Annotated in this window: 41 protein-coding genes and 3 pseudogenes (2 of these 44 cut by a window edge); 24 read left to right on the plus strand and 20 right to left on the minus strand. The window is 69.6% G+C overall.

All coding sequences use genetic code 11. The features are described from left to right. Together ACWCYO_RS11570 and ACWCYO_RS11575 are read left to right on the plus strand one after the other, a co-directional pair. On the plus strand, positions 1-359 hold the 3' portion of the coding sequence (locus ACWCYO_RS11570; protein ID WP_449784103.1) for a hypothetical protein. The gene continues 193 nt to the left of window position 1, outside the view; 359 of the gene's 552 nt are visible here — the last part of the coding sequence; the start codon falls outside the window, past its left edge; its stop codon occupies positions 357-359. Positions 360-826: 467 nt separating this feature from the next. After that, a complete protein-coding gene (locus ACWCYO_RS11575) occupies positions 827-1,621 on the plus strand; it encodes a PIG-L deacetylase family protein (protein WP_270151887.1) in 795 nt (264 codons plus the stop codon). Between the two features lie 98 nt (positions 1,622-1,719). Here ACWCYO_RS11575 and ACWCYO_RS11580 read toward each other — a convergent pair whose 3' ends face one another. The 4 genes and pseudogenes from ACWCYO_RS11580 to ACWCYO_RS11595 all read right to left on the minus strand — a co-directional run bounded on the left by ACWCYO_RS11580 (position 1,720) and on the right by ACWCYO_RS11595 (position 4,105). Then, a complete protein-coding gene (locus ACWCYO_RS11580) occupies positions 1,720-2,574 on the minus strand; it encodes a transposase (protein WP_449784104.1) in 855 nt (284 codons plus the stop codon). A gap of 94 nt (positions 2,575-2,668) precedes the next feature. Beyond that, positions 2,669-2,938 (minus strand): annotated as a pseudogene (locus tag ACWCYO_RS11585) (transposase); the annotation flags it as partial. A gap of 214 nt (positions 2,939-3,152) precedes the next feature. Next, positions 3,153-3,251, minus strand: a pseudogene (locus ACWCYO_RS11590) (hypothetical protein); the annotation flags it as partial. 428 nt (positions 3,252-3,679) lie between these two features. Further along, on the minus strand, positions 3,680-4,105 hold the full coding sequence (locus tag ACWCYO_RS11595) for a hypothetical protein (protein ID WP_449784105.1): 426 nt from the start codon (positions 4,103-4,105) through the stop codon (positions 3,680-3,682). A 205-nt stretch (positions 4,106-4,310) separates the two neighbouring features. Between ACWCYO_RS11595 and ACWCYO_RS11600 the strand changes: the two genes are divergently transcribed. Next, positions 4,311-5,474: a hypothetical protein gene (locus tag ACWCYO_RS11600; protein WP_449784106.1), complete on the plus strand. Its 1,164-nt coding sequence runs from the start codon at positions 4,311-4,313 to the stop codon at positions 5,472-5,474. 857 nt (positions 5,475-6,331) lie between these two features. Here ACWCYO_RS11600 and ACWCYO_RS11605 read toward each other — a convergent pair. Together ACWCYO_RS11605 and ACWCYO_RS11610 are read right to left on the minus strand one after the other, a co-directional pair. Beyond that, complete coding sequence (locus ACWCYO_RS11605; RefSeq protein WP_270151777.1) at positions 6,332-7,042, minus strand: DUF2637 domain-containing protein; 711 nt, start codon at positions 7,040-7,042, stop codon at positions 6,332-6,334. Positions 7,043-7,107: 65 nt separating this feature from the next. Then, positions 7,108-7,344 (minus strand): hypothetical protein, encoded by a 237-nt coding sequence (locus tag ACWCYO_RS11610; RefSeq protein WP_270151776.1) that lies wholly within the window; start codon positions 7,342-7,344, stop codon positions 7,108-7,110. Between the two features lie 4,101 nt (positions 7,345-11,445). Here ACWCYO_RS11610 and ACWCYO_RS11615 point away from each other — a divergent pair. The 3 genes from ACWCYO_RS11615 to ACWCYO_RS11625 all read left to right on the plus strand — a co-directional run bounded on the left by ACWCYO_RS11615 (position 11,446) and on the right by ACWCYO_RS11625 (position 13,446). Beyond that, positions 11,446-11,886, plus strand: coding sequence for a beta-ketoacyl synthase N-terminal-like domain-containing protein (locus ACWCYO_RS11615; RefSeq protein WP_449784136.1), 441 nt, complete (start codon positions 11,446-11,448; stop codon positions 11,884-11,886). A 401-nt stretch (positions 11,887-12,287) separates the two neighbouring features. Next, positions 12,288-12,932, plus strand: coding sequence for an ATP-binding protein (locus ACWCYO_RS11620; protein ID WP_449784107.1), 645 nt, complete (start codon positions 12,288-12,290; stop codon positions 12,930-12,932). 202 nt (positions 12,933-13,134) lie between these two features. Next, complete coding sequence (locus tag ACWCYO_RS11625) at positions 13,135-13,446, plus strand: hypothetical protein (protein WP_449784108.1); 312 nt, start codon at positions 13,135-13,137, stop codon at positions 13,444-13,446. A gap of 425 nt (positions 13,447-13,871) precedes the next feature. Here the strand turns inward: ACWCYO_RS11625 and ACWCYO_RS11630 are convergent, their stop codons facing one another. Together ACWCYO_RS11630 and ACWCYO_RS11635 are read right to left on the minus strand one after the other, a co-directional pair. Continuing rightward, a complete protein-coding gene (locus ACWCYO_RS11630; RefSeq protein WP_449784109.1) occupies positions 13,872-14,294 on the minus strand; it encodes a hypothetical protein in 423 nt (140 codons plus the stop codon). Between the two features lie 371 nt (positions 14,295-14,665). After that, entirely contained in the window at positions 14,666-16,147 is a 1,482-nt protein-coding gene (locus ACWCYO_RS11635) for a Mu transposase domain-containing protein (protein ID WP_449784110.1), read from the minus strand. A gap of 1,142 nt (positions 16,148-17,289) precedes the next feature. Here ACWCYO_RS11635 and ACWCYO_RS11640 point away from each other — a divergent pair. The 3 genes and pseudogenes from ACWCYO_RS11640 to ACWCYO_RS11650 all read left to right on the plus strand — a co-directional run bounded on the left by ACWCYO_RS11640 (position 17,290) and on the right by ACWCYO_RS11650 (position 22,297). Beyond that, on the plus strand, positions 17,290-18,033 hold the full coding sequence (locus ACWCYO_RS11640; protein WP_270151769.1) for an IPT/TIG domain-containing protein: 744 nt from the start codon (positions 17,290-17,292) through the stop codon (positions 18,031-18,033). Positions 18,034-20,551: 2,518 nt separating this feature from the next. Beyond that, a pseudogene (locus ACWCYO_RS11645) lies at positions 20,552-20,992 on the plus strand (IPT/TIG domain-containing protein); the annotation flags it as partial. A gap of 120 nt (positions 20,993-21,112) precedes the next feature. Further along, the gene (locus ACWCYO_RS11650) at positions 21,113-22,297 is read left to right on the plus strand and encodes an IPT/TIG domain-containing protein (RefSeq protein WP_449784137.1); all 1,185 of its coding nucleotides are present in this window, start codon (positions 21,113-21,115) and stop codon (positions 22,295-22,297) included. A gap of 157 nt (positions 22,298-22,454) precedes the next feature. On the opposite strand, the gene ACWCYO_RS11655 is transcribed toward ACWCYO_RS11650, so the two are convergent. Continuing rightward, the gene (locus ACWCYO_RS11655) at positions 22,455-22,955 is read right to left on the minus strand and encodes an IPT/TIG domain-containing protein (protein ID WP_270151768.1); all 501 of its coding nucleotides are present in this window, start codon (positions 22,953-22,955) and stop codon (positions 22,455-22,457) included. 625 nt (positions 22,956-23,580) lie between these two features. Here ACWCYO_RS11655 and ACWCYO_RS11660 point away from each other — a divergent pair. The 6 genes from ACWCYO_RS11660 to ACWCYO_RS11685 all read left to right on the plus strand — a co-directional run bounded on the left by ACWCYO_RS11660 (position 23,581) and on the right by ACWCYO_RS11685 (position 35,356). Then, positions 23,581-23,799, plus strand: coding sequence for a DUF5988 family protein (locus ACWCYO_RS11660; protein WP_270151767.1), 219 nt, complete (start codon positions 23,581-23,583; stop codon positions 23,797-23,799). A gap of 223 nt (positions 23,800-24,022) precedes the next feature. Beyond that, positions 24,023-25,309 carry a beta-ketoacyl synthase N-terminal-like domain-containing protein gene (locus ACWCYO_RS11665; protein WP_449784138.1) on the plus strand — a complete coding sequence of 429 codons (1,287 nt, stop codon included), beginning with the start codon at positions 24,023-24,025 and terminating at the stop codon, positions 25,307-25,309. A gap of 79 nt (positions 25,310-25,388) precedes the next feature. After that, complete coding sequence (locus ACWCYO_RS11670; protein WP_449784111.1) at positions 25,389-31,895, plus strand: SDR family NAD(P)-dependent oxidoreductase; 6,507 nt, start codon at positions 25,389-25,391, stop codon at positions 31,893-31,895. A 91-nt stretch (positions 31,896-31,986) separates the two neighbouring features. Beyond that, a complete protein-coding gene (locus tag ACWCYO_RS11675) occupies positions 31,987-32,409 on the plus strand; it encodes an ATP-binding protein (protein WP_270151764.1) in 423 nt (140 codons plus the stop codon). A 464-nt stretch (positions 32,410-32,873) separates the two neighbouring features. Further along, positions 32,874-34,046: a Mu transposase domain-containing protein gene (locus ACWCYO_RS11680; protein WP_270151762.1), complete on the plus strand. Its 1,173-nt coding sequence runs from the start codon at positions 32,874-32,876 to the stop codon at positions 34,044-34,046. 362 nt (positions 34,047-34,408) lie between these two features. Then, positions 34,409-35,356, plus strand: coding sequence for a hypothetical protein (locus tag ACWCYO_RS11685; RefSeq protein ID WP_449784112.1), 948 nt, complete (start codon positions 34,409-34,411; stop codon positions 35,354-35,356). A gap of 99 nt (positions 35,357-35,455) precedes the next feature. Here ACWCYO_RS11685 and ACWCYO_RS11690 read toward each other — a convergent pair whose 3' ends face one another. The 3 genes from ACWCYO_RS11690 to ACWCYO_RS11700 form a co-directional block, all read right to left on the minus strand. After that, the gene (locus ACWCYO_RS11690) at positions 35,456-36,283 is read right to left on the minus strand and encodes an IPT/TIG domain-containing protein (protein ID WP_270151758.1); all 828 of its coding nucleotides are present in this window, start codon (positions 36,281-36,283) and stop codon (positions 35,456-35,458) included. Positions 36,284-36,906: 623 nt separating this feature from the next. Further along, the gene (locus ACWCYO_RS11695; protein WP_449784113.1) at positions 36,907-38,661 is read right to left on the minus strand and encodes a DUF6895 family protein; all 1,755 of its coding nucleotides are present in this window, start codon (positions 38,659-38,661) and stop codon (positions 36,907-36,909) included. Between the two features lie 77 nt (positions 38,662-38,738). Then, on the minus strand, positions 38,739-38,936 hold the full coding sequence (locus ACWCYO_RS11700; RefSeq protein WP_270151879.1) for a hypothetical protein: 198 nt from the start codon (positions 38,934-38,936) through the stop codon (positions 38,739-38,741). A 1,149-nt stretch (positions 38,937-40,085) separates the two neighbouring features. Between ACWCYO_RS11700 and ACWCYO_RS11705 the strand changes: the two genes are divergently transcribed. The 3 genes from ACWCYO_RS11705 to ACWCYO_RS11715 all read left to right on the plus strand — a co-directional run bounded on the left by ACWCYO_RS11705 (position 40,086) and on the right by ACWCYO_RS11715 (position 44,454). Beyond that, positions 40,086-40,967, plus strand: coding sequence for a hypothetical protein (locus tag ACWCYO_RS11705; RefSeq protein ID WP_270151877.1), 882 nt, complete (start codon positions 40,086-40,088; stop codon positions 40,965-40,967). A 343-nt stretch (positions 40,968-41,310) separates the two neighbouring features. Continuing rightward, entirely contained in the window at positions 41,311-42,204 is an 894-nt protein-coding gene (locus ACWCYO_RS11710; protein ID WP_270151875.1) for an endo alpha-1,4 polygalactosaminidase, read from the plus strand. Between the two features lie 183 nt (positions 42,205-42,387). Then, positions 42,388-44,454, plus strand: coding sequence for a multicopper oxidase family protein (locus tag ACWCYO_RS11715; protein ID WP_449784114.1), 2,067 nt, complete (start codon positions 42,388-42,390; stop codon positions 44,452-44,454). Positions 44,455-44,804: 350 nt separating this feature from the next. Here ACWCYO_RS11715 and ACWCYO_RS11720 read toward each other — a convergent pair whose 3' ends face one another. The 5 genes from ACWCYO_RS11720 to ACWCYO_RS11740 all read right to left on the minus strand — a co-directional run bounded on the left by ACWCYO_RS11720 (position 44,805) and on the right by ACWCYO_RS11740 (position 49,691). Then, on the minus strand, positions 44,805-45,455 hold the full coding sequence (locus ACWCYO_RS11720) for a transposase (RefSeq protein WP_449784115.1): 651 nt from the start codon (positions 45,453-45,455) through the stop codon (positions 44,805-44,807). A gap of 245 nt (positions 45,456-45,700) precedes the next feature. Beyond that, the gene (locus ACWCYO_RS11725) at positions 45,701-46,354 is read right to left on the minus strand and encodes a hypothetical protein (RefSeq protein WP_449784116.1); all 654 of its coding nucleotides are present in this window, start codon (positions 46,352-46,354) and stop codon (positions 45,701-45,703) included. A gap of 40 nt (positions 46,355-46,394) precedes the next feature. Further along, positions 46,395-47,468, minus strand: coding sequence for a DNA polymerase III subunit beta family protein (locus ACWCYO_RS11730; protein WP_449784117.1), 1,074 nt, complete (start codon positions 47,466-47,468; stop codon positions 46,395-46,397). Positions 47,469-47,592: 124 nt separating this feature from the next. Next, positions 47,593-48,288: an HNH endonuclease gene (locus ACWCYO_RS11735; protein ID WP_449784118.1), complete on the minus strand. Its 696-nt coding sequence runs from the start codon at positions 48,286-48,288 to the stop codon at positions 47,593-47,595. Between the two features lie 44 nt (positions 48,289-48,332). Then, positions 48,333-49,691 carry an AAA family ATPase gene (locus ACWCYO_RS11740; protein ID WP_449784119.1) on the minus strand — a complete coding sequence of 453 codons (1,359 nt, stop codon included), beginning with the start codon at positions 49,689-49,691 and terminating at the stop codon, positions 48,333-48,335. Between the two features lie 158 nt (positions 49,692-49,849). On the opposite strand from ACWCYO_RS11740, the gene ACWCYO_RS11745 reads away from it, so the two are divergent. Then, positions 49,850-50,590, plus strand: a complete 741-nt coding sequence (locus tag ACWCYO_RS11745) for a hypothetical protein (protein ID WP_449784120.1) — start codon at positions 49,850-49,852, stop codon at positions 50,588-50,590. A gap of 28 nt (positions 50,591-50,618) precedes the next feature. Then, on the plus strand, positions 50,619-50,873 hold the full coding sequence (locus ACWCYO_RS11750; protein WP_449784121.1) for a helix-turn-helix domain-containing protein: 255 nt from the start codon (positions 50,619-50,621) through the stop codon (positions 50,871-50,873). Here ACWCYO_RS11750 and ACWCYO_RS11755 read toward each other — a convergent pair. Beyond that, complete coding sequence (locus tag ACWCYO_RS11755) at positions 50,858-51,004, minus strand: hypothetical protein (protein ID WP_449784122.1); 147 nt, start codon at positions 51,002-51,004, stop codon at positions 50,858-50,860. The genes ACWCYO_RS11750 and ACWCYO_RS11755 overlap by 16 nt on opposite strands. Before the next feature lie 1,413 nt (positions 51,005-52,417). Here ACWCYO_RS11755 and ACWCYO_RS11760 point away from each other — a divergent pair. Then, on the plus strand, positions 52,418-52,867 hold the full coding sequence (locus tag ACWCYO_RS11760) for a hypothetical protein (RefSeq protein ID WP_449784123.1): 450 nt from the start codon (positions 52,418-52,420) through the stop codon (positions 52,865-52,867). Between the two features lie 502 nt (positions 52,868-53,369). On the opposite strand, the gene ACWCYO_RS11765 is transcribed toward ACWCYO_RS11760, so the two are convergent. Then, the gene (locus tag ACWCYO_RS11765) at positions 53,370-53,990 is read right to left on the minus strand and encodes a TetR/AcrR family transcriptional regulator C-terminal domain-containing protein (protein ID WP_449784124.1); all 621 of its coding nucleotides are present in this window, start codon (positions 53,988-53,990) and stop codon (positions 53,370-53,372) included. 65 nt (positions 53,991-54,055) lie between these two features. On the opposite strand from ACWCYO_RS11765, the gene ACWCYO_RS11770 reads away from it, so the two are divergent. From ACWCYO_RS11770 to ACWCYO_RS11780, 3 genes are all read left to right on the plus strand, one after another. Beyond that, a complete protein-coding gene (locus ACWCYO_RS11770) occupies positions 54,056-55,318 on the plus strand; it encodes a beta-ketoacyl-[acyl-carrier-protein] synthase family protein (RefSeq protein ID WP_449784125.1) in 1,263 nt (420 codons plus the stop codon). A 40-nt stretch (positions 55,319-55,358) separates the two neighbouring features. Next, positions 55,359-56,015, plus strand: a complete 657-nt coding sequence (locus ACWCYO_RS11775; protein ID WP_449784139.1) for an SMI1/KNR4 family protein — start codon at positions 55,359-55,361, stop codon at positions 56,013-56,015. A 130-nt stretch (positions 56,016-56,145) separates the two neighbouring features. Then, the gene (locus ACWCYO_RS11780) at positions 56,146-57,039 is read left to right on the plus strand and encodes a hypothetical protein (RefSeq protein WP_449784126.1); all 894 of its coding nucleotides are present in this window, start codon (positions 56,146-56,148) and stop codon (positions 57,037-57,039) included. Between the two features lie 393 nt (positions 57,040-57,432). Here the strand turns inward: ACWCYO_RS11780 and ACWCYO_RS11785 are convergent, their stop codons facing one another. Then, positions 57,433-57,671 carry the 3' portion of an AAA domain-containing protein gene (locus ACWCYO_RS11785; protein WP_449784127.1) on the minus strand. The gene runs 3,766 nt beyond the window's last position, so the window shows 239 of its 4,005 coding nt (coding positions 3,767-4,005); its start codon lies off the right edge, out of view; its stop codon occupies positions 57,433-57,435.

Below are 57,671 nucleotides of genomic sequence, written 5' to 3' on the forward strand. Positions count from 1 at the left end.
TCCTCCCGGACGAGGACACCGTGAAGATCCCCGACCCGCTGGTCGACAAGGACGAGTGCGAGTCCGGGCCCGCCAACTCGCCCACGCGGTACATACCGTACATCTCCTACAAACTGCGCGGGATCCCCGGGCCGAAGGTCCAGGGCGTCTTCGACGCGGTACGGCAGCGGCTGAAGCAGGACGGCTTCTCCGTCGAACGAAGCGACGACAAGCGACTGGACCTGTCCAACGACGCGAACAAGTTCACCGCCTCGGTCGTGGTCGGCGACCATGAAACGGCGCCGGACACCCTGGACCTGACCGTCCTCGCCCCCTGCGTCCAACGCGGCGCCAGCCCCGGCACCTCCGCCAACGGCTGACCGCGCACCCAACCAGCAGGGCGGCTCCCCGCGCCTGCGGGGTCAGCCGTGGCAGGAGGTGGGCGGGGTGTTCGAAGCGTTGTCCTCCTCCCACCCACGGAGGTCAGCTGGCGCGTGCGTGGCGGAGATCTCCCCAAGCCCACGGAGGTCCGTGCATAGCTCCGCCGCACGCCCGACGAATTCTGATACGCAAGCAACGGCCAGGATGCCTGGGACGGACGGCGGCCGACCGTTCGATTGGAGGCTCTGTCGCTGATCTTGTGACGCTGTCAGTCTGAACTATGGCGGCTTCAGGGGATTTGCAGTGGTAGATGCCGTATTTGCTGGCGTGGTAGTGGAGTCAGTGGAGCGGGCTGCTGGGGTGGTCACGTTCGTATCGCTCCGCCGCCGCTGGGGCCTGGCAGGCGGATCACGCGCGAGGTGGGGCAGGAGAGACATTGATGAGCGCCGTGGTCCAGGATGGGCCCATGGCAACCGTCTTGGCCTTTCACGCCCACCCGGACGACGAGGTGTTCCTGACAGGTGGCACGCTCGCGCGGGCCGCAGCCGAAGGACACCGCGTGGTGATCGTGGTCGCCACGGATGGCCTCATGGACGCCGCGCCGGAGGGTGGAGCGCCACGCCTGAGTGAACTGCGGGCGAGCGCGACCGTGCTGGGCGCGACACGCGTCGTGCACCTGGGGTACGCGAACAGCGGCCATGGTGCCGTGCTCTACCCGGATCCGCCGGATCGAGCACGCTTCGTGAGGGCAGACACGGAGGAGGCGGCCGAGCGGCTGGCCGCCGTCCTGCGCGAGGAGGACGTGGACCTGCTCATCAGCTACGACGCCAATGGCGGATACGGCCATCGCGACCACGTCAAGGTGCACGAAGTCGGCAAGCGTGCCGCCGAGCTGGCCGGGGTGCCCCGGGTGTTGGAGGCGACCATGCCGCGTGACGTCGTGGCTCGCCTGGTGAAGCTGGTCCGCCTGCTGAGGATTCCGTTTCGGTACGACGCGGATGCGCTGCGCACCGCCTACAGTTCGCGCGCGGCCATCACCCACACCATTGATGTCCGACGGTTCGCCGGTCAGAAACAGGCGGCCCTTGCCGCCCACCGTTCGGAGGTATCAGGGACAGGCCGGCTCGCTCCCGTGATGAGGGTGCTGGTTCGTCTTCCGGCCCCTGTCTTCGGTTGGTTGCTCGGTCGGGAATGGTTCGTCGAGGCCCGGGCAACAGCCCCGTCCAAGGCCTTCGCTGACATCTTCCAGCCGGCCCCGTAGCGTCGTGTTCGGCCGATGGGGCCTGCCCGGGCTGATCGGGGCGACGATGTCGCTGCTCTCGTAAGACTGGTTCTCGCTGATCTTGTGACGCTGTCGGGTCAGGGGCTGAGGAGTATGCGCTTGCGGAGGAAGTCGAGGTTGGATCGTCCGAATCCTTGCCTTTTGAGGAGTTTCGCCCTCGTGACCTGTCCCTCGACCTGGCCGGAGCTCCAGGGAGTGGAGAGCCCGGCGGTGGCGGCGTCGATGTCGCGGCTCAGTCCCTTGGCGAGGGAGTGCAGGGCGGGCAGGTCGTCGGCGAGGACGCGTTCTATCCAGGCGGGCAGTCGGTCGCCTCGCAGGTCGCGCATCATGGCGGCGAAGTCGCGGACGTGGTGGGCGACGGCGTCGAGTTCGGGGCAGCCGGCCCGGATCTCCTTGAGGTCGACGGCATCATCGGCTGTCAGGTTTGCGGAGTCGCTCATGATCCAGCGGACGATGCGGCGGGGCCGTGGAGCCGGGCGGGGCACGGGTGGTGCGGCGATAGCGGCCTTGAAGGAACGGAGGTAGCGGCGGACGGTCTGGATGCTTCCGGCGAAGCACATGGTGACGATCTCCTGGGGGAGCTCGGCCGTGTTGTGACAGCCCTCGTTCCACCGCTGGTGGAGGTAGGGCTTGTACTCGTCCAGGATGGTGGAGCGGTTCGTCGCTTTGACCAGCAGTTCGTCGATGCCGGTGGCGCGGACGAAGCGGCGCACGGTGGACCGGTCCAGCTGCAGTGTCCGGCAGATGTTCTCCAGCGTGCTGCCGCCATCCAGGAGCTGTCGCACGGCGGTGTAGCGTTCCCTGGTCCGGGTCACCAGGCGGCGCTCTCGTCCGCAGACGTCGAGCATCCCGGCGGCCGGTACCGGCGGCGGTGACGTCAGCCAGATGTCGTCGCTGGTCGGCGGGGCGGCCGACACGGTGTTCTCGAACACGGTCCGGACGCAGGCGTGATGGGAGGAGACGGTCCGCCTCGCCGAGGTTGTGCCACAGATGCCAGGCGTCAGCGACCTGCACCGCTTGCGGGGCTCCGCTGCGGGCGCCCTCGGCATAAGCCCCGGCCCGGTCCCGGCAAATGATCTCCACTTCCGGATGACCCTTCAGCCAGACGGCCAGCGGTTCGGCATCCCGGCCGGGCAACACGTCCACCGGGCGCCGTCTCTCCAGGTCCACCAGGATCGTGGCGTACGAGTCTCCCTTGCGTAGCGCGAAATCGTCGACACCGAGCACGCGGATCCTGTCCGACGGGACCTTCAGGTGCGGCACGGACCAGGCGTAACAGAGTGTCCTTGGCGACACGCAGGCCCAGCACCCCGGTCAGACGAGCGCCCGCGCGTCCGGCCAACGCGAGAGCGATCGAGGTCAACTGCTTACGCACCAGTGGCGTGGACCGGGCATGCGGGCCCGTCAGCCCTGTGATCTGCTCGGCGAACGTCACCGCCCGACATGCCGGGTTCGGGCACTTGAACCGCCGAACCATCAACTCGATCACCACACTGGCACCACCGACCGTGGCATCCGCCAACCGTCGCACATACCGGCCATGCACCCGGCCCGACGGACTACCGCAATGCGGACAGTCCGCACCCGCCGAACGAGCCCGAGCATGCATCGTGACCCCGGCCGCGGCCCGCTCAACCAACCCCACCACGACACCGGCCAGATGAGGGAACAACACCTCGAAGCTCCGCGAAGAACACGCAAGTCATGCTCGCAGCAGCCACCGACACCGCAGCGTCACAAGATCAGCGACAGAGCCCGATTGGATGAGCGCGGAAAGGGCCGCCAAGGCCCGGGTCCGGCGGCAGCCGGACTTTCGTGATCGGTGCGGTGACGCCCACCCGGCATGGTGTGCAGCCGACGACGGCGACCGGCCCGGGCGGCGGAAGCGGCACGGATCGTCAGCCCGCCGGGGCGAATACACCTGGGGTGCACAACAGCCAGTTTGCCGTACTGACCGAGCTCTAGGATATGCGTCCGTCGCCCGGTCGTCGCACCCCACCCGCAGAAGTCGAGCAGATCGCCTTGTCAGCCGCCAGTTCACAGATCACGCAGGCCCTCCTCGAAGGCCGTGAGTGCGTACTGTCCTGTGCCGCGCCCGGGCATCTCGAGCTTCTTGAGCTGTCCTCCGACGATGTGGGAGACGAGCGGTACCGGAAGCGCGTCGGGCCAGAGGCCGGTCCGCTTGCCTTCCGAGAGCACCCGGCGGAACGCGCCGGTGGATCCCCGAAGGCTTCGGCCATTCGCCTTCAACTCCTCTGCGGCACACTCGCCTTCGCCGTGGACGACCTGGAGCAGGATCTGCTGTGCGCGGGGCGGCAGGCGGTCGTAGTACGAGCGGGCCCGCTTCGGCGTCCAGTGGTCGTCGGGCTCCGTGGTCACGACGGCGGCCGGCATGGCGGCGAGAGCGAGCAGCTTCTCGAGTGCCTCGGGGGTCGGGTTCTCCACGGTGATCGTGATCTTCATGGGGCACACCCTTGCAGCCTGCGGCACTGAACACAAATAACTCCTGTAGACGTGTTGCAGACGAGGATGGAGTCGCAAGTGTGGCCTATGTATCGATCTCTGTATTGCATCCTCTAACTGGATTTAGAGGACGCAACACAGGCCCCGGTACAGATAGGCTGCCCCGGACGGATCATCAGCCCGCCGTACCGGAAGGAGAGCGCCTGTGGATGCGGACGCGGACAACCTGCCCGCTCTGGCGGAGGCCGACGCCGAGGTGGTGGTCGGCGAGCTGGTGGACGACAGCCAGGCACTCGTGCAGTTCGCACTCGACGGGGTCGACCCGAACGAGACGCTGACCGAGGACGCCGCGGACGACCTCGCCTCCGCCCGGCCGACGCGCACCAGCCAGACCTATGCCGAACAGTGGCGCTACTTCGCCCGCTGGTGCACCGACAACAGCCGCCACCCGGGACCGCGCACCAGCGAGGCGAACATGGTCTCCTACATCTCCCACCTACGGCGCCGCGGAGGACGCGACGGCACAGGTGCCCCGGTGAGCTCCCTTCGGCTGGCGATGGCCGCGATCCGCGATGCCAACGCCCGTGCGGGCTACGAGAACTGGCCCCCGAAGAAAGCGACCGCCGAACTGATCCGCAAGCAGGCCGCCGAGCACGCCCGTGCCCGGCGCACCCCGAGGTCGAGCCCGCCCGTCGATGCCGCCCGCATCGCTCACCTCCAACAGGGCACGACCGCCGACAGCCCGCTCGCCCGGTGGCGCGACCTGACGATCCTGCACCTTGGCTACCGCACCCGGGCCCGCCGCTCCGAACAGGCCGCCTACCGAATCGACTCCATCGCGTTCGAACGCCTCGAGGACGGCACCGAGCAGATGGTCGTCGGCAAGCGGACCAGCAAGAACGACCACTGGTCCACCGGCCGCGAGTACGTCATCCGCGACCCGGTAGCGATCACCGTCGTGCGCACCTACATTTCACTGCTCGCCGAACTCGGCCAAGCGGAGCCGCAGTTGCCACTACTCCGCGGCATCACCCGATGGGGCCGGCTCATGTCTGTCCCCGCCTCCGGAACCGGCATGACCGGCCACGCGGTAAACCGCGCCTTCAAGCGGATGGTCTCGCGGACCCCCGCCTTCGACGCGAAGGAGGCCACCAGCCACGGTCTGCGCGCCGGCGTCCCGGCCGACCTCGCGGCCCAAGGCTACAGCCCAGCCGAGATCATGGTCATCACCGAGGATTGGAAGTCCACCACCATGGTCGAGAAGTACGCCAAGGCCGGCCTGCGCCGCGCTGGCAAGGACAGCTTCGGCCGAGCCCAACAGGCCCTCGACGCTCTGATCGTCCCACCGCCGAGCCACCCTGCCGGGTAGATGGACAGCACTGGTAGGCGCGGATGTCGTTCGAACTATATTCGGGCGCCCGGTCACGCGGTATCGACAAGGCGGTACGGGGCTGAACGGTTCACAGCGTCCGGCCCCGTCACTGAACGCGTGGGCGGGGCCGGCTCGCCGCCGGGTGGGTCAACAAGCGCTAGAGCAGCCAGCCGAGGACGGCCACGATGCTGGCGAGCAGATTGAGGATCATTGGTGTCGTTCCTTTCAATTCATCGAGAGGATGGTCACCGGGCCCGAATGAGTTCAGCGCCGGGGCGCGGCTACGGTCTGCAGCCCGTCGCACGCACTCCTTAGCTACCCGCGCCAAACGTAAGATCACTCGAAAGGAGGGAAGGTTCACCCTATTAGGCCAATCTGTTGCGACCCGCCCCGCCATAGGCGCTGCTCGCTCGGCACAGGGCCGGTCCGCGCCAGTAGGTGGCTCCCGGCGGTAGCGGCCGAGCACGCGAAGTCGACCCCTGTCGCAACGGATCAGAAGGGAGGGGGGTCGGGCCTCTGCCGGTCGTCGCCATGCGCGCGGCGATCATCCCGAGGACGTATTCGGGCAGCTGTGAAATCGGCTCCATGCAGACGATCGAGCGCGGAACCTTTGGCCGGTGCCGTCGGTCAGCCATGCACCGGAAAGGGGCCGCATCCCAAGCCGCTGACGAACGGGAATACGAGCAAGAGGAGAAAACCTCTGCAGGCAACAAGGACACCGCAGTGGATAGCTGTGCAAATGAAGCCCGCATTGTGCCGGATGTGCTACTCCACCTTGAAGCGATGGCGGGACGCCGGCGGCAGCAGGGCCAGAGACATCGGACCCCCGGCACTGCACCTGCCTTGTTCACGCGCTAGCGAGATGCCCGGTGTGAGGGTTTCTGCCGACCGTCCTCCTGGGACACCTGTCGGCTTACGAGCAGTTGGCGCACCAACTGCTGCAAGGACACCACAGCTGTCACCGGCGGAAGGCCCGCCACCACGGCCTCAGGCATTGTGTTGGGTGTGTTGACGATGCACAGGAGACTGGCGATACCCGCGAACACCAGGATGACCGTCCAGGAATTCGCCACCTTGCGTCCTCCCAGAGCGGCACGCAGAACGGAGAGGGACGCAGCCATCCACGGCCCGTAGACGACGATCGGCCAGCACTGGGACAGACCCCTCGGCAGCTGGGAAAGGGCCACATCCTGCAGAGGATGATAGGAGATCGTCCAGCCGAGGACGCACACCACGGTGACGATCGTCGCAGTCAGGAATCCGATGACGGATCCCACGACGTCGGCCCGGCGGCGTGCCGCCGGGGATGGGCGACGCGCGTGGCGGTTGCCGATCAGCTGGGAACGGAAGCCCATGGCCAGCAGGCCGACTTCCTCTTCGACCGCTTCCACATTCGGAGGCGACTGCAGCCCTGGATCGGCCCAGCCGTCGCCGACCGGATATGACAGGTCGGCGGACAGCTGCCCGGCGGGCGGCCAGAGGGAGTGGTTGTGTATGACCTCGTCATCGGGGATGAACCCAGCTGCGTAGTAGGGATTGAAATTGGTGTCCGTCGACTCGTACAAGGAAGCCTCCTGTTGCGTCAGTGCGGATCGCGGCCGGCGGTCCCAATAGTCTCCCGTTTCTCTGATCAACACAGCCGCGTCGAGAATTCAAACTCGAGCCGACGCAGGATGCGGAAGAGTTCGGCCAGCTGGCGTGAGCAATGCGTCAGCTCCACGCGTTCGCCATTCTTTACGAGATAACCAATTTGCAGATCACCTGCGGGATTCCTCCGGTCCGGAACGAATAGCCAGTTATCGCCGGCACTGCAGATCCTGTCTCGTTCCAGCAGCAATGGAAGAGGCGGCTTGACTGTTTGGCTCATGCCCCGACAACGATGGGCTAATCACCGAGAAATGTACGGCATCCGGGTGTCCTGAAATATGCTCAGGCTGTCGGCGCTCAGAGCTTTTACCCAGGTCGCCAAGCTCCCCATCCGAGTGTGCACCGTTCCTGCGGCTGGCCTTGAGGGGGAGCGATCGAAGCGAGCGCGACCACCTCCGCTCGCTCGACTTCCCCTCTTCCCCTGCGGGATGGCCGCGAACGGTGCCAGATGCTCTGCGATTCTCCCCGGCAAGGCGCGCGCCTGCGCGCGGAGCCGCAGGCGGCCGGACTTCGGGTGGACACAGGGCCACCGTCGCGATCGCTACCGCTCAGTGCCGATGAACCGAAGCTCAGGTTGTATGCGCGCAGCGTCAGTCGCGTGTTCCCTATGGGTGACTGGCGACAGGACCGTTCGATGGCGCATCATGGCGCTCGGCGTGAGCCTCGGTGGCGATCGACGCAGCTGCGCCCGCCTTGGCGATCTCTTGACGGCCTTCCTCGCCGGCCCCCGGCTGACTGGTGGCGGCGTCCTATCGCGACTGCGGCACCTTCGGCTGATGGCGGGTGTCGATCGTCCCACCCGAAGTCTTCGACGGGACGGGAGCGTTCAAGCCATCCGCCGTGCCGACTCGAACAGACTTGCCCCGAAGGAGGTTGCGGTGGGCTCGGAAGATGAGTCGTATACGAGAAGTATTCACACGCTGTGATGGGCGATGTACTCTTGGTCAGCCATGGCCCAGTCATGGATCAGCCGTCCGGACTCCGGCGAGTCCGGACGGCTCTAGGGGCGGCTGGTGCGACGTCGCTGTTCCAGATCACCCCTCAGGCACCTGGACGCGAAACCGTGTCAGGCAGAAACGACCACTCGTGATCGCTTCTCTGTTTCATTCGGCCTTCTTCATCCACCATGTCCCCCTACGGGGAGGTTTTGACATGACCTAGCGGCAATGAGACGGCTCGGTCCGCACCACCGGACCTTCACCGCTTTCGCCACGCACATGCCTCGGTGTCTGAACACCTGTTTCCATCGTCGTTGAGCACATGCCCAAGTCGACGACGGAATCCACCGCTGCCTCGGCCCGTCTGCACACTCGGGATCCGGCGAGAACCTGTGTACTGACGAGCTGTTGCCTCCTCACACGTCCGTAAGTAGGCACTGCCATTTTGCATCACCGAATCAAAATCTGCCAGCCAGCCCCGGCCCGTGTTGTGTGCCGTCGCTCCGTCCGTCTAGCGGGAGGCCGCGGAGTCCTGAATGAGCGATACCTCCGAGGACTTCCCAGAGCGGGCTCTCGAGCACGAGTGACCTCCGCTCAAATGGATCCGACCGGGGAAAGAGCCGCCTCGACCAATCCAGGTGTCGATGGGCGGCCGGCCGGGCTGGGCAGGGAAGTGAGCGAGCGTCGGGCTTTCGGTGGTGCTCCGTGATTCCGCGATACTCGGGCACCGCGCGCACGAAATCGGCCAGGGACCCCGGGCCTGCTCACGGGCAGGCGCATGCGACCGAACAAGCTCGCCTGCCCACTACCCGGTTCCCGGCGGCGTGGCTCAGTGACAGAGACTTGACCGGTGACCTGATCCGGGTCGTGACGCTGGTGCAGGACTACGGCTGGAAGTCAGGATTGTGCTTCGCCGCTGACGAGACGATCGGGCGACAGCTCGGGCTGTCACGGGGTGGTGTGAACCGCCTAATCGCCAAGGCAAAGGCCAAGAATCTGGTTCGCGCGTCTCGAAATCCCGCCACCCGGACCATGAACCGGAGTGTTCGCCCACTGGCCGACGATGAGCTGGCCGTGTGTGTCGGCTCGTATGCTCGGGCGCATCTGGCCGGTACTCGGTTCAAGGTGTATGCGTTGCTCTCCCTGAGGCAGCGGTTCACCGAATCGACTCCCGTCGCGCGAATCGCACGCGAGTGCCGGATGAAGGAGGACACGGCCCGCGAAGCGGTGGCCGAACTCCTGGTCCAGGGCTGGGTGAGCAGAAGACGCGGCGAGAAGAGGGGGTACAGATACGTCGTCCATCCCATGCCCGTCCGGGTACCGATGGGGCGGCCCGAGTCCCTCCCGAGCGGGCCCGTTCCCGCGCCGCGGTCCGCGGACGGGCCCGCAGGCGGCGACGTCGAGGCCTTCGACTCCGGACGGGGTTCCCATCGCGGCGCCTCGCTCGGCGTGCGCCGGGAGGCCCCCGGTTCGGTGACAGCGGACTCCCCCGGTCCGGTGACACCGAGCACCCCCGCTCCGGTGACAGAAACACGATCCCCCCAACATGACGCGCTGAACATGTCGGCCGTCGTGGGTGGTTGTTCGTCCCGCGAACCGGAAACCGCGCGCACCCGCACGCGAGGACGCGCGGCGGGAGCCACGGGGGGCGGAGCAGGCCCGGCAGGGCACGGCAGATGGCAAGCCGACCGGAAAATGATCCAGTCGATGACCGACGAACAGAGGCGATGGGGACAGCGAGCCGCGTCATCGGCTCTCGGACGCCTGCCGAGGCAACTGGCGGACCGGCTGACCGAGCGACAGCTCGACCTTCTCGCTCAGCACATCGTTGCGACATTCGCCGACTACAGCACATCCCCCGATGTCCATGGCGCCGTGATTCTCGAAGCTCTCGATTCGGCGTGGGAGTTCGCGCGCCGCAGGGAGCCGGTCGGTGCAGTGCCCTGGTCTTCGGTGGTCTCCCCGCTTCCCTGGCTGATCCGGGTCGTCGACCGGGCAAGCGAGACGGTCACAGGGACCAGGCCGGTCCGAAGCCCCGAGTGCGCACTCTGCCGCGGGCCCCTGGTCGTCCGTGACGTCGAGGATCCGCAGACCTGTCGTTCCTGCGGTCCCGCCGCCGCCGCTGCCGCCTGCCGTCGACTTCGGGAGCGGTGGGAGCTGTCCGGTCACCAGTCGAACGCGCCTCACCAGTCGGACGCGCCACCCCCGAGAGACCCGCTCACGGCGCGGTCCACGCCCGTCCACCGACGGATCACGCCATCGGCCGCTCCGAGCGGACCCTCGGACCGGCCGGCGACGGAGGGCGACGAGTCGGAGGGAACCATCCTTCGCCGACGGCTTGCCGCTCGCCGACTTGAGCGGGAACGGACCCGTGCCTGGGCCGACGAGGCTCCGCCGGCGGCCCGCACCGCCTTTGCCGGTCAGCGCCGGCAGGACGCCGCCGAAGCAGCCCGCCCGGAGGGCACCGGTCGAGGAAGCGCCGACCGGGCGCGCGGGCACCGGAGCGGGCTCCGCGACGTGCCCCCCGCGACCGTCGCGGCGTCTGATCCCGTTCCGCGGCGGGACGGCCGACCTGATGCGGAGAAGACCGGCATGGTCGCCACAACGCGACCGGGGCCTGCGAGACGCCACCGTGGAATCCCTCCTCGTGTCCGCCTTTCCGCCGGTCCGCCGGTCGCCCGCGGCGCCGGAGGCCGACCGGGAAGCGGGGACCTGCGTGCGTTCCCGCGACCGGACCGGAGAACGCCTGCGGAGCCGCCGTCGTCATCGCCGATTGCAGGCCCTGCGCGGGTGCCCTCCCGGGGGTGCCACGGGTGGCGGGCCGCGTGCGGTTTTCCCAAAGTCAGTGCGTGCACTCTCAAAGTCTGGCTTTGCCGAAGACCGGTCAAAATGCAATCGAACCGGCGCAGAGAAGACCGGACGTGCGCTGCGACTGAGAATCTTGGCGCCATCTTCGGATAGTCTCGATTCTCCAGTGGTACGCCGTTGCCTCCTGCGGGGCACCTTGTCCTCCAGTCCGGCCGAACAGGTGGCTTGCATTTCCGGCACGCTCGGCCATACGGGTGAATCGACCGGGCAGGGGATTGCGGCTATTTCGGCTCGATGGGTAACTGGGTACATCCGAACCGGGTGGGTCACCCATCCTCTCCGGGGGATAAGCAGCCGCCGTGTCTGCCAGCGCTTCCGGCTTGTGCCTAATCGCTGGGGAGGCGTTGCCGTACCCCCGGTTGAGGAATTGGATACGCGGGCCGGTGCGATTCTCATCGCGCCGGCCCGTGGCAGCTCAAAGGCTCGTCTCCGCGAGAGCCGGCAGAAGCTCTCTCTCCGGGCGGGCATACGGGCGGGCGTAGGCCGCTGGCCGGATTCCGCCCTCGGCGGTCGCTCTGCATCCGGCCGGTCAGGCACTCGGCCAGCGCGAGCACGGCCCCGCGCCGGCCCCCGGGACCACACTGACGATCAGCGACCGGACGGCGAAATCGTTCTCGAGGACGCGCACGCTGTCCCCGACAGGCCGCCGCAGGACGTTCGACGCCGCCGCTGACGACGCCGTCCGCGGCGAAGACCGTGAAGTCGTCGTCCTGAGCACGGGCATCAAGGCGCACCTCGCGCTCGGACAGCCTCCAGCGGGGAAACGGCGCCGGATGCCGCCCAGCCGGCGCGGTTCCTCGAGGGCCACGGTGCTGCCCGCCTGCCCGTCGACGGTGCCTCCGCTCTCCGATCGCCTGCAGGCGGCCTGCCCGGCTTCTCCTCGTCGGCCGGACGCCTGGGCGGCGGTCGGCGGGCCGGACGCTTCCCGGCCGCAACGGCACAAGCGGAACGGCTGATTTCGGCCAGGCCGGTGCGGAATTCCATGAGCGAGTCGCCGCTGTCCTCGTACACCCGGAAGAAAACCTGCCCAAAAAGCTCCACCGAAGACCAGAATCAATGGCCCTGGCTGCTCGCCATTCGCTGCGACACTCGGACTTGAGTGAACGAAACGAGCCAAGTTCACTCCGCCAGATCTCCGGCGGTACGAACTCTTCTTACCGTCATACTAGGCGCTGCATTACATAAACACGCCCCCATTTTTTGAACGGATCACTCCCCTGCGGATAGTCTATTTCTGATTTACTTCCACCAGTCCGCGCCCACTCGGCCGGCTGCTCCGACCCCCGGTGGGAGAGCAGCCCTGGACGGACCGAGGAGCCTTCCCGGCGAAACGTGAGCCATCAGCCGTGGAGAACGCATGGACCGGCGTCGAGCGGACGGGGAGCCGCCCGCTCGCCGGAGGGAATGGTTCTCATGCACCGGGCGCGGCCTGAGACGCGAAGCCGCGAGCAGTCGTATCGGCAGCCGCTTTCGGCTCGTGAGCCGAGAAGCGAGCCCGCCGCTCACCGAGGAGGAGATTCCACTGACCACCGCAGAGATCAATGGACGGCCGACGGGAGCTCTCGCCGAGGATGTCCTGAGCCACTGGGTCAGGGGCCGTCCGCTGTCCTTCAGGCTGCCATCTCTCGGTCACGCGGTACCGGTCTCCCGGCGGCTGGCAGCGCTGTGGCTGGATGCCGAGGATGTTCGGGCCGACCATGCCCGGGACGCCGCCTTGCTGGTGATCTCCGAACTGGTCGCCAACGCCCTCAAGCACTCCAACAGCGCACACATCACCGGTTGGTTGCGCCGGACCGCGGACCGGCTCCTGCTGGAGGTCCGTGACCAGGGAAGGACCTCCGCGGTGCCGCGGCTGCACCGCGCCACGCCGGACGAGGAGCACGGCAGAGGCCTGGCGCTCGTCGCGGGCTACTCGCAGGAGTGGGGGATGCGGCTGAGCACGGACGGCAGCTGCTCGGTGTGGGCCGCCGTCCCGCTGTCCGGTCGGAGCGCCGCGTGCTGACCGTTCAGGGGCGGTCGCCGGCCACCCGCGGTTGCCGACGCCCGGCCGGCAAGGCGTGCTCCGGGGCTGGACACGGTGTTCCCGAACGCGACCCGCCACCGGTTCCGTCCGCCGGCGTGCGGGCGCCCCGATCCGACCAGGCCGGGCGGCGCGTCGAGCGTCGAGCCCCGATCTTCGACTGCGCACATCGTTAGGAGAATCCATGCCCAGCTCAAACACCGAGAGCCGTGAGGTCGTCAACGGCATCATCAACTCGGTGACCCAGCTCGACCGCGACGCCCTGCGTCGCCTCGATCCCGAAAAGCTCAGCGCGCAGTTCGACGCACGTCTGGAGCTCGAGGACTACTTCCACGCGCTTTGGGAGTATTTGAAGGCCTGCGGTGAGCGCCCCGCCACCCGCGGGGAGTACCAGCCGCTCGCCGCTATCCTCGATCTGCTCACGGGTTTGAGCGAGAACGTCATGTTCGTGGACTGCGTCATGCAGCGGGATCTGTTCGGCGAGCTCCAGCGGTGACAGGCTTGTCCGGAGCCAGGCGTAAGGGGCGTCGGCCGGCGGGTGCTGCCATCCGTGGCCGGTCGTGCGGCCCGGCTGCCTTCGGCGGGGTGTCGTCGTGCCTCTTCGGTCAGCCGGTCGTATGCCATGTGCTGCGCGTCTCGGCGATACGCGGCGTCGGCGAGTGCGCTGGTGACGGCGTCCGCCGGGGAGCGGGCCGATAGCCCACGCAGGACGCCGGCGCCTTGCCGGGCCACCTGGAGAACGCGCTCGGCGTACCCGGGGATGCGGTGGTCGACGCCGTCCCGCCGCGTCCGTGAACTGAACCTCCACCACCCCGGGGAAGGGCTCATCGTCCACTCGACGGACAGCTTCACGCCGCGGCCCAACCCCCGAGGCCCCACATCCGAGCAGGTCGACAACGAGCACCCGTGTGCCGCGGGACCTCACACCTCGGCATACGCGACAACCTCCAGCGCGTCCGTCAACTCGGCCGCCACGGCGTCCTCGCTGTTCAGCGCGGCGGCGGAGTCGCCGATCGCGTTGGACACCGCCGCATGGACGCCGTCGGTCGCCGCGGCGATGATGTCCGCGTGGACCTGGGCCGGCTGGCAGAAGCAGTCCAGCCTCGCTCCGGCCAGGATGACGAGGGTACGGAGGTTGTGGGTGCGAGCGTCGGCGGTGTCGCCGACGGAGTCGGCGTCGAGGGCCGCCGCGTTGCTGTCGAGCGCGGCCTTGAGATCGGCGGCACACGCCGGCACCTGGAGCCCGGGAGCTTCCGCGGCCTGTGCCGCGGGGGCGAGGGCGAGGGCGGCCCCGGATGCGACGGCGACGGCGACGACGCCGGCGGCAAGATGATGGCGGGTCATCCGAATCCCCTCCGAAAAGAAGAGTTCATGCCGACGGGACGCTGGCATGAACGGAACGTAATCCACCGCCAAGGGTGGGCGGCAGGGCGCGCAGACCGGCAGGGTGGTGCGGAGAATCGACGTTCCGGCAATCGAAGGCGAATCTAGTAGTCTTCATACAACTTTGCGCTACTCCATCCGGGTCACCGTAGGGAAGACCGGCGTCCGAGGCCTGGAAGGCGGGATGGGGAGTTCGGTTATTCCCGGCATTTCGATTGTCGCCGGTCCGTGAGATTGCCCGGCGCCGGACAGCCGCCGCCGACCCACACGCTGGACCCCGCGCTGGATGTGCTCATGTCCAACGCCGGGGCGTAGGTCGTCCGTCCTACGCGCTATGCCCCCTCAGACGGTTCTTGCCGGTTCCGTGATGTCCCGTCCAGGTGCCACGCCAGGTTGGTGTGGCTTCGCCGGTAGGGCGTCGGGGCATGCTGCCGATGCGCCGCGAGGTGGATCACGGCCTCGGAGCAAACGCGCTCGTCACCCTCGGTCGGCTCCTTCCGGATCCGATCGAGAACGCCCGTCCACCGCCAGGATCGGCCGGGCCGCCCCGGCGAACCGTCAGCCCGTTGGCCGGGCTCTAATCCGTCCTCCTGACGGGCGTCCTGTCGGAGCGCCTCGGCCGCCGCGAGCGCTTCGGGGGACGGCGGACTGTACATCCTGCTGTGGCAGGCCGGCCTCGGGACCGGTAGCGGGCGTTCGAGGCTGATCCCGTGCCGGTGGCCGATAACCGACAGGCTGGCACCGTCGGGCGCCAGTGCATGCTGAACGATCAGCCTTCCGCGAGGAGTCGCAATCGCCAGAAAGGGATCACCGAGCCTTCGACGCACTTCCACGGCGTGACCGTGCAGATGCCGTGGAACCGCGTAGAGGTTGCCCCGGTAGGACACCATGCTGTTGGCCGAGACCGCGCGAGCCACGCTGAGCTTGGCAGGGTACGGGTCATGGGGGAGGGCGAGCAGGACCGGCGCAGCGGGCGCGGTGTACCCGTCGTGGCCACCCCTCGCCGAGGTCCGGCGAGCGTCCATGAGCCCGGCCAGCCGGTCGAGGCTCTCCTGCGCCTCCAGCAGGCCAGTGTCCGCGCCGATGGTCTGCCACCACAGAACGAGCGCTTGCCCGATCGCCTCGTCGTCGGCGTCCCGGCGCGCCGGGCTGAGATCCGCGACGACACCGTAGTGCTTCGCGACCTTGCCCAGCGCCGTGGTCAGTTTGCCACCTCCCGGGCAGTGGATCGGCTGCGTCCGGTCGAAGCGCCAGCGCCAGCCGGTTCCGCCGAACTGGCGCAGGACCCGGTCGACGGAGTCGACCAGGTGGCCGAGATCGATCTGCTCCGTAAGCACTGCGCTCCAGCGCTGGGAGGGGGCCAAGCGTCCCACCAGGATGCAGGCATGAGTGCTACCCCAGTCCGCAGGGGGGTCGGAGAAGACGAACCAGCGAAAGTGCACTTCCTCCGCGTTGTCCTGCCGGCCGGGGCGGGTGCGAGGGGGACGCTGGCACAGCGGGCACCGGGGACGCAGCTGATGGGTCCGCAGAGCGCGGGTGAAGGTCGAGTAGCCGCCGTTGTAGCCGAGATCGACGAGTTCGGCGAACAGCGCCGATGCCTGGAAGTGGGCATCGTCCTGCAGCCGCTGGCGACAGTAGGGGATGAACCGCTCGAACTCGTCTCTGCCGGAGCAGCGGACTCCGACTGTGCGCTTCCCGCTCAGATAGGAGCTGACGGTCTTGCGGTCGCGGCCAAGGAGACGGGCGATTGCGGCGATGGACAATCCGCGGGATCGCAGGGCGCAGATGTTGATGTATTCCTCTCCGGTCAGCATTCCACTCCTACCAGGCTCCGATATGGGTTGCGGCTCCCTCATGGGACCCATGGGAAGCCAGGAAATATACACGAAGCCAGCGAGCGGGAGAAGAAAGGTTTCTGCAAGACATCGCCGATTGCTGTGCAATTTGAGTGAGCGAACAGCACTGCCATCAATTGGCAAAGGCCCCATGCATGCCGCGTCAAGTCGCACACGGAGATCGGCCAAAGACTGGCCGGATCTCCACCGCTGAGCGCTTGAAAATGTTCGCAAGCGCGCAATGGAGGCCAACTGGCATAGACCTCTGTGGGGTGCGAGGTGCTCGCGGTTCTCCCTGGAATTTCAGGCCGACATGGGTCCGACAGCCGTCACGCGACCGCGTCCATCCCGCCGGGCGCGCGCGGGGACGGCCCCCGGACGGTTGTCCTACCGGCGACCGCCGCTCGGCGAAGTGGCCGTTGGCATATGCCGGTGTACACGCTCACCCGCGCGCCCCCCGTCCGCTCCCATGCCCGACGCCGACCCGGGCGGACGTCAGCAACGGTTGACGCCTCGCAGGTTTCCGCGCCGCGCACCAGAAGCACGCGCAGGCTCCTGGCGCTCGGCGTCGGGCAGTTCCCGTGCCGACGCGGCTCTGACCCACCGTCACCACCGGCGCCGTGCAGATCGGCGCAACCCGCCGGGAGGGCGCCCTGGTCCTACCGGCGAGGAGTGAGAGCGATCGCCGGAGGCGGGCCACACGCCCCAGTCGTACGCGCCGCCAATCGGGTGATGTGATGTCAAGCGCCTTGCCTGCTTGTCATCTCAATGGGTTACTAGGAGCGTCCAATCCGGTGGGTCGCCCATCCTCTCCGGGGGAGTGGGGCGTCGGCCTGCCGTATGGCCGGTCACTACCGGTGGCGCCGTGGGCTCTCCTGGCAGGGGCGTGAACGATCCGCCCGCCACCGCAACCGGCGACAGTCGTCCAGGACCGTCTCGCCCTCACGCCCGGAATGCGGCCCGGCCACACCCGTGGACCGGCCCGCCGGCGCCCGGCTCACCGCCTCGGCCGTCCCTTCGCCCTCGCCGGGGCCTGGTCCGACCCGCACCGTGCGTGGCCTGTGACCCTTCCTGAGCACGCACGGTGCGCGGTTCACCTCACCTCGTTCAAGGAGGCAGTCGTGCCCATCTCCCCCAACCAGGGATCGACCAGCGGCGGACAGAGCGTCGTCATCACCGGCACCAACCTCGGTGGGGCCACGGCCGTGCACTTCGGCTCCAAGCTGGCCACCATCACCGCCAACACGGCCACCTCGGTCACCGTCATCTCCCCCTCCGGCAGCGGGGTGGTCCAGGTGACCGTGACCACCCCGGGCGGCACCAGCAACCCGTTGAACTTCTACTACGTCGGCGCGCCGTTCAAGGCCTCGCTCAGCGACAGCTCCGGGCCGCTGGCGGGCGGCAACGTCATCACCATCACCGGTACGGGGCTGTCGACCGCCACCGCGGTGAACTTCGGGGCCAACACCGCCACGCCGACCGTCGTCAGCGACGGTGTGATCACCGTCGTCGTGCCCGCGGGCGCGGCGGTCGGATCCGTCGGGGTGAGCGTGACCACCGCGGGCGGAACCAACAACGGCTTCACCTACACCTACGTGGACGTGCCCACCGTGACCGCTTTCGTCCCCGGCTCGGGTCCGACCTCCGGCGGTACCCCGGTGACCATCACCGGCACCTCCCTGAGCACCACCCAATCGGTCACCTTCGGTGGCGCGGCGGCCCCGTTCGTCGTCGTCAGCGACACCACCGTCACCGCCGTCACGCCGCCCGGTGCTGCCGGGCCGGCCAACCTCGTGGTCACCAACACGGCCGGCAGCGCGACCGCCGCGACCCCGTTCCAGTACCTCGCGGGCCCGGGGATCTGAGCCAAGCAGTCAGGCGCTGACGCCTGAACCGCGTGGCCGACGAGGCCGTCTGCCCGGGCGGGACCGTCATGGGTCTCGCCCGGGCAGATCCCGTCTCACCGCACCCGGTGCCCGATTCCTCGGCCGGTTCCGGAAGAACGGGGTGGCCGCCTGATCGCGCGACACGAGCGGTGCGCTCGCAGAGCGTGGCCGTCGTCGCATCATGGAAGCGATCCGGCACGTCGACCGCACCGGCGTCCCCGGCACCACCTTCCGCACGACTTCGCTCCATGGGAGACCGTCCACCGACGCTTCCCCACCTGGCCGAAGGACGGAGACGTTCGCCCGAGTTCGACGGCCCTCCGAGACACTTGGCGCGAGAACGGGCGTGATTCCGAGCCGGGCACCCGCGCGCTGGATTCCCGGAGCATCAAGACGATCCGTGCCGTGCCGGCGACAAAGGCCGGGGGCGGGGGACGGAGAGCCGGGCGACCGCCTCGCGTCGGCCTGCGGAGCGTCCAACGGTACGGCCGATCCGAGCACCGCTCCCGGACGGTTCGGGCGGAGCGGCGGACCCGCCGCCGAGAACACCCACGTGCGGCGGATCGTCACGACCTGGATCGACGCACGCAAGGCCGCCGGCTTCGGCCCGCACCGCCGGGCGACAGGGCTGCGGGACTTCACTGCGGCAGCGACCACCGTTGGGTGCGGCGGGGCCGGTCGGTGAACCGGCTTATGGCGGTGGCGACTTGGATGGGAACCGAGGGGCCGTCCCGGGTCGGCGTGCGGAGACTGCGGCGAGAACCGGGTACAGCCGCGTCAACGGCCCGGAGACCGCGTTCGCCGCGGTCGCACGCGCGGGTCGGCGACTCGGCCGGTACCGGGCTGCCGAGGACTCTGCCACGGCTGTGAGACTGATCGACCCCGGCCTGACCGTGCACCGGTGCGCGAACCGCCCAGGCCACGGATCGCCGTCCGCCACGTGGGGCGCGACTCCAGGACCTCACCTCCACGAGAGCCGAGACGGCGTCCACTCGGGTCGGAGCGTCGACCGTGCCCAGCCGCCGGATCCCGGCCGGACGCTTCGCGCGGTGCGTCCCGGCCGGCATGAGCAATTCCGAACAGCAGAAGGTGGGGAATTCGTGCATCCGCGGTCGCTCCGTCTCTTGGGCCGCAGGCAGGGAAGTCGCGATCTTCCCGGATGGGGAATAAACATGCAAATCTCGCACGGACAGGCCTGTTTTCGCTGATCAGCGTCCGTTGTGCACGCTGCAACATAGGCCATTTCCCGTATTGCGGGAGGTGGCCGGACGTTGAGCCAAGCGGGTGAAAGCAGGTCGGAAGGCTTGTCACCGATTTCACGGCTCTGGATTACTTTTCTGTATCCAACCGGCGGGCCGCCCATCCCTCCCCGGGGGAACGTGCAGCCGGCGCCCGCTGTGCTTCAGGCGGCGGTGACGTGCGGCTCGCGATGGGCACCCCCGTGGAGGACCTGGATCCATCTGCCGGCACCGTCTCAGCGGTTGCCGGCAGATGCGGCGGCTTACATACGCCAGGAGGCGTCATGCAAGCAATCCGAAGGTTCCGAAGTCTGCTGGCCCGTACGGGGACCGGATGGTCCGCCGGCTACTCTCCCTCGTCCCATCGAATGAGGATTTCAGCAGCGTGGTGCTGGGGGCTTCTGCTCGGATGGCACGTACCCACGGTGTTGGCAGGCAGTCAGGCCGGACACGAACCGTTGACGACGGAACGTGTGCCCGTAGCCGCCTACGACCACGTTTGTGAGCGGGACTCCGGCAGGATGCGCTCGGCGGAGTCGGTCCGTGGAAAACACAGGCGCCGAGGTCGGATCGGCCGAGGACGGCGTTTCGGCCGCGCGGACGAGCGTCCCGACGACAGCGACCCGGGCGAACGGCGGTGATCGCCTTCACGGGGACGAACGGGTCCTTTCGTGTCGGCCCGCGTTGCTCAACCGCACGACCGGACCAGATGTCATGGCGTCAGACCACGCCGTACCTCGACTGCCCACGAGCCGGATAACGAGATCGCCGGTCGGTCGGGCGTAGTCGTGCCGGCCACCTGGGCCCGACCTCGGGGTTCGTCGGTGAGGGTTCCCCAGAACGAATCCGGCGACCTCTCAGCCGACTCTGACCCAAGCTGCGCCCGCGCCGCTCGCGGACGCCGGGCCGATGGTCGTCACCGGACCCGGGATCGCCGATGCCCAGGACATTCACCACTGGTGGGCCCCCAGGCGAGCGCACTCATCCGCGTCTCGCCGCCCGGGCTCTGATGGCCGGCTGCCCGCGCTCGCACTCGACACGGCGGTCGGGAGTCGGCACAAGCCCCGGTTCGGGCGGGGCCGTCGCGCCGCCCGGCGGCTCACCAGCCCTGACGAGCCCCGGTCGATGATCCCTCCGTCGACCGGGGCTCCCCGCCTTGGCGCCCGTCGCGTCACCGGGCAAGTGGCCGACGCTTCAGGCGTCTTGCGCACGCACGACATTCGTCAACTCGGTGACCGTACAGCCCATGGGAGTAAGTCATGATAGATCACAATCACAACATTCCGGTGCTCGCTTCGGTCAGTCCGGCGTCGGGGGCGGCGGGGTCGGTGGTGACGCTGACGGGCTGCGGGTTCACGGGGGCGACGGCGGTGCGGTTCGGTGATGTCGCCGCCTCGTCGTTCACGGTGGTGTCCGACACGCAGATCACCGCGACGGTGCCGGCGGGCTCGGGCACGGTGCAGGTGACCGTGGTGGCGTGGCGGTGGGCGACCAGCAACGGTGTCGCGTTCACGTACGCGGTCGCCGTTCCGGTGCTCGCTTCGGTCAGTCCGGCGTCGGGGGCGGCGGGGTCGGTGGTGACGCTGACGGGTAGCGGGTTCACGGGGGCGACGGCGGTGCGGTTCGGTGCCGTCGCGGCCTCGTCGTTCACGGTGGTGTCTGACACGCAGATCACGGCGACGGTGCCGGCGGGCTCGGGCACGGTGCAGGTGACGGTGACCACCCCCGGCGGCACCAGCAACGGTGTCGCGTTCACGTACGCGGTCGCCGCTCCGGTGCTCGTCTTGGTCACTCCGGCGTCGGGGGCGGCGGGGTCGGTGGTGACGCTGACGGGTAGCGGGTTCACGGGGGCGACGGCGGTGCGGTTCGGTGCCGTCGCGGCCTCGTCGTTCACGGTGGTGTCTGACACGCAGATCACGGCGACGGTGCCGGCGGGCTCGGGCACGGTGCAGGTGACGGTGACCACCCCCGGCGGCACCAGCAACGGTGTCGCGTTCGCGTACGTTCCCGTCCCCCAACTGGTGAGTGTGGTCCCCCCGGCGGGGCCGACCTCCGGTGGGACCACGGTCACGCTGACGGGCAGCGGGCTGAGCGGCGCCACCGCGGTCACCTTCGGATCCGCGCCGGCCGCCTTCACCGTCGTCTCGGACAGCTCCCTGGTCGCCACGGCGCCGGCGGGCTCGGGCACGGTGCAGGTGACGGTGACCACCCCCGGCGGCACCAGCAACAGCCTCGCCTACACCTACACCGCCCCACCGGTGGTGACCACGATCGTCCCGACCCAGGGTCCGGCGTCCGGTGGCAATACGGTCACGCTGACGGGCAGCGGGTTCACGGGGGCGACGGCGGTGCGGTTCGGTGCCGTCGCGGCCTCGTCGTTCACGGTGGTGTCGGCGACGCAGATCACCGCGACGGTACCGGCCGGAGGGCCCGGGGCGTCCGGCGTCACCGTCACCACGGCCGGTGGCACCAGCCTCCCCGTGACCTACTACTACCTGAGCAACCCCCAGCTCACCGCTGTGGTCCCCGCCGAAGGGCCTGTTCTCGGCGGAACCACCGTCACCGTCACAGGAAGCAATCTGCTGGGGGCGACGGCGGTGCGGTTCGGTGCCGTCGCGGCCTCGTCGTTCACGGTGGTGTCGGCGACGCAGATCACCGCGACGGTACCGGCGGGCTCGGGCACGGTGCAGGTGACGGTGACCACCCCCGGCGGCACCAGCAACGGTGTCGCGTTCACGTACGTTCCCGTCCCCCAACTGGTGAGTGTGGTCCCCCCGGCGGGGCCGACCTCCGGTGGGACCACGGTCACGCTGACGGGCAGCGGGCTGAGCGGCGCCACCGCGGTCACCTTCGGATCCGCGCCGGCCGCCTTCACCGTCGTCTCGGACAGCTCCCTGGTCGCCACGACGCCGACGGGCTCGGGCACGGTGCAGGTGACGGTGACCACCCCCGGCGGCACCAGCAACAGCCTCGCCTACACCTACACCGCCCCACCGGCGATCTAGGGTCACCACCACTTCCGAGAGCGGCGCGGGCATCGGAATCCCGTCTCCGACCGAGCGCCTGACAAACGGTGAGCTCCGACAGCGCGGCTGCTGTCGGAGCTCACCGTTCTCATCCCGCCGGATCACGTCACGCACGGACCAGCGGTCGGCCGCCGTCCTACAGGTAGGTGTAGGAGGCGCCGTTGCTGGTGCCGGCGGGCGTGGTCACCGTGACGGGGACGGTTCCGGTTCCGGGCGGGGAGACGGCCAGGATGGCGCCGTCGCCCAGCACGGTGAAGTTCGCGGCGGGGGTGGCGCCGAACAGGACCGACGTCGCCCCGGACAGGCCGTGACCCACGATGAGGACGGGCAGGCCACCCGTGGCCAGGCCGATCGGCGGCACGAGCGCGAGGATGGTCGGCGGGGCCGGCGCCTGGTAGGTGTAGCTGAGGTTGTTGCTGGTGCCGGACGGCGTGACCACCGTGACCGGGACCGTCCCGGTCCCGGGCGGGGCGACGGCCGTGATGGCCCCGTCGAACTGGACGGTGAAGCTGAGCGCGGGGGTGGCGCCGAACAGGACCGCCGTCGCGCCGGTCAGTCCGGCGCCGACCAGGAGCACGGGGTTACCCCCGGTCGTCGGACCCTGCGAGGGGACGAGCGCGAGGAGAATCGGGGACATGGGATTCCTCTTTTCCGATTTCCGAACGCCAGACAAGGCCATTGTGGCCAAGTCGACGAGGCGTTTCCCTCACGGTAGGTTCGGCCGCCATCGGGTGGCAATAGGAAATTCTATAAAGGCGGGAGCAAAGCCAACATCGGGGGCGCACAGTCTCTTCGACGCCTCACCGAAGGGGGCAGGTCACGACAAAAGACTTGCCGCTGGGCATTTTAGGTGAGCGCGAGCGAGTACCTCCCCGGACGACCGGTCGAAGAGTTCTCGAAGATCCGGGCAGGAATCATGGTGAGAACGCCTGGAAACTGGGGAGAAAACATGCGAAAGTCGGCCCAGTCGACCCTCTGACCTGCAGCTATGCAAACGGCATGACGCAGCCCGGAGAGCATGGCGAATTCTTCGTATTTATTCTTGCCGGCGATTCCAGGCCGGGCTTTATTCAGATAACATCACGGCTTCTGTGGCACTCCTGCGATCTGCAGACTGCGATGCGAGTGCGCCCCTGGCACACTTCATGCGCTGTTGAGCCTCCTGGGTTAACCCGCCTTCTCCGCGGGTATTCAGACTGTGCGCCGTCAATCGGATGCTTGATCCCCATAGAAGAATTCTTTGGCGGGTTTGAATGGGTGAGGTGAGTTTTACGACCCACTGTCTGCTCGTCTTCCTCAAGGGCGGCCCGAGTGACATTCCTGAGATCCAGGAAGTGAAATCCGGAAGCACTGTGGATCGGTTGACGATTCCTCGCGGAAACGGCTATGAGCACTTCGAGATCACGCAGGACTTCAAAGACGTCGGCGGCGTACTGATGCCCGTCTACCGGTGGTCGTACCGGACCGCCATCGCCGAGTAGCGCCCGTCACCGTCTCCCCGGCTTCCGACGCCGGTGCCGGGCCCGGGAGCCGCACACCAACGCGGCGCCGTCCCACACCCCATCCCCACACCCCGAGGTGAGCAATGATCAGCGACCTTCCCGCACCGGTACGGAAAGAGCGTCCGCCCCGCACTCCCGGGTGCGCGTCGTGAGCGGGCCCTCCGGGGCGCGCCCACGAGGCACACCCGGCGAGCGGGACACCATGGTCACCGGCATGGGGTTCTGCCTGCCGGGCGAGGAGCAGCCGCTGTTCACCGCGGACGAAGTCTGGAACGTGGCCGCCAACGGCCGCTCGTGCCTGAAGCACCACGGCGTCTACTACGGCTCCGTCGATCTGCCGGACACAGCCTTCGCGGAGCGCCTGCCGGACCTGCCCGGCATCTTCTCCCAGCACTACACCAACGCGCACCGCTATGGGCTGCTGTCCCTCGTGGAAGCCTGCGCGGACGCCCAACTGAGCATCCGAGACGGTGACCTCACCGACGCCGCCGTCCTGGTCGGGCGCGGTGGCATCGACGCCAACGTCTCCAGCTACCTCGAAGTCCTGCACGCCGACGCGCGCACCACCACCCCGCACCAGGCGATGGAGCTGTTCGTCAGGGCTCAACAGGGACTCACCCCTTCTGACGTGGCACTGGTCCAAGGGGCGCTGATGCGCACGACCGGCCCCTGCTTCACCGTCTCGTGCGGCTGTGCGTCCTCCGCCGTCCAGATCGGCAATGCCCGCCGCATGATCGCGGACGGTGACATCGACCTCGCCGTCGTCACCGGCGTCGACGTGTTCGGTGTGGATGTGATCCAGAACGTCCAGCGTCTGCTGCACGGTGCCCAACGTGCCTACGATTCCATCCGCGTCGACGGCATGCCCGAACTCCTCCCGGCCTTCGACCGGGTCATGAGGCCCTACGACCGGCGGGCCGACTGCGTGAACCACGGGGAGGGATCGGTGACCCTGGTGCTGGAAAGCCGTGACCGCGCCCAGCGACGGGGGGCCTACACCTACGGCCAGGTCCTGTCGCACGGTATGACCCGCGACGGCCTGTCCAATCCGCTCGCGAGCGACGAGAACGGCGCGTCACTGGTCGCCGCCATCCGCAAGTGCCTCGGCGACCGGTGGGAGATCGAGCAGATCCCCTACATCCACGGCGGGAGCGACGGCGACGTCGTCGTGACCGCGTTCGAGGCGAACGCGGCCAGGACGCTTTACGGCGACGCTGTCGAAGACCTCCTGATGACCTCCCAGGAAGCCTGCTTCGGCCACAACGGTGCCCCGGCGGGAGCTCTGGGCGTCGCCCTGACCCTCCTGATGCTGGAGCAGGGAGAGGTGTGCCCCACCGCGAACTGCGAGGAGCCGGCCGACAACATCTGCTTCGATCCCGTCCCCGGCGTCCACACCCGGCACCTGGAGTTCGACTACGCACTGACCTGCAACTACCAGATCGGTGGCGTCAAAAGCGCGATCCTGCTGGGCAGTTCGGACGTCGACTGACCCCTGGCCTCCGGCGGCCGCGTCCCCGGACGGCGAGCGCTCCCCACCCCGTTCGCGCAAGCGCGTAGGAGACCATGTGATGGGCCACGCAGAGAACCCGAGAGCCGCTGACACGCACATCGCCGTCGTCGGCACGGCATGCCGACTCCCCCGCGACATCGACTCGCCCGCCGCACTGTGGCGGCTGCTCGAAGCCGGCCAGGACGCGGTCGGCGAGCCGCCGATAAGCCGCGCGGGGCACGTGGCCGCCGCCCCGGCCCACGCCGCCGGGCCGATGCCGCTGTGGGGGGGCTACCTTCGCGACGTCGCCGGTTTCGACGCCGACTTCTTCGGGGTCTCGGGCAAGGAGGCCGACGTTCTGGACCCCCAGCACCGGCTGCTCCTGGAAGTGACGTGGGAGGCGCTCGAACACGCCGGACTCCCCCCGGAGCGACTGGCGGGAACCTCGACGGGACTGTTCGCGGGCCTGAGCTACACCGACTACATGGAGGCCCTCTCCGGCCAGCCCCGTGAACTCGAGGGCGCGATCCTGACCAACGGGCACTGCGTCGCCCCGGGGCGCATCTCCTACCTGCTGGGCCTACAGGGCCCTTGCGTGGCACTGGACACCGCGTGCTCGTCCTCGCTCGTGGCGGTCCACCTGGCCTGTCAAGCCCTGCGGAACGACGAGTGCGATCTCGCGCTGGCCGGCGGCGTCACCCTCATGCTCGGCGCCAGGACGACGATGTCCTTCGCCCGCATGGGGATGCTCTCGCCCACCGGTCGCTGCCGGACCTTCGACGCGGCCGCGGACGGCTTCGTCCGCGGCGAAGGCTGCGGCGTCGTCGTCCTCAAACGCCTTGAAGACGCGCTACGGGACGACGACCGCATCCTGGCCCTGGTCCGCGGCTCGGCCGTCAACCAGGACGGCCGCTCCGACGTCCTGGCCTCGCCCTCCGCCGAGGCCCAGCAGGCCCTCTACCACCAGGCCCTCGCCCGATCCGGAACCGACCCGCGCGACGTGGGGCTGGTGGAAACGCACGGCACCGGCACACCCGTCGGCGACCCCGTCGAGTTCTCCAGCCTGGCCGCGGTCTACGGCGTGGGGCAGGGGCGCTGCGCGCTGGGTTCGGTGAAGACGAACGTGGGCCACCTGGAACCGGCGGCCGGTGTCATCGGCCTGATCAAGGCAGTGCTCTGCCTCCAGCGCGGGCTCGTCCCGCCCAACCTGCACTTCACCCGATGGAACCCGGCCATCAGCGCCGAAGGCACCCGCCTGTTCGTCCCCACCAGCCTGTCCGCCTGGCCCACCCGGACGGCCTCGCGATTGGCGGCGGTGTCCTCCTTCGGCTTCTCCGGGACCAACGCCCACGTGATCCTCGAACAGGCCCCCGCCCGCCGCCGCACCGTCATCCTCCCCGGCGATCCCACCGCCGGCGCTCCCACACACGTGGCCGCCGTCCCCACCGACGCCCCGCCATCGCGGGCGCAGGCCACCCCGCCCCACGTGTTCCTGCTGGCCGCCGGCTCCCCGGACGCACTGCCCACCGCCGCCGCGCGCCTGGCCCGCTGGCTGGAGACCGAGGGAGCCGCCACCCCCCTGCACGACATCGCCCACACCCTCGCGCTGCGCCGCTCCCCCGGGCGCGGGCGGCTCGGCGTGGTGGCCGGCTCCCACCGTGACCTGACGCACGCCCTGCGTTCCTTCGAAGCCGGTCGAGCCCACCCCGGCGTCGTACGCGGCCACGTGGGCGCGGGCGTCAGCCGCCGTCCCGTCTGGGTGTTCTCCGGTCAGGGCTCGCAGTGGCAGGGCATGGGGCACGGCCTGCTCCACCACGAGCCGGCCTTCGCCGAGACCCTGGCCGAAGCCGATGCGCTGATCACCGCCGAAACCGGGTTCTCCGTTCTGCGAGCCGTCCGCGACCGCGAAGACATCAGCGGCTGCGGCCACGTGCAACCCGCGTTGTTCGCCCTGCAGGTCGCCCTGGCCGCCGCCTGGCGCGATCACGGGACCGAGCCGGCCGCGGTCATCGGCCATTCCATGGGTGAAGTCGCGGCCGCCGTCACCGCCGGAGCACTCACCCTGGCCGACGGCGTCCGCGTCATCTGCCGACGATCCGCTCTCCTCACCCGGATCGCCGGAGCCGGCGCCATGGTGAGCGTCGGCCTCGACAGCGCGACCGTCGAGAACGACCTCGCCGCCATCGGCGACGACACGGTGTCCGTGGCCGTCGTCGCCGCGCCCGACTCGACCGTCGTCGCCGGCACCGTGGCCGCCATCCGGCACCTGACCACCACCTGGCAGGCCCGCGGAGTCGTGGCACGCATGATCGACGTCGACGTCGCCTCGCACTGCCCCCAGGTCGACCCGCTGCTCGCGGACCTCGCCGCCGCGCTCGCCGGGCTCACCCCCAGCCGACCGACCATCCCCTTCTACACCACCGTCCTGGACGACCCCCGCGACACCCCGATCTTCGACGCCGCCTACTGGTGCGCCAACCTGCGCCGCCCCGTACGCTTCAGCGCCGCGGTGGCCGCAGCCGCCGCCGACCGCCACCAGGTGTACCTCGAGATCTCGCCCCACGCCGTCGTCACCCGCCCCCTCTCCCAGAGCCTGACGGGCCTGGTGCACGAACCCGTGATCCTGCCGACACTGCGCAAGGGGGAAGACGACCGCACCACCTTCCGCACACAGCTCGCCGCCCTGCACTGCGCGGGAGTCGGCGTCGACTGGTCCCGCCTCTACGCCGGCGGCCGCCTGACCGACGTGCCCGCGCTGACCTTCAACCGTCGGCCCCACTGGACCGACGTCACCCCACCCCGGGCGGCCTCCCGGCACACCGAAGGCGCGCCCGCCGCCCTGCCCGGCACACACACGGAGGTGCCCGGCGACCAACCCCGCCACACCTGGCACGCCGACACCGGCACCGACGTCCTGCCCTGGATGACCGACCACCGGGTCCACGGCCAACCCGTCCTGCCCGGCGCCGCCTATTGCGCCCTGGCCCTGACCGCGGCCGGCGAGGTCTTCCACGGCGCCGCGCACGACGTCGAAGCGACCGACATCCACTTTCGCGAGCTGATGCACCTCGACGCCCACACGCCCATCGGCACGACCGTCACCCTGACCGGCGCCGACCGCGCCGACTGCGAAGTCTTCGGTCAGGACGGGAACGGAACCTGGGTACGGCAGGCCTCCGCGGTTCTGCGTCGCATCGACGCCCCCCGGGCGTCGGCGTCCTCCGTGGCCGCGCTGACCGCCGACCATCCCGTCGTCCTGGATCCGCGCGCCCTGTACGAGAGTCTGCGCGCACGAGGCCTGGAGCACGGTCCGGCCTTCAGCGGCATCACCGAGCTGAGCGCTTCCGCCCAGGGCGACGGCTTCTGGGCCCGCGTGACGCTGCCGGAGTCGGCACGCACCGCCCGCCACGGCCTACGGATCCACCCGGTGCTCCTGGACCTGTGCGCCCAGCTCGTCGTCGCCGGCCTGATCCGCGAACCGGGCCACGGCCTGGTGCTGCCCGTCCATGTGCGCGCCATGCGAATACTCGCAGCCCCCGAGGACGCCCGCTACGCGCACGCCCGGCTCACCCATTGCGCCGCGGACAGCATCATCGGAGACGTGCGGCTGCTGGACGAGGCGGGTAACCCCCTCGTCGAGATCGACGCGCTGCGCTTCATACGCCACGGCTCGCGGGCCGACGAAACCGTCGACCGGTGGTTCCTCGAAACCCGCTGGCAGCCCGTGCCGCGCCGGGAGGACCCCGAACCGGCCGGCCCGGGACCCTGGCTCGTCATCGGCGAGGCGGACGGATCCGCCCGGGCACTGGCGGACGCCCTCGAGCGCGCCGGAGCGCGCACCGAAGTCCTCGACGCTCCCGTCGACAGCGCCACCCTCCAGCCGCTCAAGCAGACCATCGCCCGGCACTGGGACTCCTCACCCGCGCCGTGCACCGTGGTCCTCCTGTCCGCGCCGTCCGCGCCCGAGGACGACGCCGCCGCGATCGCGCTGCACCGTACCCGCCGCCTGCTCGCCGCCGCTCAGAGCGCGATCGCGCGCAGCGCGCCCACACGCCTGTTCGCCGTCACCCGGTCCGCCCACGATGCGGAGCCTGGGCAGCCCTGCGACCCCGCCCAGAGCGCCCTGCGCGGACTCGTGCGCGTCCTGACACACGAACACCCGGAGCTGCGAGCGACCCTCGTCGACGCCGACCCCGCCGACGTCGACCTGCACCGGCTCGCGGCCGAACTCCTCACCGACCCCCCCGAGGACGAGATCGCCCTACGCGGTGACACCCGCCACATCGCCCGGCTGGCCTACACCCCCCTGTCCGAAACCGAACGCGCCACCGCCGTCACCCGAACCGTGCACTACGGCACCGACCGGTTCCAGCTCCACGCAGGGCGGCTCGGCGACCTCGACGCCCTGCGCCTGACCACCACCGCACGACGTGCTCCCGGCCCCGGTGAGGTCGAACTGCGCCTCCACGCCGCAGGCGTGAACTTCCGCGACGTGCTCACCGCCATGGGCATGCTGGCGACCGACGACGAAGCCGGCTACCGGATCGGCTTCGAAGCCGCCGGTGTGATCACCGCCGTCGGACCGGGCGTCAGGCACCTGCGCGCCGGCGACGAAGTCCTCGCCGTCGACGTGCGAGGCGGTCTCTTCACCACTTTCACCACCGTGCCCGCCGCCGCCGTCGCCCCCGTCCCGGCGGGCCTGACCGCCGAGACGGCCGCCGGGCTGCCCATCGCCTACCTCACCGCCTGGTACGCGCTGCGCCACGTCGCCAGGCTCACCAGCGGCGAGCGTGTCCTGATCCACAGCGCCACCGGCGGGACGGGACTGGCCGCGATCGCGGTCGCGCGGCGCCTGGGCGCTGAGGTGCTCGCCACCGCCGGCAGCGAGGACAAGCGCCGATACCTGCGCGCGATGGGCGTCCGGCACGTCATGGACTCCCGCTCACTGGACTTCGCCGAGCAGACCCGCGCCGCCACCGCCGGAGAGGGCGTCGACGTGGTCCTCAACTCCCTCTCCGGACCTGCCATCAGGGCCGGACTCGAAACGCTGCGCCCCTTCGGCAGGTTCGTCGAGCTGGGGGTGCGCGACATCCTCGCCGACACCCCGCTGGGTCTCGCACCGCTACGGCACAACATCACCATGAGCACGGTCGACCTCGTCGAGCTCCAGAACGCCCGCGCGGACACCTTCGCCGAGCTGCTGGGCGAGGTCCTGGCCGAATTCGACCGAGGCGGCCTGGCCCCGTTGCCGTGCGGGACCTACCCGCTCGCGCAGGCCGCCGACGCCTTTCGCCTCATGGCCGGTGCCGGGCACATCGGCAAACTGGTCCTGACCGTACCCGGCGAAGGCCACACCACCGCCGTACTGCGCGACCCGCCCTCGCCGGTGCGAGCGGACGGCGCCTACCTCATCACCGGAGGCCTGCGCGGCGTCGGCCTCGCCACGGCCCAATGGCTGGCAGGCCAGGGCGCCGCCCACCTCGTACTCAACGGACGCACACCGCCCTCGGCCGACACCGAACGGGTCCTCGCCGGACTGCTCGAACAGGGGACCCGCATCAGCGTCGTGCTCGGCGACATCGCGCAGCCCGGCATCGCCGAGCGACTGGTGGCCGAAGCCACCGCCGACGGCGGGACACTGCGCGGTGTCATCCACGCCGCGATGGTCCTCGACGACGCCGCGGTGTCCAACATCACCGACGACCAGCTGGAACGCGTCTGGCGTCCCAAAGTCACCGGCGCCTGGCGTCTCCACCAGGCCACCACCGGACTGCCACTCGACTGGTTCGTTCTCTATTCCTCCATGGCCTCCCTGCTCGGCAACCCGGGCCAGGGCGCCTACTCGGCCGCCAACGCATGGCTCGACGCGTTCGCCACCTGGCGCACCGCCCTGGACCTGCCCACGTTGGCCGTGAACTGGGGCCCCTGGGGCGAGACCGGGGTCGCCACCGACTTCGCGACCCGCGGCTACCAGACCATTCCCACCGCCGACGGACTCGAGGCCCTCGCGGAACTCCTGACCCACGGCCGCGTACGCACCGGCGTCATCCCCGGCCCGCCGGACACCTGGATCCCCCCGGCCGGCCGAACGTCATCGCTGTTCGCCCTCCTCACGCCCGAGGCGCCCGACACCTCCGCGCAGACGGTCGGCCAGGACGCGGCGCGCGACATCCGACGCGAGCTGCGGGCTGCGGAGCCCGGCCTCGCCCGCCGCACGCTCCTCGAGGACTACCTGGCCGAACACATCCGCACCGTCCTCCGGCTGGGGGCCAGCACCCTGGATCCGCAGACCCCGCTGAATGCGCTCGGGTTCGACTCCCTGCTCCGCATCGAACTGCGAACCCGACTGGAAGCCTCGCTCGACGTCAGGCTCGCCGGCGACTTCGTCGCGGGCCACCCCACTCTGGCGGCTCTCGCCGACGGCCTCGCACAGCACATCGGCATCGGCCTGACCACCGACGCAGCACCGGATTCCCCCGGCGACGCCGTGCCCCGAGCCGTGGAGCTCACCGCTCCCCGCTCGCCGCGGTCGGACCGGCCGCAGGACTCCACAGCCGACACCGGACCGCTGAGGAAGAACTCTTGAGCTCAGTCCGGGCCGTCGGCGCGCCAAGCCACTGCCTGACCGCGAAGCACGGGATTCCGCCTTCGCCGGGGGACGGAACCAGGGAACGACCATGACCTCGACAGACCTGCCACGCCTGGACGCGCATGACACGCAGGGGCGACGCCTCACCATGTTCGTGTTGCCGGAGCCCCACTGCGTGCGGCCCGTACGCCACGCCGTGAAGGCCATTCTCATCCACTGGGAGATGGCACACCTCACCGACGACGCGGAACTCCTGACCACGGAGCTTCTGACGAACGCGATCAAACACACCGATAGCGAGCAGCCGATCAGGGTGACGATCGCACTCGAGCAACGGTGGCTCGCGATCGGTATCCGAGACCGCTCCGCGAGTGCTCCCCAGGCACACCGGGCAACCGCCTGTCAGGAAGGCGGACGCGGGCTGCTTCTGGTGGAGAGCATCGCCGGCGCATGGGCGTACCGTCTCCATCTCGACGGAACCAAGACGGTTTCCTGCCGACTGCCGTTGTGAGGCCGCCCGCCGTCCTCATATGCGCGCGATTCGAGCGTCCTTTAATATGCAGTTCTCGCAACGCTCTGAAGAATCCCCGGAATTCACGGTGGTTATGCTGTGAAGTCGGGACCCAATCCCAGCGGGGCGGCGGTGAGCCCCGCGTCCCGAGCGAGGGAGGGTGAGTTCCCGCTCTCCGAAATTCCCATGGAGGCATCCAAAAAGAAACGTTTCCGCCCCTTGAGCGGTTCTGTTTCATGCTGTATTTTTCGACCATGCCTGGCGGCCGCCACTAATTCAAGGACCCTGCGGCGGCGAAGTCTGATGGCTAGGAGGTTCGGATGCTCAGTCCAGAGGAATGCAGAGACGTTTTCGCCTTGCACCAGCAGGGCTGGTCCATCTCCGCAATCGCCCGATTCCTGGGCCGTGACCGCAAGACCGTCAGGGCCTACCTCAACGGAGAGCGGACCATAGGAATCCGAGCAGTGACCCATGATGATTTCCTGCAGTTCGTCCCGTACTGCCAGCAACGACTCGACGACGATCCGCACCTACAGGCGAACGTGCTCTACGGCGAGATCGTCGAGCTGGGCTACGACCGCGCCTACTCGACCTTCACCCGCGCCCTGCGCAGGCACCTGACGCGTCCGCGCTGCGGATCGTGCCACCGCGGGAGGGCCAGCCCCGGCTGCGGCACCGTCGAAGACTTGCGGTTCGACTGGGTACGGCTTCCGCCCCCGCCGGTCGAATGGGACAGCGGGCGCGAGGTGCACCTGCTCATGGGTTCGCTCACGCGATCCGGCCGCTGGCGGGCCGCCTTGGCCGACACCGACGACCTCCCGCACTACGTGGCCGCCCTGGACCAGGTGCTGCGTCGCCTCGGCGGCACCGGCGAACGCTGGCTGTTCGACCGGACCCGGCCGGTCTGCTCGACGGCCGGCAAGGTGACCGCCGTCTTCCACCAGATCGCGGTCCACTACGGTGCCTCCATCGCGATCCGCCCGCAGATGGAAGCGCCCGGCCCCGTCGTCCGCGCCCACCGCTCCGTCGTCCTTCACTGGTGGAACACCGCGGCCGAGGAACCCAGCGTGCAGGCGGCCCAGGACAGCCTCGACCGCCTGGCCGAGCGCTCGGACCGTTGGCACCGACGGACGGGTTGCAGCGCCCAGGCCCTGCTGCCGCTGCCCCCGAAGCCGTTCCCGGCTCGCATCTGCGTTCAGCGCAGGGTCGATCCGCACGGACGCGTGTCGTTCGAGGGCAATTTCTACCTGCTCCCGGGTCTCGCCGGTAACGAGGTGGGGATCCGCCGTCGGCTGGACGAACCACACCTGTCGGTCACCACCACTCGCGGGGCGGTCATCGCCCGCTTCCCGAGGGCTCCGAGGGGGGCGGGCCAGACGGTCGCCGAGCACAGTGGCCCGATCACCTTGGAACGGCCGAACCGGACCTCCGGCGCCGGGGCGCGAGCCCTGGCGGCAGGAAGAACCCGTCGCCCGCGGTGTCGGGCCGCCACGGACGAGGACCAGGCCCCGTCCCGACGTGACGACCAGCAGCCCACCAAGCCGCTCGCCCGCGCCACGGAATCGCGAGACGGATCCGCCTCCCCTGCGCGGAGTCGGTTCCGGCACCGCGCATCCGCACCGGAAGCAGCCGACTGACGGCCGCCGAGCGCACCAGCACCGTCGCATGGCCGCGGAGGAGGTCAGCCGGGTACGACGTCGACTGCCGTCCTGCAGCACGCCCCGAGCGGTGCGCCCCGTACGTCCGCCACCGACCGGGCTCCCGAAAGCCCGAACACAACCCGGTGGGCCTCGACCCGACCAGCGGCCGCAGCCTGTCCCCCGTCGCCGGGAACGCCTCCGGACGCCGCGTCGCCGACCCCGGCTTGGACGGCACGCGGGTACGGGCGGAGATGCCGGTGCGTACCACTGTCGCGCGGCGCCGACCGCTCCGGGACAGCACCTGGAACTGTCCCGGACAGAACTCCTTGCCCACCGACTTCGTATCCGAGGAATGCTCCGTGAGCATCGGACCGAGCACCAGCGCGCTGCTCAGGACCACCAGCCACGCCCGCAGGCGGGACGTCACGGCGTCCTACGTGGCCCTGACCCAGGCCTGCACGGCCTCCGGCGACGACGCCCGGCACGCCGAGCTGGTCAGTGACCACCCCGTCAACGTGTGGTCGCTGCCCGCGCCGCGTGCGATCGCCCTGGTGCAGACGGGTCTGGACGACGCGCGGGCGCTGGTGCGGGGCGCGGAGCTGCTGGAACTGCACCGGGTGGCCGTCGCCGCCCCGTACTACAGCGGCGTCCGCACGGCTGCCGGCCGGGCCGTCACCTTCTGGCACAACCCCGGGAAACAGCGGAGGGACGAGTCGCTGAGCGCGCGGGTGACCGCCGCCGTGCACCGGATCCCTCCCGGGGCGGCGCCGTGGCTGGAGGACCACGACCCGTTCGCCGGTCTGCTGGACGACCTGGAGAAGACCCCGCTGAGCGAGTCCGACCGCTGGTTCCTGCGCGAGCACGCCGCCTGGCTGCGCGCGGAGTGGGAAGACATCGACTGGCCGACTCCGCCCACCGTCATCCTCGGCGCCCGACAGCTGACCCGCTGCCACGACGACGGGATCCACCCGCGGCTGGCGCTGCGCAGACCGCTGTGGCGCGGCCACCGGGAGTGGGACCTGGTCGCCGCGCGCTGGCGCAACGAGCTACTGCGCGGCCACCGCGACGACTTGCGGGCCTACGACGACACCTACACCGCGCACGGCCGGGCCGACGCCGCCGTGCCCTACGGTCACATCGGCGCGTGGTCGGGCTACCGGGTCGTGCGGGACGTCGTCGTGCTCACCGCCGTCATGGACACCGTCCGCCGCGCCCACCTTGACTTCCAGGTCCGCCAGTTGGCGGTCCACCAGGTGGCGTGCCTACGCGGCGCCCGGTCGGCCCCTTGGGACTGGGGGAAGCGGTGACGGTGACACCGGGGTCTTCGCGGCGGCCACCACCGGGGAGCGGCACGGGTAGCCGGCCTTCGGAGTGTCGTCCGAAGGCCGGCTGCGCCGCGGGATCGATCAGGCGGTGTAGGTCATGGTTCCGGCGAACGCCGTACCACCCGGGGTGGTCACGGTGACGTTGACGGTGGTACCCGGGGTACCGGCCGGGATGATGCCGGTGATGAGGACGTCGGTGTCGGTGGTCAGCGTCGCCGGGGTCGCGCCGAAGGTCACGGTCGCACCCGTGAGACCGGTCCCCACGATGGTGAACACGCCACCACCCGCCGGGATACTGACCACCGGGGTGATGGGCACGGTCACGACCGGCGGCGCGGGCGCGAGGTAGGTGAAGCCGCCCGGAACACTCGCCGATCCACCGGCGGTGGTCACCACCACGGGGACGTTGCCCGCGGCGTGCGCGGGGATCAGACCCGCGATCACGTTCGCGGTGCTGGCCAGTACGGTGGCCGGGGTGCCGCCGAAGGTCACGCTCGCCCCGGCGAGCCCGGTACCGGTGATGATGAATGCGGTACCGCCGGCGACCGGGCCGGAGACGGGCGTGATGGCCGTGGGGTTGGGCACGGGCGGCGGCGAGGCCACCAGGTACGTGTAGGCCACGGCGTTGCTGGTGCCGTTCGGGGTGGTGACGGTCACCCCCACCGTGCCGCTTCCAGGCGGGGCCACGACGACGAGACTGAAGCCGAGGACGTCTCCGGCCACGACGGTGGCCGGAGACGATCCGAAGAGAACCTGCGTGGCGGCGTTGAGGCCCAGACCGGTGAGGGTGACGGTGTTGCCGCCGGCCGCGGGCCCCGCGTTGGGGATGTCCGCGAACAGCACGGGCGGCAGCGGCCAGGGCAGCGTGAGGTTCGGCGCCGACGGCGTCGCGTGCACGGTTGCGTTCACGATGTGTCTCCTGTGTGAGAACGGTGATGGCGGCCGGGTGGACCTTCGGCCACGCCGTCCGTCGCCGGTCCTGTGCGCTGTCCGGCCACTGCCTCGACCCGGCGCACTGCGCCCGGCAGCGAGTCCGAAGGACGGGACGGGAGATACCTGGCCGCGGGTGCCGACACCGTCGCGACTACGGGATGTCCGGACCGGTGGCGTCCATGCGTGCCGGTGAGCTGACACCGGGCCGGCTCGGACCGATCGGCCCCGGTGTCCGAGCGGCGGGGACTGCGACAACGGACGGGCCGCCAGCTGGACTTCCCGGCACGGGGATGGGCGGCCGCCGGTTCAGACGGCATCATTAACCCGAAAGAATGGATATGAAGCAACAGTATTGACGAATAGTCACCCAAAAGGCCCAGCGCGACGATATGTCCGCGCACGCCCGTCGCGAATGCCGGACCCCGCCAGCGTGGCAAGACGAAGCGTCGAGGCGTCGGCCAGTCGCGTCGCCGTGGAAGCGGGCCCGGACATGGAAGCGCCGCGAAACCACCCAGGTCGTGCGCCACCTGGTCGACGAGCGCGGTGGCTGACGGGATGCGGCGGAACCGTACCGGGAGGACGCGGGAGCGGTGGGGTGCTCACTCGTCGTACAGGTCGTACAGGCATGAAAGGGCGACGACGCAACTGCGGGTCCAGCCGCGTTGTGCCGTCGCCCGCTCCCGGTGGTCGTCGCGCGCCGGGTAGCCGAAGGCGCCGGTGGGGTGCTGCTGGCAGAGCAGGAAGTCGACCCCGTCGCGGGTGATCCGGTGATCGGCCCAGCCGACCACCCCCAGCCCTTGAAGGAGCGCGGCGACCTCTTCGAGTCGGTAACTCCGGCAGGCGGCCGGCAGCGCGGCCGCGAACCGCTCCGCGACGGAACGCCAGACGGAGGCGTCGCCGCCGAGGCGAAGCGGTCGGCCGTCGGCGTACTGTGCCAAGGCCACGGCGGTGATCGCGGGCGAACGGTTCTCGGCCAGCAGGCTCGCTGGGTCGGTGGAGGCGAGGAGGGAGTCCGCCTGCTGCGCGGTGAGCCGACCCAGGTCCTGAAGCAGCCTGACTCCGCCGGCGGCGGTCGTGGGAACGGCGGTGAGTCCGGTGAGTGTTCCCGCCGTGTCCGTCAGGAACCGGTCGAGGGAGTCGCAGGCCAGTCCGCAGGCCGACAGTCCTCGCGCGCACTCGGCGACCGCGTCGACGCCCTGCTGCCCCCAGGCCACCGGCTGGGCGAGGGCGCCGTCGGCACGTTGCGCGAGACGTGTGAGAGTCCGGGCGGCGAGTTGCGGATCCCCCACGGAGCGTGCGGCGCGCGAGGCCGCGCCGGCTGCCGGAACCGCGTCGTCGAAGGGCGCCTCGGGAGCGTCATCGGTCAGCCAGGCGATGGCGCGCCGGATCGCGGCTTCAAGTCGTCCCCTGCCGGCGGACCGGGGAGGTGAGGGGCGCGGCCGCCGGATCACGGCTGCGTCGCGGGCGAGGTGGCCGGCCAGCGCCGCGACGATCGTGGTGTGGTAGCCGGTGGCCCAGCCGCGGTATTCCGGATCGCCGTTCTCGAGTTCCGGCGGGAGGACGCCGTCCGGCCCGGCGACCCGCCCGCTGGGTTCCTGTACGTCAGCGAGAAACGCCCATGCCCGTTCCGTCTCGGGTGAGTCCCGGATCCCCAGGCACAGCAGGCAGCAGAGCAATTCGGCGACCAGGTCGGCGTTCTCCTTCCGGCGGCACAGAAGGCTGAGTGCCTCCAGTAGCTCCACGGCCTGCGGCAGATCGAATCCGGTGGGCCACCGGGGGGTGCGCCGACCGAAATCGGTGGCGTAGAACACGGTGTGCGTGATCGCGTAGACATCGCCGTCGCTCAGCTTCAGCACGGACGGATCCGCGCAGAGCAGGGAGAAAGGCAGGACAGCGTTGGCCTCCGGCATTCCGTGATCGATTCCGGCCAACTCCAGCGTGTGCAGCAGATCCAGCTGCCGAAAGGGAACACGCTCGAAACAGGCGGCGTAGCGCCCGGAGACCGCTTGGCCGATGAGGCGCTCGAATTCGCGGTCGGGCCGCCCGCACAACCGCTGTGACGCATAGGTGCCCGCGTACAAGAGCAGGGCCCGCTCGTCGCGTGCGACGAGCTCGCGGTACGAAGCCCGAGCCGCCACTGCGGTGACCTGGTCGAACAGCGTCTGATAGTCGGCGTCGTCGAAGGATCCGGACTCCGCCCGGGCGCGCAGTCCGACCAGCAACGCGACCTCGACGAGCGCCTTGCGGACGAACAGCACACGCCCCTCATCGGCGGCGTCGGGGTCGAAACGGGTGCGGTGTGCGGCCAGCCAGGAGACCGCTCCCTGTTCCACCGTGCGCCACGTGTCAGCCACAGCCGCCCCTGATGAGTCGATGTCACCCGGCCTTGCGCCTCGCCTGACGCGGGCGCCCCGTACGGCGCAGTCCGAGGCTAGGCCTGCGCGGCCTCCTCGGTCACGGACGGGACGACGAGCACGTACTTGTCCCAGGCCAGCACATAGCCGGAGATTTCTCCGAGCGTGGTGGTCGCACTGACCAACTGCTCCAGAGTGGTGTTCATGTCTATCAGTCCGCTGTTCTGGAGGAAGGCGAGAGCGGCTCGGGCGTCGACAGCTGGGCAGTTGGTCATGGCGAACCTCCACCGGGGCGATGATTTCCGCGGACTCCTATCCGCGGAATACTCATCCTCGATCGTGTCAATGATTTGAGCGGATGTCAGCAGTGAATGTTTGAATTCACCCGAGCAGTCCATCCTGGATATAATATTCCGTATCCTCGCTGTGCGGATTCGTCGATCGCGTCCACCGACACCGTCGCGTGGACGGATCGAGCGTCGGGTACGCCGTTCGGTCGTCGCTGACGCCGGCGGCCTTAAGCCCCTCCGGCGATGCGCCCTGTCGGGCGGTGCGGCCGCGGTACGCGGGGAAGCGGTCGTCGTGGCCGGGTGGACGGCACGTGCGGGATCGTTCCCGGGTAGCGCGCTCGGCCGTTCGGGTGAGAAGCAGACCTTTCGATGGCTGCCTTCTGTGGCCCTGTGGGTTACTCGTAGCGATTGCACCCGGTGGGCCGCCCATCCCTTGCCGGGGGAATGCGTCGGACCTCAGGAGACGCGTGCTCCCGGTCCGGCAGCCGTCGGGCGCCCCCGGTAAGGAGCCGACGTCGTGTCGGCCGTCGTGAACGCGACGGCCGTTGGACGTCGACGGTCCCCGCTTGATCGGAGGGGACGTCATGAGCTCAGCGGCTGACCGCCTGCCGGCAGGACCGGCGGCGAAGGACGCGACCGTGCCGGGCGGGGCGGGCCCACCGGAATCGCGGTCACCCCGAACGGCAGCCGCGCCCATGTGGCGAACAGCGCCGGTGGCGGCGTGAACGTGATCGACACCGCTGCGAGCAAGGTGGCATTCACCCCGAACGCTCCCTCCACCTAGGTGAGCGACGACGGCGCGAACACGGTGAGCGTCATGACGCCCCCGCAGGCCGTCAGCCCGAACCGAGGACCCACCGGAGGCGGTGCCGGGCTCTGCCACCGCACTGCCGTCTCCGACACCGCGGCGCCTTCACCGCGCCCGCCCGGACCCCGGGCCCACCGCCCGGCTGACGCACGGACGTTCAACCGCTGCGCCCCGGCAGTCGCAGGCCGGATGCCCGCACAGGTGCGACCGGACCACACCAGAGGGCTCAAGCCACCACGAGCCCGGGTCCCAGCACACCCCCGACCCGTTCCCGGACACGCCGCACGCGGCCCCGTGGACGATCCACTCGACACCAGGGAGAAGCAATGAACCGCAGCAAGCTGGCGATCCGCGCGCTGGGCGCTCTCGGGGCGGCCGCCCTCATGGTCACCGGCCTGGCCGCCACCCCGGCAGCCGCGCGGACGTTCGTCCCGTGCACCACCGACGCGCTGGCGAGCGCCATCACCGACGCGAACACCTCCGGCGGCACGCTCGCCCTGGCCCCGGGCTGCATCTACGACCTGACCACCCCGCTGCCGTCCATCCAGAACACGATCACCATCAAGGGTCACGGCGCCACCATCACCCGTGACCCGGCCGCGCCGGCCTTCCGCATCCTCATGGTCGACTCGACGGGCAACCTGAGCCTTTGCGAGGCCATCATCGCCAACGGTGACGCGACGGGAGACTTCGGGGGCGGCATCCGCAACGACGGAACCCTCACCGTCAGTCGCAGCCTCATCCGCGACAACCACGCCGACCTCTACGGCGGGATCGGCGGCGCCACCGGGTCCACCACGAGCGTCGACCACAGCCTCATCAGCGGCAACAGCGCGCTCCACAACGGTGGCGGTCTGGGCAACGACGGCGACATGACCATCGACAAGAGCGCTGTCGTCAACAACAACGCGCTCGAGCTGGGCGGCGGAGTGGCCAACGACGGTACGCTGAACGTCTCGCGAAGCGACGTCGTCGACAACTCGGCTTCCGGGCCCACGGGTGCGGGCGGCGGAATCGCCAACTTCGGCGGTGCCGACGCCACCACCACGCTCACCCGGAGCAAGGTCGCCAGCAACTTCGCGACCAACGCCCCCGGAGGGGTCTACAACGACGGCGGCAGCGTCACGCTCGACTTCACCGCCGTGCTCGCCAACAACCCGACCAACTGCTTCGGCAGCCCCACCGCGGTCCCCGGCTGCGTGGCCTGACCCACCGGGCCCGCTGTCCGCAGCCTCCACACGTCGACGGCGGCCAGGCCTCGGCCGCCGTCGACGGCCGTCGCCCGGTCTCCGATGCCGCCGACGGCCGAGTGCCCCCGTGCGCCGACCCCGACGACGCGATCACCCCGCTGCGTCCGCTTCCCGCACGGAACCCGGGTGCCCGGTAGCACCGCAGCCGCACTGCGCCGCGGCCCCGCCGCCCCATCGACGTCCCGCCCGACCAGGCAGGCGACCAGTCCCGGGAGGAAGGCGCCGGGGTGGTCCCTCGTGTCTCCGGCACCGCAGGAGGGGGCCGCCCCGAGGACATGCCCCGTCGTCCAGGAGTCCGATGATGCCCGTTGACCATGGTCGATCCCGCAGGTCGCGGATCGGGATCGCCGTAGCGCTGACGATCTCGGCGGCAGCCGTTCTCGCCGTCTCCTCATGCGGTTCCTCCGGCGGAACCACGGAACCGGCGGTGACGATCTCGCCTTCCACGTCCGAGGGAACACCGGCACCGGCGACGGCCCCGCCCGCCGTGACGATGCCTCCAGTGCACGCCGGGTTCGACTACCAGATCGGCGGGCCGTACCAGCCGCCGGCCGGTGTGTCCGTCGTCAGCCGCGACCACGGGGCGTCCCCGGCACCGGGGATCTACAACATCTGCTACGTCAACGGCTTCCAGGCCCAGCCGGACGCGGAGCAGGAATGGGACCGGGACCTCCTGCTCCGGGACCAGGCCGGCAACGTCGTCTACGACACCACCTGGAACGAGGCGCTGCTGGACATCAGCACGGACACCAAGCGACAGCGGATCGCTCTGAAGGTGGACGGCTGGATCGACGAGTGCGCCACCAAGGGCTTCAACGCCGTCGAGCCGGACAACTACGACAGCTACACACGGTCGGCCGAATTGCTGAGCGCGGCCGACGCCGAGGCGTACCAGTCCCTACTCGTCGCGCACGCGCACGGACAAGGCCTTGCCATCGCCCAGAAGAACGCGGCGGAGCTGGCCCCGGACCGGAAGCAACTGGGCCTCGACTTCGCGGTGGTGGAACAGTGCGGCACGTACGGCGAGTGCGACCGGTACACCGACGCGTTCGGCGACGGCGTATTCGACATCGAGTACGACGAGCAGGGCCTCCAGGCGGCGTGCACGACTTGGGGGACCCGCATCAGCATCGTGCGGCGCGACCTCGACGCCGTTCCACCGAGCGACCCCGGCTACCTGCGCCAGACCTGCTGAACCAGTCCACCCGTTTCCGGAAGCGGTGCCGATCGCTCCACGAAGCGCGGGGCGATCGGCTTCGATCACTGGAAGGAAGATCCGCCGTCGCAGTAATAGCCTAATGATCGGACTTTAAGGAGTGGGGCGTGTCGAATGGCGGAAACAACGCCACATTCCATGTCGTGCGCATATCATTCGAGCGTGATCAAGGATGCCGATTCCCTGAAGAATTCGCAGGCCGCCGATATCGCCGAGAGTTCTCCGCCGAGTCGACGCGGGCTGCTCAAAACCACGGTTGCGGCAGTCGGTGCCGTAGGTTTCGCCGGCGCACTCGCGGACGGACATGCCTACGCCGTCGATTCTCCGTCCGGGCCGGGTGCTCTTCGAAACCGCCGGCACCACCCGCATCCTTCACGGCCATCGGGAGAAGCGCTCGATCCGTCATCCGTACCCAAGTACAGAACGCCGCTGTTTCTTCTCGATAGGATGCCCGGCGAGGGCCGGGACTCCTACCACATCGCGATCCGTCAGTTCCGACAGCAAATGCTGCCGATCGGGATGCCGGCCACCACGGTCTGGGGTTACGGGGCCGTGGGCCACCCGCAATCATTTCATACGCCAGGCCTGACCATTGAAGCCCGTGTGGATCGACCGATCTCCGTGACATGGGTCAACGACCTCGTCACCTCGCGCGGCTTCTATCTGCCCCATCTATGCGCTGTGGACCCCACGTTGCATTGGGCGAACCCTCCTGGCGGAAGCGCCGGACGTGATTCCCGGCCGACCTTCTCAACCACTCCCGGGCCGTACACGGGACCTGTTCCCGTCGTCACCCATCTGCACGGGGGGTACAGCCGAGAAGAGAGTGACGGATACCCCGAAGCCTGGTACCTGCCGGCATCTCGTGATATTCCTCGTGACTATGCCCGCGTAGGCACCTATTACGATCGGTTCGCCGGGCAGTTCCGTGACCGTTACGGCGTCCGCTGGCGCCCCGGGTCGGCGACGTTCGCGTACAGCAATGATCAGCGTCCCACAACGCTCTGGTACCACGATCACGCTCTGGGCATGACCCGGGTGAATGTCTACGCGGGCCTTGCCGGTTTCTACCTGCTGCGAGGCGGACCCGCCGACCTCCCCTCGGGAGTGCTTCCCGGGCCGGCGTCCGGGCGAGACGGTGCCCACGGTGCCCACCCCTACGAAATCCCCCTGGTGGTTCAGGACAAGTCCTTCAAAGCGGACGGGTCGCTGTTCTTCCCCAGCAGTCGCGGATACTTCGGGGACACCCCGCCGGACGGTCCATGGATCCCCTCCACCGATATTCCGCCCATCTGGAACCCGGAGTTCTTCGGCACCACGATGGTCGTCAACGGGAACACCTGGCCGGTACTCAACGTGGAACCGCGGCGATACCGCCTGCGCATCCTCAACGCGAGCAACGCCCGTACTCTCATCCTGAAGATCGCGGCTGACGCCACAGCCCCCCGCCCCGTCAGCCCCGCACTGCCCTTCTGGCAGATCGGAAACGACCAGGGATTCCTGCCGGCCCCGGTCCAGTCGGATCAACTCCTCTTGGCCCCCGCGGAGCGCGCCGACGTGGTGGTCGACTTCACCGGCACTCCGGTCGGCACCGGGCTCTACTTGATCAATGAAGGCCCGGACGAGGCGTACGACGGCGGCGCACCGGTCACCGACTTCACGCCGGCGAATATCACGACCACGGGGCAGGTCATGAAATTCACCGTCGTTTCCCTTGCCTCCACCGATACCAGCGTCCCGCCGTCACAGATCGTGCTTCCCCCGATCCCGGCGCTTCCCGAGAGTCGGACGGTCCGGAAGCTGTCACTCAACGAAGAGGACTCCGCGTACTTCACCGGCGCGCCCACGATGGACAAACTCGGCACGGTTTCGCCGAGTGGCTCAGCCACCCCGCTCCTGTGGTCGGACCCGGTCACCGAGACGCCGGTGAAGGACGACACGGAGATCTGGGAACTGTACAACTTCACCCCCGACGCGCACCCCATCCACATCCATCAGATCGGATTCCAGGTCCTCGGCCGCCAGGAAGTCACGGGCGGCGCGTCGTCACCCCCGCAACCGGGGGAAGGCGGATATAAGGACACCGTGATCACATTGCCGGGCTATATCACCCGTGTCAAGGTTCGCTTTGGCATTGCGGGACGGTACGTCTGGCACTGTCACATCATGGACCATGAGGACAATGAAATGATGCGGCCGTTGCAGGTACTCGATCGGCGCAGCCATTGAATCCTTTTCAGCGGTGATCACCCGGCGGCGGGGACGAAGGAAGCGGGAGTCCGCGACCGTGCCCCCGCCGGTCGGAAGCCTCACCGCGGCGGACAGGGCGGCGGCGAGGCGCTGCGCCGGCGGCGGACCAGCAGTGGGTCGTCGCTCACGCGTTCCTCCCTGTATTCGCAGGGGTCAGCCGGTCATGCTGCAACCGGTCGCACCGGTGCCCGTCTCCTCCCTGTAATGCGCAGGGGTCAACCGACCAATTCCTTCCGGTGGGGGCGGATGGAGGCACTCCGTAGCGAGAAGGTGGACCTGCCCGCCTGCGGCACCTTAGTGGTCGACGCTCGAAGTCCTTCGGGGGTTGATCAGGCTGCCAGGGCGATGGAGGATTCTTTTTGTCGGTCGGCGGGTGTGTGTCGGTCGAGCCGGGCCAGCAGATCGTCCAGGTCGGAGGTGGTGAACTTCCACTGGAACGGCTGTGCTGTGGCGTTGTAGCGGTCTTCGAATGCTCGGAGCCGGTCCCGGACCTGGGTCAGGTCCGTGAAGTCGTTGGGTGAGACGACCTTGCGTTGGACGATGGAGAAGAAGATCTCGATCTGATCGGTCCAGGAGGCGTGCACGGGGGTGTGGACCATGACCGCGTTCGGAAACGCCTTGGTCAGACGGTCGATGGCCTTCTTCCTCCGGTGGGAGGAGCCGTTGTCGACGATCCAGAAGACGCGTCTGGCGCTCGCGTAGGGCTCGGTGGTCATGACCTGGGTGACCAGGTTCATGAAGGGGACGATGCCGGTCTTCGGCTCGCAACGGCCGAACACCCGGGCGCGGTGGACGTCGTAGCCCACGTGCAGGGGGGTCTCGGCGGCGATCCTGGCATTACTCCGGCCACGTGCCGCGAAGAGGACGACTGCGGCACGCTGCCTGGCTTGGTGTGGAGTCTTGTGCCCGTAAGCCATCTTCTTCAGCCGGTGGCGCTCGGCGGCGGTCAGCACCACCGCCACGGCAGCGCGTATGGCCACGTACCCGTCCCCCGGATCCTGCGGCAGGCTGATAAGCCTGAATGATTTCGACTGTCCACCGCTCTTCCTTCTGCCTCGTTGGATCTCCAAGGAGGCAGAAGAAAGAGCGGTAGTGACCGGCATGTTGATGGCCCGCCGACCGTCAGGTCGGCGGGCCATCATGATCGTTGAAGGTTCGTCGGCGCCCAGGAAGGCGGTCGGTGGCCTACGCTCGTGTCTCGCGCGTCACCGAGGGGCGCGGGCGCTCACGCGGCGGACCGGACCTTGATCGCGTGGCTGAGGGCGGTCTGCTCATCGTCGGGAAGGCGACGCTCGGCGTGGAGCATGCGCATGGCGGCGGTGATGCGTTCCTCGTCCTCGGGTGTACCGAGGCTGCCCATGTACGGGGGCAACAGCAAACTCAGAGCTTCGAGGTCCGCGCGTGCGCAGAGCTTGGTGAGGAGTTCGCCGACCGGGTCTTCGTGCTGCTGTGGTGCGGCCGGAGTGGTGGCACGCAGTCCCGCGGCGATGCGGTAGCGGAGCCATTGCTGGTGGGGGCCGGCTGGGACGTCGTCGATGTGCTTGGCGGCGGACTCGAAGTGTTCGCGGGCCTGGTCGATCTGGCCCAGGTCCCGGTGGGCCCGGGCCATGTTGCCGTGAAGGGAGGCGTAGAAGCCGCGGACACGGTCGTCGCCGACCTTGTCGGCCCGGTTCAGGCACTCCTGGTTCCAGTGCAGGGTCTCCTGCGGTGTGGGCTGGTGCCGGGCGAGGTAGTGCGCGGCGATGCAGGCGTCGTAGTCGTCCTCGGCTGCTTCCCACGCTTGAAGGAACAGGTCCCGGGCTCGGGCGTCTCGTCCTTCGGTCTCGGCCTGCATGCCCTGGACGCACAGCTGCACGACGATGTTCTCGGGGTCGGTCATGGTTCTCCTGAGGTGATGAGGGCGCGGTGTCAAGGGGGGATCAGCTGGAGGTGTTGAGGGCGACCGGCATGACCAGGGTGGTGAAGCTGCCCTGGTCCGCGGAGCGCACCACGACAGGTCGGTCTGCGGCGGCGATCTCCAGCAGGACGTCGGGCCCGACGCTGGCCTCCAGAGCGGGAGCCAGGACGGCAGGGTCGAAGCCGATCCGCTGCGGCAGGTCTTGATGGCAGACCGCGGGCAGGGCGGTGGCGATGGAGCGATCGGGAAGAGAGATGGTCATCTCGTCCCCCGAGAAGCTCAGAGCGATACGTGCAGCGTCGCCGTGACTGTTGACCGCGTCGCGAAGGGCCAGGCGATCCACGATCACGCGGTATTCGGGCGGGGCCAGAGCCGAGAGCATCTCGCGGTAGTCAGGGAACTGGTCATCGACCGTCACCAGGACACGGGACTCTGACGTACTGCGTGCTCGGGTCCGGTCCGGTCCGACCTGAATAGTGACCTGGTGGAATCGCGCCGCCCATTGCCCGAACTCGATCAGGTCAGCCGCGTGCACCAGCAGACGGCAGGGCCCTCCCTCGAGGGCCGCAGGCCTCAGGACACGCATCGACAGGCGATAGCGATCGGTAGCCACCAGGTGGACCTCGCCGTCATCGATCTCGATGAGGACGCAGCCAAGTGCAGGGCGTTCCACGTCGGAGGCTGCGGCCGGGATCACCTGGCGGACAGCGCTGGCCAACTCCACGCCGCCGATTCGCGCTTCCGTCTTGCTGTCGGCAGTCGAGAGGGACCGCAGAGCCGCCGCGATGGCGGTCTTGGCCGCCTGCGTCCGGTCCCGCATCCTCTCCAGGTGCCGCTCCAGCACCTCTCGACCCTCGTGCTCGGGCCCGTCGAGCACCACGGCAACCTCAGCCAGCGGCAGTCCCGCATCTCGCAGACCGCGTAGGAGAGCGGCACGGGCCTCCTGCGCAGGGCTGTAAAAGCGGTATCCAGTCGCGCCGTCAACCCACGCCGGCCGCAGGACACGGCAGTCGTCGTAGAAACGCAGGGCGCTCGGAGCGAGACCGACCCGCCGCGCGAAGGCGCTAATGCTGAGTAGTTCCGTGGTGCCGTCCATGGCCCCGATTGTCGACGTTCATCCAACTTGAAGGTCAACTCGCCCTTCGCCCGGGTTCCACGCCTTCACCTGGCACAAGAGCTTCCTCAGCGTCACCCCCCGAAGGACTTCCAAACTCGACCACTTAGGCGATGAGCAGGGCCGACCGGAGCCGGGGCTCCCTGAGGTGGGCGAGGAGCTGCGGGTCGTCCTCGAAGAGGATCTCGGCGGCGGGGTCGAGTGCCTGGTGCAGCATGGCCTGCACCACGTCGGCTATCGGCTGTTCGTTGACCACCGTGGCCCAGTGGGCGGCGGCATCGTGGTCGCCCTGGGCGGTGGCATGGGCCCACTGGGCGACGCAGGCCTTCGTGACGTGGAAGGCGTTGACCCGGCCCTTGGCCAGCAGGCCTCGGTTGAGGTCGAACAGGTCGATGGTGGCCTGGCCTCGGGGGGTGAGCGGGTGGTAGATGCCGGCTGCCAGGACCAGGCGCAGGTGCGGTGTCGGGTCTTCGGCCGTGGGGTCGATGAGGAGCGGCGCCCCGCCTTCGTCGAGCGGGAACGCGGCGCGCTTCAGGTGGCTGTTGCACAGCGAGCAGGCGAGGACGTGGTTGGTCCAGTCGAAGGCTCGCATCGGGTGGCGGTCGATCGGTTCGAAGTGGTCGATGTCGGTGCCCTGGTTGTCCCCGCAGTACATGCACCGCTCGCGCCCGGCGGCCATCTCCGCGAGGAGGTCCCGCAGCGGCGCGTGCACGTGGGTTCGGACCGTCGTGTGGTTCCAGAGCTTTCGCGCCCTGATCTCCGGTTCCGGGGCCAGCACGATCTCGCAGGTGCACTCGGCCATGCGGGAGCGCGGCGGCTCGGGCAGGGGTGGCCGCCGGATCCGGATCACGCGACGTGCCCGGTCAGGGAGTGCAGCCGTGCGGCGACCTCGTCGACCCGGGCGGAGGGCGAGCTGGTGAGCGTCCGCTTCAGCCGGCGGTAGCGCTCGCGTTCCTGCTCGTCGGCCTCGCCGGCCACGATCTTCATCTCCAGCGTGACCAGGAGGGCCCGGGCCTCGTCCGCGCGCTGCGAGTACGGGGTGTCGAGGCCGAAGAGCTCGGACAGCACCGCGTCGTCGCCGCTGCCGAACACCACCCGGTCGTACAGGTCCGCGTCCACGACTTCGGGGGCTTCGTCGACGTCGGGGCCGGGCAGGCGGATCAGTCCGGCTGGGTCGGCCGCCTGGCAGATGTAGGGGCTGTGGGTGGTGACCAGGAACTGCACCAGCGGGAAGTGCTGCTTGAGCCACCCCCCGATGCGCTTCTGCCAGGACACGTGCAGGTGCGCGTCGATCTCGTCGATGATCACGACACCGGGGACGGTCACGACCGGGTGGCCGCTGTCGCGTTCGACGTGTAGGGCGCCGTAGGTGTCGTGGAGCTGCTTGAGGATGTCGACCACGAGCGCGGCGACGGTGCGGTAGCCGTCGCTCATCTCCCGCAGGGCGAACGACCGGCCGCCGTGGGCGACCCACAGGCCGTCGGAGTCGACGTCCCCGATGGTGTAGTCGTCGGGCAGGAGGTCGTCGCCGAGGATCTCGAGCGCGGTGCGCTTCAGCTCGGCCGCGCCCGGGCGGTTCTCGAGGGACCGCAGGTGCTGTTCGATGAGCCAGCTGACGCCTTCGGCCAGCGAGGCGTCCTCGTGGAAGAGGCTGGTCAGCCGGGCCACGGCGCCCGACCCCGCCATGCGCCGCTGGACCTCCCCCGACCCTCCGACGAGACGGCGGAACGGCCCGTAGCCCGCGCAGAGCCAGCCCACCGGGTTGTCCGCCCACGGGCCCCGTTGGGCGGCGGTCGGCGCCTTCCGGTACGCCACCGGGCCCAGGGCCGGCTGGGCGTGCCGGCCGGCCGCGGTGGCGGCGTCCGGCGCGGTCCACTTCAGGCCCGCCCAGAACGCGTCGGCCGGGGGCCGTCCCGTGGTGAACCGGTCCTCGGACGGGTCGTGGTGGAGGCGGACCTCCGCGACCGCCTGCGACCGCTCGTCGCTGATCCACGAGTCGAAGCCGGTGACCAGCCCGCGTGCCGCGCTCGGCCCGCTGACCGCCAGGGCGACGGCTCGCAGCAGGGTGGACTTGCCGGACCCGTTGCGGCCCGCCAGCACCGTCCACCCGGCGTAGGAGCCGTCGGGCCGGGTCAGGTCGAGGTCCACCTCACGGGCGCCGCGGAACCCGCGCACGTTCCGCACCCGCACGTTCTTGAGGTACATGCCCCGCCGTCCTCCAGCCCTCTTCTTTCACGGTGCGCCCCGCTCCGGGGCTGCTGCGACGACTCTATCCGCGCCGCGACTTGTGACGGAGAAGGCCTTCTGTCCGGCGGTCCTCGGGCCGAGGTGGGTTCCGTCGCCCACAACAATGCTCTCGGCGCATGACCGCCGCTTCGCCCGAGTCCCCTGCGTCGCTCCAGCATCCTGGAATCGCCGAAGAGCCGGCGGACGACGATGCGTTGATCGAGAAGCTGCGTTTCCGGGCCTGGGATCCGGGGCGGCGCTTCGACAGGGCAGAAGGTGCCGAGCGCCTGGATCGCGGAGCGCTACGGCGCCGGATGGTTCGACCCCGGCCACACCCGGGCCTGCGGGGGACAGGCGGCGATGGGTCGGTTCGGCTCGAATCCTGGGCCGAAGAAGTGACCGCGTATTACGCGGACGCCCCGCGCGGGCCGTTGTTCCCGCCAGCCGCCATGGCCGAGGTCGAGGACGTCGAACGCAAGATCGCCCGTCGGCTGCCCGACCTGCTTCGCCGCATCTGGACCGAGATCGCCGACGGGGGCTTCGGGCCCGATGGCGGGCTTGTCGGCCTGCGCGAGGGGAACCGGGTGCCGGGGCACCTGAGTGACTGGCCGTCCGCTGTGGCCTCTCAGGAGCGCCACAATGCGGAGGGCGTGCCGGCGTCCTGGTTCTTCCTGACAGGCGGCGGCTGCACGATGTCGTGGCACGTCTCACTGCTTGCCGTCGACAACCCGGTGCTGCTCTACGACTGCGATAGCTGGGTGCCCGAATGGGGCGAGGATCCTCACGACGGGCTGTCCTACGCAGCCGAGTCGTTGCGGAAGTGGCTCTGGACGTGGGCCGAAGGCGGCAACGTCCGGCGAGAGGTCCTGGACGGATGACGGCTCGATTCCATTCTGGATTGATCGCGTGATCATCCCGAAGGTCAACCCGGCCGGCGAGGCACTCGGCACCGTCCCCTCCGCCCTCGTCACCCAAGTCGCCCGGCTGGAAACCGACATCGGCGCCCCGCTCTTCCACCGCGGTGCCAAGACTAAGAACGGGACACCCATGACCCCGACTGAACGACGCGACGGTCTCGTCCGGCATCGCCAGGCCCGCGACGGTACCCGGACCCGCTGGGCCGTGGCGCCTCCCCGCCTATGCGCTCAGCCGTCCTGGTGACAGATGCAGCTGCCGTGGTCGGGCAGTTCGGGTTCCTCGGCGGGAGGCAGCCCGGTGTAGGTGCGCAGTGCGGGGCCGGAGTCGGGCAGGCCGAGGGAGGACAGTGCGTCGCGGACCTCGGAGCCGTTCACTTGCGCAGCAGGTGCGGGGCGAAGCCGTGGATGGTGCGGGCCTCCACGAAGCCGAGGCAGTGGGCGATGGCGGTGAGGATCCGGTCGTTGTCGTCGGTGAGGTCGCCGAGTGCCAGCAGGGTGTGGCGGTGGCGGCAAAAGAATCCGGGCCCGGCGCCGCAGTAGTGGTGAGCGCGGGCGCGGCGCTCATCCGATCGGGGCGGGTTTTCCGAGGCTCAGCGCGCCTGTCCGCGCCGCGCGCAGGGCCGTTCTGGCGCGGGCCGCACCGCTGCGGGTGTACCGCTCGCCGCCACCGACAGCGGGGGGTTCGTGCGCCTCCGAGGCCCGCGCAGGAGCGGCAGATGCCGGGGCGGGGGACGGGGTCGTGGCAGGTGGGGCGCTCGGTGGGTCGGACGGCGACGACTGGGCGGGTCGGAGGCAGCTTGTGCTCGAGGCGGTAGCGGATCACCGCTGTCGCTGAGTGCAGGGGCACGGGGAGTCCGTGCAGGAGCGCCTGGGCGAGGTCCGCGTGGGTCGCGCCGCGTTCCAGCCACTGGGCGACCAGCGGTGCGAGCGCCCGCGCTTCGGCCTCGCCGATACGCAGGCGGGGCTCGGGCCGGATCGCCCGGTAGAGCGCGGCGACGGCCTCGCGGACCTGTTCGTCCCGAACGGCATCGGCCTCCTTGACGGCCGTCCCGCAGTCGACATCGGCGCTGCCGCCGTCGGCACTGTCGCGGGCGGGGAGGGTGGTTGCTTTCGCCGGGTTCTTTACTACAGGGGCGCCAGTACGGCCGGTTGCCGCTTCACCGGGCGCCGGACGGGTGGTACCCGGTGTCGTCGGCTGCGGGGTGTCGTAGACGTGGGCCTCGGTGCGGATGGTGCCGTCGGGCATGCGGACCTTCTCGGTCCGGTAGAAACCCGCGGCGGTCAGCTCCTTGAGGGCCTTGCTGACGGCGCCGCGCCCCTGGGGGCTGGTGTCGGCCATGTGCCGTCCGTCCTCGCGCCAGCCGTCAGGGCGGGAGAGGAGGTCGGCGAGCAGGCCGCGGGCGGTGTAGCTCAGCCGACGGAACTGCAGGACGGCGTTGGGAAGCACGGTGAAGTGGCGTGCGTGTTCGGTACGATGGACGCGCATCGGGAGGTTCTGCTCCTGGTGCCGGGCCCCGGGGTGTTGGTAGCACCGCCGGGGTCAACTGTTTTCTGTTGGGGTTACGGAACGTACCACGGCGCTCACAGCAGCGATGATACTTTTTCGCAACGGGTCTGAGGAAACGTCACTGCGGTCCGCCTGCTGTTCGGACCTGCACGAATGAGTAGCCGTACTCATGCGACGGCCAGAGCGGTTCGGCGAGGCTCTACCCGTCCTCACCAGCCGCTTCCCCCGGAGAGACCGCGATGACCGCAGTGCCCGTAGCCCCTGCCGGCCGCCTCCTACCCGTGCGGCTTCTGCCGGTTCGGCTGGCGCAGGCCGGGGCCTGGCTCTGGGGCGTCGCGCCCTTCTGCGTTCTGGCCCTGCGGCCTTCCCCCGGAAACCACCTGCCACCCCGGGACCAGTGGGGCTCCGCCGAGGAGGAGACCGCCGAACTCAACAATCTCGTCGCGGGGTTCACCGGCTTCCTGATCCTCAGCTTCGCTGCAGCCGTCGTGTGCTTCTGGGTCTACGCCACCATCTGCCTCCGCCGGGGATCGCGGGACGCTCCGGTTCTCGTCGTCGTCACCGCGCTGGGCAGCGCCCTCCTGGCCGTCGCCGGCACCAACCGGATCTTCCACAGCCTGCTCGACGCCCGTCCCCTCGGCATCCTCGCCCCGCTCCTGTCCGTGAGCCTGGCCACCCTAGTGGTCACACTCCGGACCCGGCCGCGGCACCTGCCCGCCACCGCATCCTGAGCCGGGCAGTCAGGCTCAGGGCGGCCCGCTCGTCCCCTCGGCCCCCACACACGCCGACCGGTCCTCGCGTCGACGTACTCCGCGAGGCGACCCCACTTCCCGTCCGACTCGGGCAGGGCAAGCCCGATCCCCTCGGCCGTACGCCTCAGCGCAGCCCGGAGGGCTCCGTCAGCGTCCCAGCCGTCCTCGCCAAGCCCCGCCCCGGAGTTCATCGCCCCAGTGTGCCCGAACCACCCCCACCTGATGGCCTGCTTTCCGATCACCGGATCGTCGGTCCGGTCGGGCCGTTGACTGACACGCGATGGGCGCGCACAGAGCCGTTGTTTGTTGGACCAGACGCCGAAGCGGGGCGGGCGGACCACCGAGATCCACCTCGCGGCGAACAGCCGCAGAACTGGCGCGGCCTGGCGACCCGCTTCGAGAACACCGCCACCGTGTTCCGCGCCGGACTCCACATCGCCGGCGTCTTCATCCGGTCCGCCCGCGGATCCGAAGTAACGCCCTAGCCGCGCTCGGGTTCGTCGTCGTGGACGGTCAGCGCTCCGGCGAGGTCGAGGTCCGCGCCGGTGCCGTGCGCCCCGGCGCGGACGAGCAGCACGGCGCCGAGCGCGGTGCTCCAGAACGTCCTGGCCTCCACGTCGAGCGGTCGACCGACCCTCCAGCCGCGGCCCTCGACGAGCTGGCTCACGAAGCGCTCGGACTGCCGGAACAGCAACTGGAGGTGCCGGTCGACCACGGGGGCGAGTTCGGGCTTGGAGATCGCGGCGGCGAGTGCTCGCGCGACCGACGGGAGCGAGGGCATGGCCAGTACGGCGCGAGCGATGTTGCGCCGGAAGGTCGCCGCATCGGTGGCCTGGCGACCGATGCGCTCGATCCGTCGGGCGTCGTGCAGCAGGCCGAGGAAGGCGGCGTGCACGAGCAGCGAGTCCTTGGAACCGAAGTAGTAGGTGACCTGGTTGGGGAAGACGCCCGCCGCGTTCGCGATCTCCGCGACGCTCAGCTCGGCGCCGGGCCGTTCCTCGCACAGCCGTGCGGTCGCCTCGATCAGCTGGCGTCTCGTCGCGCGACCGCGGTCACGCGACCGCGCCGACGTCGACCGGGCCTCGGTTCGCTTCTTCTCCACACCCGAATTGTATGTGATACAACTTAACCGTTCGCTTGTATCGCATACAAGAAAGGTCGAAGGGCATGCACCGCACTGAAGTCGTCGTGACCGGACTCGGCGCGACCACACCGCTCGGCGCAGACGTGGAGTCCACCTGGAACGCCCTGCTCGCCGGCGAGTCCGGCATCCGCGGCGGCGCCCTGCGCGGCCACGAGGACGCCGGCCTTCCCGACACCGCCGCGGGGACGATGGCGATCGACCCCGCCGAGTCCCTGCCGCCGGTGCGGGCCAGGCGGCTCGACCGCTCGCAGCAGGCGGCACTCATCGCCGCCGCCGAGGCCTGGGCCGACGCCGGTGCCCCGCAGGTGGACCCGGACCGGCTCGCCTCGGCGATCGGCACGGGCATCGGGGGCGTACGGACCCTGCTGAAGGAGGACGACGCACTGGAGTCGGCCGGGACGCGGCGTGTCTCGCCCCGCACGGTACCGATGCTCATGCCCAACGCGGCGGCGGCTCTGATCAGCATCGAATACGGCGCACGGGCCGGCGTCTACACGCCCGTCTCGGCGTGCTCCTCCGGTGCCGAGGCGATCGCCCTCGGGGCCAGGCTCATCCGCGCCGGCGAGGCGGACGTGGTCATCGCGGGCGGGACCGAGGCCGCGATCACCCCGATCACCGTCGCCGGCTTCGCCCAGGCACAGGCACTATCGCGGTACACCGCCGAACCCGCCTCGGCGTCCCGGCCGTTCGCCGCGGACCGCAGCGGATTCGTCCTCAGCGAGGGCGCCGCCGTCGTGGTCCTCGAAAGCGCCGAGCACGCCGACGCCCGGGGCGCGCGCGTCCACGCGGTGCTCGCGGGAGCCGGCATCGCCGCCGACGCCCACCACATCACGGCACCCGCCCCCGACGGCTCCGGCCAGGTCTCCGCCATGCGCAAGGCCCTCGCACAAGCCGGTCTGGCCCCCGAGCAGATCAGCCACATCAACGCCCACGCCACCGGAACCCCGACCGGCGACGTCGCCGAGGCACACGCCATCAGGCAGGTCTTCGGCCGCGCCACCGTCACCGCCCCCAAGGCGGCACTCGGCCATCTCTTCGGCGCCGCCGGCGCGATCGAGGCACTCATCGCCGTCCTCAGCGTGGAACACGGCGTCATCCCGCCGACCCGCAACCTCACCGCAGCCGGCGTCGGACCCGACATCGACCTCGACGTCGTCACAACGCGACGAGACGTCCCCCAGCAGGCCGTGCTCAGCAACTCCTTCGGCTTCGGCGGACAGAACGTCTCACTCATCGTCACCGGCGCACGGCACCGCACGCCCCGTACGGTCCCGGCGACACCATGAGCCACGCGAACGCGCCCTTGTCCGTGGAGGGTCGCCGCCGATCGAACGTCAGGACCCGTCCGCTCGCGCATGTCGCGGTCTCACGCCGCGCGGTCACCCGCCGCCTGGCCGCCCTCGCTCCGAACCCACGGAAGTTCATCGACCCCAACGGCAACGCCGACCGAGAGCTGCAGACGATCGCTGCTCGACGGTCGCGGAGGTCGAAGCACAGTACGGTGTCGCGTTGCCCGACGAGTACCGCACGTTTCTGGCAGAGGTCGGGGCCGGCGGCCCCGGACCGGCACTCCACCTCACGTCGTTGTGCCGAATCGACGGGAAATGGGGATGGCTCTGGGACACCGCAGGGCACCACTGGCTGCAGGACCCCAGTGGGCCCTTCGTCGAGACGGAAGACTGGGCCGACCAGCAGATAGCGACCCTTCGCGTAGCCGGGTACGAACCCACCACTCGTGACGAAGAGGACAACTATCTGGACGACTACCGCAAGGTCTTCGGGGACGCCGGCGACGAAGTCTGGCACCTGGAACGCGGGCGGGGCGCGGTCCTCATCAGCGACAACGGATGCGGGATGACCGGCTGGCTCATCGTGGTTGGCCCGCACCGCGGGGAGGTCCGCGATCGGGACTGCGCGGTCAACCCGCCCTTCGAGCCGTACCTTGACACAAGGGGAAACCGACACGCCTTCCGCACCGGGTAGCTCGAGTGGCTTGAGCAACGCGAGAGGGCAACTCGATGATCAAGGGATGTCGCTTGGCTGGGTGACCGCAACCCTTCCCTTCAAGGGAACTGCACCCATCAGCGATCGCGGCTGCCCGTATGCTCCTGGCATGCCGACCGAGGACAGGGCTCGGAACGCCGCCCCGAAGCACTGGCAGGAGTGCACCGGTGTCCACGACTTCCTGGAGCAGGTGCGTCTGCGCCCCGAGATGTGGCTGCTCGGCGGGTCGCTGCGGCACCTGCAGTCGATGCTGATCGGCTATCGCGTCGCGCTGGGTGTCCACGGGGGTGGGGAGGATTTCGACTTCTGGCCCGAGGACTCGTTCGCGCAATGGCTCTGGCGACGCCTCGGCCGACGCAGCCCGCTCGGCTGGGCCGCCGAGATCGAGCGTGAGACGCCCGCAGGCTCGACGCCGGTCGCGGAGTTCTTCCGGCTGCTCGACGCGTACCGCGCCGAGCGGGACGCGATCGCCGCCGGCCCCCGGTTGCCGGTGGCTCCGTTCGCCGGCGAGCACCCGGCCATGCAGGTGGTCCGCACCGAGATCGGTCGGCATGACTGGGACGCCATGCGATGCGGCTGCGGACATCCGGCGACCCATCTGCCAGCCGCGCTGCTGCGGCTGGTCAACGCTCGGACGCAAGGTGAAGCCACCTTCGCCGAGATGGACGACCACGTCATGATCCAGTCCAACCTGATGGAGCCCGCTCCCGCCGCCACCGCCGTGGTCCTGGCCGCCCTGGCCGACCCGACGCTCACCACACCTGTCGCCCGCACCACTCTGCTGCACCTCCTCCTGTGCTTCAGCGCCGGCGACACCGCCCAGCAGGAGGAGTGCGAGGCGCTCATCCGCGGAGGGACCTGGATCCTCTACCGCGAACTCGTCACCCACCCGTCGGGCATCGCCCGGGAGTACGCCTACGACACCCTGTGCAACCTCGACACCGAACAGAACCGGCTCACGGCCTTCGACCACGCGATCAACCCGGGCGGAAGCCCTGCATGATGTCCGGTACCCGTGTAAGTCTCATCGCGGCGCCTTCACGGTCAACGTGAAGGCGAGTCCGTCCGCAGGTGGGAACGGTTGTACGTTGAGCGGCACTCCGTGCTTGGTGATGTCCCTGAACAGGAGGTTCCGCAGGTTCCGCTCCGCCACCTCCGGCGTGTTGGGGTCCAGGTTCCGCCCTGCGTGTCCGGTGCAGGTGTAGCCGCCGGCGGTCAGGGTCCTGAAGTCGGTGGAGGCCTGGATCGCGCCGTACGGGCCCCGTTCGAGACGGTAGGGGATGTACAGCGTCGCCTCCCTCCTCCTCCCCGGAACCGCCCCCATATGCCGTCGATGGCGTCGACCAGCTGCTCGATCTCAGGCCTCGAGGCCCGTGCGGCCGGGGCCGCGGAGGGGCTATGAGGGTGGGGCCGGCGGTTCGGGGGCGGCGAGGGGCCAGGTGTCGCGGTCGTTTATGTGGTCGTAGGCGGGCAGTTCGGCGGCGAGGACGTCGAAGTACGGCAGCGGGGACCACAGGGCGCGTTCGCCGATGACGTAGAGACGGCGTTTGGCGCGGCTGGCGGCGACGTTGAGGAGGTGGGGGGTGCGGGCGGCCCACTCCCGGGCGCGGGGGCGGTTGCCGCCGAGGACGAGGA

It is taken from the genome of Kitasatospora sp. NPDC001683, from assembly GCF_053596495.1.

Coding starts and splice junctions, on each gene's coding strand:
- ACWCYO_RS11780 (WP_449784126.1), top strand. CDS start 56,146: ATGCCGACCGAGGACAGGGCTCGGAACGCCGCCCCGAAGCACTGGCAG.
- ACWCYO_RS11735 (WP_449784118.1), bottom strand. CDS start 48,288: ATGGCCGAGTGCACCTGCGAGATCGTGCTGGCCCCGGAACCGGAGATC.
- ACWCYO_RS11745 (WP_449784120.1), top strand. CDS start 49,850: ATGACCGCCGCTTCGCCCGAGTCCCCTGCGTCGCTCCAGCATCCTGGA.
- ACWCYO_RS11665 (WP_449784138.1), top strand. CDS start 24,023: ATGGTCACCGGCATGGGGTTCTGCCTGCCGGGCGAGGAGCAGCCGCTG.
- ACWCYO_RS11730 (WP_449784117.1), bottom strand. CDS start 47,468: ATGGACGGCACCACGGAACTACTCAGCATTAGCGCCTTCGCGCGGCGG.
- ACWCYO_RS11620 (WP_449784107.1), top strand. CDS start 12,288: ATGGACCGGCGTCGAGCGGACGGGGAGCCGCCCGCTCGCCGGAGGGAA.
- ACWCYO_RS11595 (WP_449784105.1), bottom strand. CDS start 4,105: ATGAAGATCACGATCACCGTGGAGAACCCGACCCCCGAGGCACTCGAG.
- ACWCYO_RS11725 (WP_449784116.1), bottom strand. CDS start 46,354: ATGACCGACCCCGAGAACATCGTCGTGCAGCTGTGCGTCCAGGGCATG.
- ACWCYO_RS11705 (WP_270151877.1), top strand. CDS start 40,086: ATGAACCGCAGCAAGCTGGCGATCCGCGCGCTGGGCGCTCTCGGGGCG.
- ACWCYO_RS11655 (WP_270151768.1), bottom strand. CDS start 22,955: ATGTCCCCGATTCTCCTCGCGCTCGTCCCCTCGCAGGGTCCGACGACC.
- ACWCYO_RS11625 (WP_449784108.1), top strand. CDS start 13,135: ATGCCCAGCTCAAACACCGAGAGCCGTGAGGTCGTCAACGGCATCATC.
- ACWCYO_RS11635 (WP_449784110.1), bottom strand. CDS start 16,147: ATGCTGACCGGAGAGGAATACATCAACATCTGCGCCCTGCGATCCCGC.
- ACWCYO_RS11630 (WP_449784109.1), bottom strand. CDS start 14,294: ATGACCCGCCATCATCTTGCCGCCGGCGTCGTCGCCGTCGCCGTCGCA.
- ACWCYO_RS11675 (WP_270151764.1), top strand. CDS start 31,987: ATGACCTCGACAGACCTGCCACGCCTGGACGCGCATGACACGCAGGGG.
- ACWCYO_RS11740 (WP_449784119.1), bottom strand. CDS start 49,691: ATGTACCTCAAGAACGTGCGGGTGCGGAACGTGCGCGGGTTCCGCGGC.
- ACWCYO_RS11575 (WP_270151887.1), top strand. CDS start 827: ATGGCAACCGTCTTGGCCTTTCACGCCCACCCGGACGACGAGGTGTTC.
- ACWCYO_RS11700 (WP_270151879.1), bottom strand. CDS start 38,936: ATGACCAACTGCCCAGCTGTCGACGCCCGAGCCGCTCTCGCCTTCCTC.
- ACWCYO_RS11610 (WP_270151776.1), bottom strand. CDS start 7,344: ATGAGCCAAACAGTCAAGCCGCCTCTTCCATTGCTGCTGGAACGAGAC.
- ACWCYO_RS11770 (WP_449784125.1), top strand. CDS start 54,056: ATGCACCGCACTGAAGTCGTCGTGACCGGACTCGGCGCGACCACACCG.
- ACWCYO_RS11710 (WP_270151875.1), top strand. CDS start 41,311: ATGCCCGTTGACCATGGTCGATCCCGCAGGTCGCGGATCGGGATCGCC.
- ACWCYO_RS11670 (WP_449784111.1), top strand. CDS start 25,389: ATGGGCCACGCAGAGAACCCGAGAGCCGCTGACACGCACATCGCCGTC.